Annotated in this window: 46 protein-coding genes and 2 riboswitches (1 of these 48 running past the window's edge); of the genes, 37 read left to right on the plus strand and 9 right to left on the minus strand. The window is 59.3% G+C overall.

The window, feature by feature from the left end:
• Positions 1-290 precede the first annotated feature (290 nt).
• From FH08_RS0142640 to FH08_RS0142765, 26 genes are all read left to right on the plus strand, one after another.
• Positions 291-1070 (plus strand): ABC transporter ATP-binding protein, encoded by a 780-nt coding sequence (locus FH08_RS0142640; protein WP_031364218.1) that lies wholly within the window; start codon positions 291-293, stop codon positions 1068-1070.
• The gene (locus FH08_RS0142645) at positions 1067-1828 is read left to right on the plus strand and encodes an ABC transporter ATP-binding protein (RefSeq protein WP_035568689.1); all 762 of its coding nucleotides are present in this window, start codon (positions 1067-1069) and stop codon (positions 1826-1828) included. The genes FH08_RS0142640 and FH08_RS0142645 overlap by 4 nt, the downstream gene beginning before the upstream one ends.
• An 81-nt stretch (positions 1829-1909) precedes the next feature.
• The gene (locus tag FH08_RS0142650; protein WP_031364220.1) at positions 1910-3133 is read left to right on the plus strand and encodes an ABC transporter substrate-binding protein; all 1224 of its coding nucleotides are present in this window, start codon (positions 1910-1912) and stop codon (positions 3131-3133) included.
• 149 nt (positions 3134-3282) lie between these two features.
• Complete coding sequence (locus FH08_RS0142655) at positions 3283-4167, plus strand: branched-chain amino acid ABC transporter permease (protein WP_031364221.1); 885 nt, start codon at positions 3283-3285, stop codon at positions 4165-4167.
• Positions 4167-5138, plus strand: coding sequence for a branched-chain amino acid ABC transporter permease (locus tag FH08_RS0142660; protein WP_031364222.1), 972 nt, complete (start codon positions 4167-4169; stop codon positions 5136-5138). Before FH08_RS0142655 ends, FH08_RS0142660 begins: the two co-directional genes overlap by 1 nt.
• A 601-nt stretch (positions 5139-5739) precedes the next feature.
• Positions 5740-6906: an ABC transporter substrate-binding protein gene (locus tag FH08_RS0142665; RefSeq protein ID WP_031364223.1), complete on the plus strand. Its 1167-nt coding sequence runs from the start codon at positions 5740-5742 to the stop codon at positions 6904-6906.
• Positions 6907-7171: 265 nt separating this feature from the next.
• Entirely contained in the window at positions 7172-8350 is a 1179-nt protein-coding gene (locus FH08_RS0142670) for an ABC transporter substrate-binding protein (RefSeq protein ID WP_031364224.1), read from the plus strand.
• A gap of 158 nt (positions 8351-8508) precedes the next feature.
• On the plus strand, positions 8509-9564 hold the full coding sequence (locus FH08_RS0142675; RefSeq protein WP_031364225.1) for a branched-chain amino acid ABC transporter permease: 1056 nt from the start codon (positions 8509-8511) through the stop codon (positions 9562-9564).
• Between the two features lie 4 nt (positions 9565-9568).
• Entirely contained in the window at positions 9569-11353 is a 1785-nt protein-coding gene (locus FH08_RS0142680) for an ABC transporter permease subunit (protein WP_051888961.1), read from the plus strand.
• On the plus strand, positions 11353-12099 hold the full coding sequence (locus tag FH08_RS0142685) for an ABC transporter ATP-binding protein (protein ID WP_031364227.1): 747 nt from the start codon (positions 11353-11355) through the stop codon (positions 12097-12099). Before FH08_RS0142680 ends, FH08_RS0142685 begins: the two co-directional genes overlap by 1 nt.
• Positions 12100-12335: 236 nt before the next feature.
• Positions 12336-14315 (plus strand): tRNA uridine-5-carboxymethylaminomethyl(34) synthesis enzyme MnmG, encoded by a 1980-nt coding sequence (gene mnmG, locus FH08_RS0142690; RefSeq protein WP_031364228.1) that lies wholly within the window; start codon positions 12336-12338, stop codon positions 14313-14315.
• Entirely contained in the window at positions 14315-14995 is a 681-nt protein-coding gene (gene rsmG, locus FH08_RS0142695; protein WP_031364229.1) for a 16S rRNA (guanine(527)-N(7))-methyltransferase RsmG, read from the plus strand. Before mnmG ends, rsmG begins: the two co-directional genes overlap by 1 nt.
• A gap of 62 nt (positions 14996-15057) precedes the next feature.
• Positions 15058-15828 carry a ParA family protein gene (locus FH08_RS0142700; protein WP_031364230.1) on the plus strand — a complete coding sequence of 257 codons (771 nt, stop codon included), beginning with the start codon at positions 15058-15060 and terminating at the stop codon, positions 15826-15828.
• Between the two features lie 37 nt (positions 15829-15865).
• A complete protein-coding gene (locus FH08_RS0142705; RefSeq protein WP_031364231.1) occupies positions 15866-16795 on the plus strand; it encodes a ParB/RepB/Spo0J family partition protein in 930 nt (309 codons plus the stop codon).
• Positions 16796-16801: 6 nt separating this feature from the next.
• On the plus strand, positions 16802-17941 hold the full coding sequence (locus tag FH08_RS0142710) for an SLC13 family permease (RefSeq protein WP_035568693.1): 1140 nt from the start codon (positions 16802-16804) through the stop codon (positions 17939-17941).
• Positions 17942-18254: 313 nt separating this feature from the next.
• Entirely contained in the window at positions 18255-18869 is a 615-nt protein-coding gene (locus FH08_RS0142715; RefSeq protein WP_031364233.1) for an ATP synthase subunit I, read from the plus strand.
• Between the two features lie 195 nt (positions 18870-19064).
• Entirely contained in the window at positions 19065-19916 is an 852-nt protein-coding gene (atpB, locus tag FH08_RS0142720) for a F0F1 ATP synthase subunit A (RefSeq protein WP_031364234.1), read from the plus strand.
• A gap of 132 nt (positions 19917-20048) precedes the next feature.
• Positions 20049-20321: a F0F1 ATP synthase subunit C gene (gene atpE / locus FH08_RS0142725; RefSeq protein WP_031364235.1), complete on the plus strand. Its 273-nt coding sequence runs from the start codon at positions 20049-20051 to the stop codon at positions 20319-20321.
• A gap of 137 nt (positions 20322-20458) precedes the next feature.
• Positions 20459-20929, plus strand: coding sequence for a F0F1 ATP synthase subunit B (locus FH08_RS0142730; protein ID WP_031364236.1), 471 nt, complete (start codon positions 20459-20461; stop codon positions 20927-20929).
• Positions 20930-20931: 2 nt separating this feature from the next.
• Positions 20932-21471, plus strand: coding sequence for a F0F1 ATP synthase subunit delta (locus FH08_RS0142735; RefSeq protein ID WP_031364237.1), 540 nt, complete (start codon positions 20932-20934; stop codon positions 21469-21471).
• 48 nt (positions 21472-21519) lie between these two features.
• A complete protein-coding gene (gene atpA, locus FH08_RS0142740) occupies positions 21520-23061 on the plus strand; it encodes a F0F1 ATP synthase subunit alpha (RefSeq protein WP_031364238.1) in 1542 nt (513 codons plus the stop codon).
• A gap of 136 nt (positions 23062-23197) precedes the next feature.
• The gene (atpG, locus tag FH08_RS0142745; protein WP_031364239.1) at positions 23198-24100 is read left to right on the plus strand and encodes a F0F1 ATP synthase subunit gamma; all 903 of its coding nucleotides are present in this window, start codon (positions 23198-23200) and stop codon (positions 24098-24100) included.
• Between the two features lie 66 nt (positions 24101-24166).
• The gene (atpD, locus tag FH08_RS0142750) at positions 24167-25561 is read left to right on the plus strand and encodes a F0F1 ATP synthase subunit beta (protein ID WP_031364240.1); all 1395 of its coding nucleotides are present in this window, start codon (positions 24167-24169) and stop codon (positions 25559-25561) included.
• 78 nt (positions 25562-25639) lie between these two features.
• Positions 25640-26065 (plus strand): F0F1 ATP synthase subunit epsilon, encoded by a 426-nt coding sequence (locus FH08_RS0142755; RefSeq protein WP_031364241.1) that lies wholly within the window; start codon positions 25640-25642, stop codon positions 26063-26065.
• Positions 26066-26335: 270 nt separating this feature from the next.
• Complete coding sequence (locus FH08_RS0142760) at positions 26336-28066, plus strand: AMP-binding protein (RefSeq protein ID WP_031364242.1); 1731 nt, start codon at positions 26336-26338, stop codon at positions 28064-28066.
• A gap of 544 nt (positions 28067-28610) precedes the next feature.
• Entirely contained in the window at positions 28611-29558 is a 948-nt protein-coding gene (locus tag FH08_RS0142765) for an alpha/beta hydrolase (protein ID WP_031364243.1), read from the plus strand.
• A gap of 122 nt (positions 29559-29680) precedes the next feature.
• Here FH08_RS0142765 and FH08_RS0142770 read toward each other — a convergent pair whose 3' ends face one another.
• The gene (locus tag FH08_RS0142770; RefSeq protein ID WP_081889772.1) at positions 29681-30547 is read right to left on the minus strand and encodes a transporter substrate-binding domain-containing protein; all 867 of its coding nucleotides are present in this window, start codon (positions 30545-30547) and stop codon (positions 29681-29683) included.
• Positions 30548-30721: 174 nt separating this feature from the next.
• On the opposite strand from FH08_RS0142770, the gene hemE reads away from it, so the two are divergent.
• The 6 genes from hemE (at position 30722) to FH08_RS0142805 (ending at position 42230) form a co-directional block, all read left to right on the plus strand.
• Entirely contained in the window at positions 30722-31810 is a 1089-nt protein-coding gene (hemE, locus tag FH08_RS0142775) for a uroporphyrinogen decarboxylase (RefSeq protein ID WP_031364245.1), read from the plus strand.
• A 452-nt stretch (positions 31811-32262) separates the two neighbouring features.
• Complete coding sequence (locus FH08_RS0142780) at positions 32263-34539, plus strand: primosomal protein N' (protein WP_419178054.1); 2277 nt, start codon at positions 32263-32265, stop codon at positions 34537-34539.
• A gap of 527 nt (positions 34540-35066) precedes the next feature.
• Positions 35067-38999: a trifunctional transcriptional regulator/proline dehydrogenase/L-glutamate gamma-semialdehyde dehydrogenase gene (putA, locus tag FH08_RS0142790; protein WP_031364248.1), complete on the plus strand. Its 3933-nt coding sequence runs from the start codon at positions 35067-35069 to the stop codon at positions 38997-38999.
• A 94-nt stretch (positions 39000-39093) separates the two neighbouring features.
• Complete coding sequence (locus FH08_RS0142795; protein ID WP_031364249.1) at positions 39094-40242, plus strand: branched-chain amino acid ABC transporter substrate-binding protein; 1149 nt, start codon at positions 39094-39096, stop codon at positions 40240-40242.
• Between the two features lie 165 nt (positions 40243-40407).
• Complete coding sequence (locus FH08_RS0142800; protein ID WP_031364250.1) at positions 40408-41616, plus strand: AAA family ATPase; 1209 nt, start codon at positions 40408-40410, stop codon at positions 41614-41616.
• A 2-nt stretch (positions 41617-41618) separates the two neighbouring features.
• Positions 41619-42230 (plus strand): DUF4276 family protein, encoded by a 612-nt coding sequence (locus tag FH08_RS0142805; RefSeq protein WP_031364251.1) that lies wholly within the window; start codon positions 41619-41621, stop codon positions 42228-42230.
• A gap of 121 nt (positions 42231-42351) precedes the next feature.
• On the opposite strand, the gene FH08_RS0142810 is transcribed toward FH08_RS0142805, so the two are convergent.
• Positions 42352-44043 (minus strand): AMP-binding protein, encoded by a 1692-nt coding sequence (locus FH08_RS0142810; protein WP_031364252.1) that lies wholly within the window; start codon positions 44041-44043, stop codon positions 42352-42354.
• 123 nt (positions 44044-44166) lie between these two features.
• Entirely contained in the window at positions 44167-45873 is a 1707-nt protein-coding gene (locus FH08_RS0142815; RefSeq protein ID WP_031364253.1) for a thiamine pyrophosphate-binding protein, read from the minus strand.
• Between the two features lie 469 nt (positions 45874-46342).
• Between FH08_RS0142815 and FH08_RS54550 the strand changes: the two genes are divergently transcribed.
• The 5 genes from FH08_RS54550 (at position 46343) to FH08_RS0142845 (ending at position 49649) form a co-directional block, all read left to right on the plus strand.
• Entirely contained in the window at positions 46343-46867 is a 525-nt protein-coding gene (locus FH08_RS54550) for a PAAR domain-containing protein (RefSeq protein WP_035568698.1), read from the plus strand.
• A gap of 22 nt (positions 46868-46889) precedes the next feature.
• On the plus strand, positions 46890-47564 hold the full coding sequence (locus FH08_RS0142825) for a M35 family metallo-endopeptidase (protein WP_081889774.1): 675 nt from the start codon (positions 46890-46892) through the stop codon (positions 47562-47564).
• A 160-nt stretch (positions 47565-47724) separates the two neighbouring features.
• Positions 47725-48033 carry a hypothetical protein gene (locus FH08_RS49845; RefSeq protein ID WP_051888962.1) on the plus strand — a complete coding sequence of 103 codons (309 nt, stop codon included), beginning with the start codon at positions 47725-47727 and terminating at the stop codon, positions 48031-48033.
• 522 nt (positions 48034-48555) lie between these two features.
• Positions 48556-49227 (plus strand): hypothetical protein, encoded by a 672-nt coding sequence (locus tag FH08_RS0142840; protein WP_152603059.1) that lies wholly within the window; start codon positions 48556-48558, stop codon positions 49225-49227.
• 116 nt (positions 49228-49343) lie between these two features.
• Positions 49344-49649, plus strand: a complete 306-nt coding sequence (locus tag FH08_RS0142845; protein ID WP_031364259.1) for a helix-turn-helix domain-containing protein — start codon at positions 49344-49346, stop codon at positions 49647-49649.
• 22 nt (positions 49650-49671) lie between these two features.
• Here the strand turns inward: FH08_RS0142845 and FH08_RS0142850 are convergent, their stop codons facing one another.
• From FH08_RS0142850 to FH08_RS0142875, 6 genes are all read right to left on the minus strand, one after another.
• Entirely contained in the window at positions 49672-51060 is a 1389-nt protein-coding gene (locus FH08_RS0142850; protein ID WP_031364260.1) for an L-serine ammonia-lyase, read from the minus strand.
• A 30-nt stretch (positions 51061-51090) separates the two neighbouring features.
• Positions 51091-52194 carry an alginate lyase family protein gene (locus FH08_RS0142855; RefSeq protein WP_031364261.1) on the minus strand — a complete coding sequence of 368 codons (1104 nt, stop codon included), beginning with the start codon at positions 52192-52194 and terminating at the stop codon, positions 51091-51093.
• A gap of 106 nt (positions 52195-52300) precedes the next feature.
• Complete coding sequence (gene gcvP / locus FH08_RS0142860) at positions 52301-55228, minus strand: aminomethyl-transferring glycine dehydrogenase (protein ID WP_031364262.1); 2928 nt, start codon at positions 55226-55228, stop codon at positions 52301-52303.
• Positions 55229-55297: 69 nt separating this feature from the next.
• Entirely contained in the window at positions 55298-55678 is a 381-nt protein-coding gene (gene gcvH, locus FH08_RS0142865; protein WP_031364263.1) for a glycine cleavage system protein GcvH, read from the minus strand.
• Between the two features lie 66 nt (positions 55679-55744).
• Entirely contained in the window at positions 55745-56869 is a 1125-nt protein-coding gene (gene gcvT / locus FH08_RS0142870) for a glycine cleavage system aminomethyltransferase GcvT (RefSeq protein WP_031364264.1), read from the minus strand.
• A 132-nt stretch (positions 56870-57001) separates the two neighbouring features.
• A riboswitch (glycine riboswitch) is annotated at positions 57002-57136 on the minus strand.
• Positions 57137-57180: 44 nt separating this feature from the next.
• A riboswitch (glycine riboswitch) is annotated at positions 57181-57303 on the minus strand.
• Positions 57304-57347: 44 nt separating this feature from the next.
• Positions 57348-57671: the 3' end of an ABC transporter six-transmembrane domain-containing protein gene (locus FH08_RS0142875; RefSeq protein ID WP_031364265.1), read on the minus strand. Its footprint extends 582 nt past the window's final position; the window shows 324 of its 906 coding nt (coding positions 583-906); its start codon lies beyond the right edge, outside the window — the gene reads right to left on this strand; the stop codon is at positions 57348-57350.

Raw genomic sequence — 57671 nt, forward strand, 5'->3', positions numbered from 1 at the left:
CCCCCAAATCCCGTCCACCGGTGCGAACAAAAAACCAGGCCTAAAACTAAGTGCAAATCCCGATGATTGCGCTGCATCATTGGCGCGACAATAGGGCCTGCGCGCGTGTTGCACCGCAGGTCTGCATCACCATTGTGCAGCACGCAAGAAATGCAACAGCACCACAGCAAAATCGCAACGGCAACGGCGCGTACCCAACACAAACACCGCCGGCCAAATCACGGGGAATGCGCCAAAAGCGCACCGAGCTGAAGCTGAAACAAAAGCTCAAACAAAGCACGGAAGGGGACATGATTCTCGGCGATACGATTCTGGAAACCCGCGGCCTGACAAAAGAGTTCAAAGGCTTCACCGCCGTCAACGGCGTGAACCTGCGCGTGCGTCGCGGCTCCATCCACGCATTGATCGGCCCCAACGGCGCAGGCAAAACGACCTGCTTCAACCTGCTCACCAAGTTCCTGGAACCCACCGCAGGACAAATCGTCTTCAACGGCATCGACATCACCGGCGAACGTCCCGCGCAAATCGCCCGTCGTGGTGTCATCCGCTCGTTTCAGATTTCCGCTGTATTCCCGCATTTGACAGTGATGCAGAACGTGCGCATCGGCTTGCAACGCTCGCTTGGCACGTCGTTCAAGTTCTGGAAAAGCGAACGGGTTCTCCATGAACTTGATGATCGCGCCATGGACCTGCTCACTCAGGTCGGGTTGACCGATTTCGCGGATACCACAACGGTCGAACTTTCCTATGGCCGCAAGCGCGCGCTCGAAATAGCAACCACGCTGTCGATGGAACCCGAACTCATGCTCCTCGATGAGCCCACGCAAGGCATGGGTCATGAAGACGTCGACCGTGTGACTGCACTGATCAAGAAAGTATCGGCAGGGCGTACGATCCTGATGGTTGAACACAACATGAACGTGATCGCGGGTATCTCCGACACCATCACCGTCCTGCAACGCGGCGAAGTGCTCGCCGAGGGCAGCTATGCAGAGGTATCGAAAAACGCGCTGGTGATGGAAGCCTACATGGGCAGCGCCGACGCCTCACTTGCGGGAGCGCACGCATGAGCACGATCGTGGAAGAGCGCCGCGCGGAACAGTTGCGTGAGGCGTCGACTCAGGAGCCTGCGCTCGAGCTTGTTGGTGCACAAGCATGGTACGGTGAATCGCACATTCTTCATGGCGTGGACCTGACCGTGCATCGAGGCGAAGTGGTGACGCTGCTCGGACGCAACGGAGCCGGCCGCACCACAACGCTGCGCGCCATCATGGGTCTTACGGGGCGTCGCACGGGGTCGATTCGTATCGGCGGACATGAAACCATCGGCATGTCGACGCACAAGATCGCGCACTACGGCGTGGGATATTGCCCGGAAGAACGCGGCATCTTTTCAAGCCTCTCGTGCGAAGAGAACCTGATGCTGCCGCCGCTCGTGGGCCCAGCGAAAGACGCCATGTCGATCGATGAAATCTATTCGATGTTCCCCAATCTGAAGGAACGCCGCGTCAGCCAGGGCACGCGTTTGTCCGGCGGCGAACAGCAGATGCTGGCCGTTGCGCGCATATTGCGCACCGGCGCGAATCTGCTGCTGCTCGATGAAATATCAGAAGGGCTCGCGCCTGTCATCGTGCAGACGCTCGCGCGAATGATCATCATGCTGAAGGCGCGTGGCTACACCATCGTGATGGTCGAACAGAATTTTCGTTTTGCCGCGCCGCTCGCCGATCGCTTCTATGTCATGGAGCACGGGAAGATCGTCGAGCATTTCAATTCCAGCGAACTCGAAACGAAAATGCCGGTGCTGCACGAGCTGCTCGGGGTTTAGGACGTTAAACGCGCGCTCAACGCAAGTTCAACGCATCAACATGCGGCTCACCGCAAGAACAACAACTCAACGGAGACTGTAATGAAGAAGAAGACCCTCGCGCGCCTGTCGGGACTCTGCCTCGCGGTTGCCGCGGCCACAGCTTCGCTGGTGGCCGGCAATGTCCAGGCAGCCCCCGGCGACACGGTGAAGATCGGCTATATCACGGACCTGTCCGGCCTGTATGCGGACATCGATGGGCCGGGTGGCCTCGAGGCCATCCGTATGGCAATCGCGGATTTCGGCGGCAAGGTGAACGGCAAGCCGATCGAACTCGTCTACGCGGATCACCAAAACAAGGCGGACATTGCCGCATCGCGGGCGCGTGAATGGATTGACCGCGACGGCGTGAACGTGATCATCGGGGGCACGAATTCGGCAACCGCGCTGTCGACGAACCAGGTCGCCGGTGAGAAGAAGATCCCGTACATCAACATTGGTGCTGGCGCGGACAACCTGACCAACGAGCAATGCACGCCGTACACGGTTCACTACGCGTACGACACCATGGCGCTCGCCAAGGGCACGGGATCGGCCGTGACGAAGCAGGGTGGCAAGACGTGGTTCTTCCTGACAGCCGACTACGCATTCGGCAAGGCGCTGGAAAAGAATACGTCGGACGTGGTGAAGGCGAATGGCGGGCAGGTGCTCGGCGCGGTGCGCCATCCGTTGTCGGCCTCTGACTTCTCATCGTTCCTGTTGCAGGCGCAATCGTCGAAAGCGCAGGTGCTGGGTCTGGCGAACGCCGGCGGCGACACGATCAACTCGATCAAGGCCGCGAAGGAATTCGGCATCACCAAGACGATGAAGGTCGCTGCGCTGCTGATCTTCCTGTCGGACATCCATAGTCTCGGCCTCGAAACCGCGCAAGGTTTGGTTGCAACCGACAGCTGGTACTGGAACAAGGACGCAACGACCCGCGCCTGGGCACAGCGTTACTTCGCCAAGATGAAGAAGATGCCGACGAGTCTTCACGCAGCCGATTACTCCGCCGTCACCACGTATCTGAAGGCAGTACAAGCGGCGGGCACGACGGATAGCGACAAGGTGATGGACCAGTTGCACAAGATCAAGATCAACGACTTCTACACGCAGAACGGCTACATCCGTGCGGACGGAAGCATGATCCACGACATGTACCTGATGCAAGTGAAGACGCCGGCGGAATCGAAGGAACCTTGGGATTACTACAAAATCACGGCGACCATCCCGGGCGACCAGGCTTTCGACACCAAGGCGGAGTCGCGCTGCGCGTTGTGGAAATAAGCGGCCGGTTTATAGCGGCACTGCGGATTCATGTGTAACGCCGAGGGTTTGAATCGTCGCGACACGTTCCGCATGATCGATCGACGCATGACGGCTTGCTCATCTTGAGCCAGGCGGCATGCGTCGAAACTACTCTCACGGCAGATTCAATGGAAATTTTCGGCATTCCGCTCGCGGCGATGATGAGCCAGTTGCTGCTTGGGCTGGTGAACGGATCGTTCTACGCCATCCTGAGCCTCGGCCTCGCGGTGATTTTCGGCCTGCTCAACGTGATCAACTTCGCCCACGGCGCGTTGTTCATGCTGGGCGCCATGCTCACATGGATGGGGTTCTCGTATTTCAATGTGCCGTACTGGGCCATGCTCGTGCTCGCGCCTTTGGTAGTGGGCGTGTTCGGCATCATCATCGAACGGACGATGCTGCGCTGGCTCTATAAGCTCGATCATCTGTATGGCTTGCTGCTGACGTTCGGCCTGACGCTGGTGATCGAAGGCGTGTTCCGCGCGATCTACGGTTCATCGGGCCAGCCTTACGACGTCCCCGAACTGCTGTCCGGCGCGACGAATCTCGGCTTCATGTACCTGCCGAATTATCGCGCGTGGGTGGTGCTGGCATCGCTGGTCGTGTGTTTCGCAACGTGGTTCGTGATCGAGAAAACGCGGCTGGGTGCGTATCTTCGCGCGGGTACCGAGAACCCGAAGATGGTCGAGGCGTTCGGCATCAACGTGCCATTGATGGTCACGCTCACTTACGGTTTCGGCGTGGCGCTCGCGGCATTCGCGGGCGTGCTTGCCGCGCCGGTGATCCAGGTGTCGCCGCTGATGGGACAGTCGATGATCATCACCGTCTTCGCGGTGGTCGTTATCGGCGGAATGGGGTCGATCATGGGATCGATCCTGACCGGCCTCGGGCTTGGCGTGATTGAAGGGCTGACACGCGTGTTCTATCCGGAAGCGTCCGCGACGGTCGTGTTCGTGATCATGGCGCTGGTGCTGCTCGTGCGCCCGGCAGGACTTTTCGGCAAGGAAAAATGATGGTTAGGAAAGTGCTCTACGGCGTGTTGCTTGCCGGCCTGATCGCGGCGCCGTTCCTCGGCGTGTACCCCGTGTTCATGATGAAAGTGCTGTGTTTCGCGCTGTTGGCCGCAGCCTTCAATTTGTTGATCGGCTATACGGGACTGCTTTCGTTCGGCCACGCGATGTTCCTCGCCAGCGCGGGTTATTCCGCCGGTTACGCTATCCAGACGCTCGGCTTTACGCCGGAACTCGGCGTGCTTGCAGGCACGGCAGTGGCGACATTGCTGGGTCTCGTCGTTGGCTTGTTCGCGATCCGGCGCCAAGGCATCTACTTCGCGATGGTCACGCTGGCGCTCGCGCAGATGGTCTATTTCGTGTTCCTGCAGGCGCCGTTCACGCATGGCGAAGATGGCATGCAAGGCGTGCCGCGCGGCAAGCTGTTCGGCGCAATCAGCCTCAGTTCCGACCTGACGCTTTATTACGTCGTGCTGCTGGTGATGGTGCTGGCGTTTGGATTTATCGTGCGCGTGGTGCATTCGCCGTTTGGGCAAGTGCTGATCGCGATCAAGGAAAATGAGCCACGCGCGATCTCGCTGGGTTACGACACGTCGCGTTTCAAGCTGCTGGCGTTTGTGTTGTCGGCGGGATTGGCGGGACTGGCCGGCGCGCTTCAAACGCTGGTGCTCGGTTTTGAAACGCTCGGCGATGCGTACTGGACCATGTCCGGCCTCGTCGTGCTGATGACCCTGGTGGGCGGCATGAGCACCATGTTCGGACCCTTGGTCGGTGCATTCATTATTGTGGCTCTGGAAAATCGTCTCGGCGATATCGGGAGTGCGCTGTCTTCGCTCACCGGTATAGATTGGTTCAACTCGCTCGGAGAGTCAGTGACGATCGTGACGGGCCTGATTTTCATTGCATGCGTGCTGCTGTTCCGGCGCGGTATTGTGGGGGAAATCGTCGCACGGGTGAGGCCGCTGCGCGGCTAGAACGACAGGAACGGAAGCAATGTAATTTAGTTGGCGATCCGAACTATATGTCGTGAGGAGCAGTGGTTTTCCCGCGGTTTCCTGCGGCATTTGACAGCACCTCGATAAACGGACGCCCAATAAAGGTGCTAACGTGCACCACTAGGGTAAATGCTAGGTTGTCGGTATTCGTTGCGCAATCTAATATCCGTTTCAGTTCTGTTGCACCCGAATTTTGAGGTGGAGAACGAGGAGACAACGAGGCATCAAGTGCCCGACCGAAAGCGCTGTTGGATGATTCCAACAGCGCTTTTTATTTGTGCTCCGAGCTTTTGCTCACTCTCGGATTTTCACATCCAAACCAATTTCTTCAGCCGGGATTAAAGGGCCTGAAACGGCCTTCGAACGCCCGCGATTTACATTAACTTAATCATTTTCGTACGGGTTTTCCCGAGCATTTTCCAATGCGTGCGTTGGCGCGCATTCGCGCGCTCGAATGCCTTCAAAACGCTTGCCCCACCTGGTTCTCGTCCGCTACACTCGCGATTCACCGACCGCGTGGTCGGGATATAAAAATCGTAAAATCGCGCCAGTGAACAAAACACATTTACGGGGCATATCAATGAAGTTGGCTTTACGCTGGATCTCGACGGCGGCATTCGTCGCGAGCGTGTCCGCAGTGGTAAGTACGCAGGCTTTTGCAGACGTAAAGATTGGCGTGACGTTATCGGCAACCGGCCCGGCTGCATCGCTGGGAATTCCGGAAAAGAACACCATTGCGTTGTTGCCGAAGGAGATCGCGGGGCAGAAGATGGAATACATCGTCCTCGACGATGCGACCGATTCCACCCAAGCGATCAAGAACGCGCGCAAGTTGACGAGTGAAGATCACGTCGACGCCCTGATTGGTTCCACGGTGGTGCCGAATTCACTGGCGATGATCGACGTGGCGTCCGAGACCTCCACACCCATGATCTCCCTGGCTGCAGCGGCCACGATCGTCGAACCGATGGACGCCAAGCGCGCGTGGGTATTCAAGACGCCGCAGAACGACATCCTGATGGCGACCGCGATCGCGCAGCATATGTCGAATCATGGCGTGAAGTCGGTGGCGTTTATCGGTTTCAGCGATGCTTACGGCGAGAGCTGGTTCAAGGAATTCACCAAGGCAGCGGATCTCGCGAAGATCAAGGTGGTCGCTAACGAACGGTTCGCGCGCAACGATACATCGGTGACAGGGCAGGTTCTCAAGGCCATGTCGCAGAATCCCGATGCCGTGCTGATCGCGGGCGCGGGCACGCCGGCCGCGTTGCCGCAAAAGACGCTGAAAGAGCGGGGCTACAAGGGCACGATCTATCAGACGCATGGCGTGGCGAACAACGACTTCCTGCGCGTGTGCGGCAAGGATTGCGAAGGCACGTTCCTGCCGGCCGGGCCGTTGCTGGTGGCCGCGCAGTTGCCCGATTCGAATCCGGTGAAGAAGTCGGCGCTGACTTATAAGCAGGCTTATGAAAATGCGTATGGCGCGGGTTCGGTGTCCACGTTCGGCGGTCATGCGTGGGACGCCGGCCTGTTGCTGCAACGGGCGATTCCGATCGCATTGAAGAAGGGGCAGCCGGGCTCGCAGGCGTTTCGTGAAGCGTTGCGCGCGGCTATCGAGAGCACCCAGGATTTGCCCGGCTCGCACGGGATCTTCAACATGAGCGCGAATGATCACTCAGGACTCGATCAGCGGGCGCGCGTGATGGTGGAGATCGTCGGCGGGCAGTGGAAGCTCGCCAAAGACTGACGGGAATCCACACAAATATATGAACCGACTAAAGGCGCGTTGCTTCGAACGCGCCTTTTTTTCTGAGCGTTATCGAGACGATGTTTTAGATGGGCTCGGCTGTATAGGCCTCATGGCCAACGCTGAGGGAAAACGAGTCTAGGCACATGCAATGACCGAAAATAGATTGAGCGGCGATTAAGCCAGGACCGCGCAACACAGATTCATAACAACTCGCAGTAGCGTACAAGGCGTGCGCGATGGCATAGCGTCTGGAGACGATGCAATGAAAAAGACTCACTCGTGGAAGTGGCAAGGACGGCTGACGAGCGCGGCGCTTGGCGTAACGCTCGCCTTCGGTGCCGGCGCGGTGTTCGCGCAGGTGAAGATTGGCGTGACGTTATCGGCAACAGGGCCGGCGGCATCGCTTGGGATTCCCGAGAAAAATACGATCGCGTTGTTGCCGAAGGAGATCGGCGGGAAGACGGTGGAGTACATCGTGCTCGACGACGGTTCCGACACCAGCCGCGCCGTGCAGAACACGCGCAAGCTGATCGATGAAGATCACGTCGACGCTATCGTGGGCTCGACCGTCACGCCGAACTCGCTTGCGATGCTCGACGCCGCGAGCCAGGGCAAGACGCCGATGATCTCGATGGCCGCATCCGCCGCAATCATCTCGCCGATGGACGCCAAGCGTTCGTGGGCGTTCAAGACGCCACAGAACGACAGCCTGATGGCCGACGCGATAGCGGAATATATGGAGAAGCATGGTGTGAAGACGGTTGGCTTCATCGGCTTTGCGGATGCATACGGCGACGGCTGGTATAGCGTGTTCAACACCGCCGCGGCCGCGCACAACCTCAAGATTGTCGCGAACGAGCGTTTTGCCCGCACCGATACTTCGGTCACCGGTCAGGTGCTGAAGACCATGAGCGCAAATCCGGATGCCGTGTTGATCGCGGGTGCAGGAACGCCCTCGGCGTTGCCGGCCAAGGCACTGAAGGAGCGCGGTTACAAGGGCAAGGTCTATCAAACGCATGGGGTCGCGAACAACGACTTCCTGCGCGTATGCGGCAAGGATTGCGATGGCGAATTGTTGCCGGCGGGCCCGATCCTGGTCACGGATCAATTGCCGGACAGCAACCCGGTGAAGAAATCGTCGCAGGCTTATAAGGCGGCCTATGAGAAGGCGTACGGCGTAGGGTCGGTATCGACGTTTGGCGGCCATGCGTGGGACGCCGGGCATATGCTGGAACAAGCCATTCCCGAAGCGCTCAAAACGGCTCAGCCGGGCACCGAAGCGTTTCGTGCAGCGCTGCGCACTGCGCTGGAGAACGTAAAGGACCTGCCGCTCGCGCACGGCGTGATGAACACCACGCCGACCGATCACAACGGCCTCGATAAGCGCGCCCGTGTGATGGTGCAAATTGTCGACGGCAAGTGGAAGCTGCAGAACGACTAGTTTGTGGCGTGGACCGCGCTTGCGCGTCGTGAATTTGGCGCGTTAGCGTGCCGGGGTATCAACCATGGCCTGACGCTGCATTTCTCCCGCAGCACCAGGCCATGTTTCGATGGGCTGACCCGGCAGCCCCAGTTGCAGGATGCTCCTAAAGAGGCAGTATGGACTTATCGATTGCGGCGATTCTCGCGCAAGACGGCATCACCACGGGCGCGATCTACGCATTGCTTGCGCTCGCGCTGGTCCTCGTGTTTTCGGTGACGCGCGTCATCTTCATCCCGCAGGGCGAGTTCGTCGCGTACGGTGCGCTTACGTTGGCCGCACTGCAAACGCAGAAGCTGCCGGCAACGTGCTGGCTGCTGATCGCCATGGGCGTGGGGTGCTTTGTCGCGGAGAGTGCGGGCATCGCGCGGCATCCGTCCCGATACAGGCGGATAGGGCGCACGCTCGCCGTGCTGGCAGGCAAATACCTGCTGTTCCCGGTGGCGGTCTATGCGCTGACGCAAAGCGTGCTGACGCAGCCGCTGCCAATGATCCTGCAAGTCGCGCTCGCACTGCTGATCGTGATTCCGATGGGACCGTTCGTCTACCGGTTAGCCTACGAGCCGATCGCCGAAGCCAGCACGCTGCTGCTGTTGATCGTGGCCGTCGCCGTGCATTTCGCGATGGTCGGCCTCGGCCTGGTGATGTTCGGCGCGGAAGGCTCGCGCACGACCGCGTTCTCCGATGCGACGTTCAATCTCGGCAGCGTGTCGATCTCCGGACAGAGTCTCTGGGTGGTCGGGACGGCCGTGGTGCTGATCGTCGCGCTGTATCTGTACTTCGACCGCACGATCTCCGGGAAGGCCCTGCGTGCGACCTCGGTGAACCGGCTTGGCGCGCGTCTGGTGGGCATCGGCACAACGCAGGCTGGACGGCTTGCCTTCACGCTCGCGGCCGGCCTGGGCGCGCTCTGCGGCGTCCTGGTGGCGCCAATCACGACCATCTACTACGACTCGGGCTTCCTGATCGGCCTGAAGGGGTTTGTGGGGGCGATCGTGGGCGGTTTGGTGAGTTATCCGCTGGCCGCGGCGGGTTCGCTGCTGGTTGGGTTGCTTGAATCGTATTCGTCGTTCTGGGCGAGCGCGTACAAAGAGGTGATCGTCTTCACGCTGATCATTCCGGTGCTGCTGTGGCGGAGCCTGGCGAGCCCGCATTCAGACGAAGACGAGGAGTGACGCGATGAAATTCGTCCTGCGAAACAAGTTTTTCTGGGTATTCCTGCTGGTCGTGTTCGCGTTGCCGGTGCTGCCGAATCCGATCCGCACGCCCGAGTACTGGATCACGCTGCTGAACTACATCGGTTTGTATTCCATTGTCGCTATCGGTCTCGTGCTGCTGACGGGTATCGGGGGGATGACGAGCTTCGGGCAAGCGGCGTTCGTGGGTGTGGGCGCTTATTCAACGGCGTATCTCACGACGCAGTTCGGCGTGTCGCCGTGGCTTGCGTTGATCGTGGGCGTGGTGCTGACGGCGCTGATCGCGCTGCTGCTGGGCATGGTCACCATGCGCCTCTCCGGCCACTTCCTGCCGCTTGGGACGATTGCTTGGGGGCTGTCGCTGTTCTTCCTGTTCGGGAATCTTGAGTTTTTGGGGAAGTACGACGGTATCAACGGCATTCCAGTGCTCAACCTATTGGGATGGCATCTGGAATCCGGGCGGTCGATTTATTACCTGATCTGGGTCGTCGTGTTGCTCGCGGTCATATCTGTTCAGAATCTGCTTAATAGTCGGCCGGGGCGGGCGATTCGGGCGCTGCGCGGCGGCGGCACGATGGCGGAAGCGATGGGCGTGAACACCGCTTGGATGCGCGTGGTGATTTTCGTTTATGCCGCCGTGCTGGCCGCGATTTCAGGCTTCTTGTACGCGCATTTGCAGCGTGCGGTGAATCCGACGCCGTTCGGTTTGAACCACGGCATCGAGTTCCTGTTCATGGCGGTCGTGGGAGGTGTGTCGCATGTCTGGGGTGCGGTTTTAGGGGCGACGATCCTCACCGTTCTGCAGGATTATTTGCAGACGTTGCTGCCCAAGTTGCTTGGATCGAATGGCAATTTCGAGATCATCGTGTTCGGGATTTTGATGGTCTTGCTGCTCCAGTACGCACGGCAAGGGGTCTGGCCGTTCGTCGCCCGGCTCTTTCCCAGCGGGCCTCGCGCTCGCGCTCCTGAGCAGGCGGAAGCGCTGCCGCAACGCCCAAAGCCAGTCATCGGCGAGCCTTTGCTGATCGTCGATAAAGCTCGGAAGGAGTTCGGCGGCCTGGTCGCCGTCAACGACGTCAGTTTCCAGGTGAAAGCGGGCGAGATCATCGGATTGATTGGACCGAACGGCGCGGGAAAATCGACGACGTTTAACCTGGTCACCGGTGTGCTGCAAGCCACAAGCGGTTCGATCACCTTCCAGGGCGAACGTATCGATGCGCTGACTTCACGTGAAATCGTCAAACGCGGCATTGGGCGGACGTTCCAGCACGTACGGTTGTTAGCGGGAATGACGGTTCTGGAGAATGTGGCGATTGGTGCGCACCTGCGGGGAAAGACGGGCGTCTGGCGCAGCGTCGCTCGCCTGAACGCAGCGGAAGAAGGGCGTTTGATGGCGGAAGCGGCGAAGCAGATCAAACGCGTAGGCCTGGAAAAGCATCTTTACGATGAAGCCGGCAGTTTGGCGCTGGGCCAACAGCGGATTCTGGAAATTGCCCGCGCTCTATGCTGCGATCCGACTTTGCTATTACTAGACGAGCCTGCTGCTGGTTTGCGCTATCAGGAGAAATTGCAGTTAGCGGAGTTGCTGCGGCGCTTGAAAGGCGAGGGCATGAGCATCCTGCTGGTGGAACATGACATGGATTTCGTGATGAATCTCACTGACCGACTGGTAGTGATGGAGTTTGGAACTCGGATCGCTGAAGGGTTGCCAGAGGATGTCCAGAAAGATCCGGCGGTGTTGGAAGCTTATCTAGGTGGAGTGGACTGATGGCCGATGCAATTCTTCAAGTCGCCGGCTTGTCCGTTCGCTACGGCAAGGTCGAGGCGCTCCACGACGGAAAGCTTACCGTTGGTGCGGGGCAGATCGTTTCGGTTATTGGGCCTAACGGCGCGGGCAAATCTACGTTGCTCAACGCGATCATGGGTGCGCTTCCTTCTACGGGCTTTGCGAAGGGAACGGTGCTGTATCGGGACGAGGATGTTTCTACGCTGGCAATCGAGAAGCGGGTTTCACGTGGAATGTGCCTTGTTCCGGAGAAACGTGAGCTGTTTGCGAGCATGACCGTGGAAGACAACCTGGTTCTGGGTGCGTATCGACGGAAGCGCGCCGGCGAGCGCAATTTCCTCGATCAACTCGTTCACGTGTTCGACTTGTTTCCGCGTCTAAAGGAGCGCAGACAGCAAGCGGCGGGAACGTTGTCGGGTGGCGAACGGCAGATGTTAGCGGTTGGTCGTGCACTGATGGGTAAGCCCGATTTGCTGATGCTGGATGAACCGAGCCTCGGCCTCGCACCGTTAATCGTGAAGGAGATATTCCATATCATCAGTGCGTTGCGCCAAACGGGCGTCGCTACACTGCTGATCGAACAGAATGCACGTGCTGCGCTGCAGATATCGGATTACGGCTATGTGCTCGAGACCGGCGAATTCGCTATGGAAGGGGTTGCTAGCGAACTGGCTCACGATCCGAAGGTTATTGAGACGTACTTGGGGCTGGCGAAGAAAGTCGCATAACGACCTTATGGCCGAGAGAATCCCGATGGCGTGTTTCACGTGAAACACGCCATTTTTTTCGCGCTACGTTGTCGCTAACGGATTTCATCGCGACCTTGGTAGATCTCAACGGCATGTTTCACGTGGAACATGCCAATTTTTTCGCGTTAGCCATCTGGCTTGGATCGTGACAAAAGCTTACCCGTTATAATTCTTCGATATCTCTTTCGAAGGTCCGCCACGGCGCGCGGGAACCCATGCTTTATCCAACTGAATTCGATGTGATCGTTGTAGGTGGCGGTCACGCTGGAACTGAAGCCGCTTTGGCCGCCGCTCGAACGGGCGTGGCCACGCTTTTGCTGACTCATAACATCGAAACGCTCGGCCAAATGAGCTGCAATCCCTCGATTGGCGGGATTGGGAAGGGCCATTTGGTCAAGGAAATCGATGCTCTGGGCGGCGCAATGGCCGCGGCAACCGATGAGGCGGGTATCCAGTTTCGGATTCTGAACTCATCGAAGGGGCCGGCGGTCCGTGCCACGCGGGCGCAAGCGGATCGCGTTTTGTACAAGCAAGCGATCCGGCATCGGCTCGAAAATCAGCCAAATCTCTGGTTATTCCAGCAGGCCGTGGACGATTTGATCGTCGAAGGCGACCGAGTTGTAGGCGCCGTGACCCAGGTTGGCGTGAAATTTCGCGCGAAAGCGGTCGTGCTGACCGCGGGTACCTTCCTCGACGGAAAGATTCACGTGGGCTTGAACAACTACGTGGGCGGCAGGGCAGGTGATCCGGCTGCGGTGTCGTTGTCGGCGCGGCTTAAGGAGCTTCAACTCCCGCAGGGGCGGCTCAAAACGGGCACGCCACCGCGAATCGATGGCCGCACCATCGACTATTCGAAGCTTGAAGAACAACCGGGCGACCTCGATCCGGTCCCCGTGTTCTCCTTCCTCGGTCGTGTTGAGCAGCATCCGCGACAAGTGCCTTGCTGGGTCACGCATACCAACGAGCGCACGCACGACATCATTCGGGCCGGCCTTGATCGCTCGCCGATGTACACAGGCGTTATCGAAGGCGTCGGACCGCGCTATTGCCCGTCGATTGAAGACAAAATTCACCGGTTTGCGTCCAAGGATTCGCATCAAATCTTCCTGGAACCCGAAGGCCTGACAACGAACGAGTTCTATCCCAACGGCATTTCCACAAGTTTGCCGTTCGATGTTCAGCTCGAGCTAGTTCGCTCCATGAAGGGATTGGAACACGCGCACATCCTGCGACCGGGCTACGCGATTGAATACGATTACTTCGATCCGCGGGCGTTGAAGGCGTCGTTAGAAACAAAAGCGATCGGTGGCCTGTTCTTCGCGGGGCAGATCAATGGCACAACCGGCTACGAGGAAGCTGCTGCGCAGGGTTTGCTCGCAGGTCTGAACGCGGCGCTGCAGGTGAGCGGCAAGGACGCGTGGTGTCCGCGTCGCGACGAAGCCTATTTGGGCGTTCTGGTGGATGATCTGGTCACGCAAGGGGTGTCGGAGCCATACCGGATGTTCACGAGCCGTGCAGAATATCGTCTTTCATTGCGTGAAGACAATGCGGATATGCGCTTGACCGAAGCGGGTAGGGCGCTTGGCGTAGTAGATGACACGCGCTGGAACGTATTCAACGAAAAGCGTGACGCTGTTTCACGTGAAACACAGCGCCTGAAATCGACTTGGGTTAACCCTAAAACATTGCCGGCTGAAGAAGCCATTGCGTTGTTGGGCAAACCGATCGATCACGAATACAGCTTGGCGGATTTGCTGCGTCGACCCAACATCACGTATGCAGACGTTTGTGCACTGCGGAATCACACTTCCGGCCCGGAAACGCCATTGGCTCAAGATCCAGTCTTGCTCGGCCAAATTGAAGAGCAGATTGAGATCGCGGTGAAGTATCAGGGCTACATTGATCGTCAGGCTGGCGAGATCGAGCGTAACGGCGCGCACGAAAATACGCGCTTGCCGGAAACATTCGACTACGCGGAAGTACGTGGGCTTTCCTTCGAGGCTTGTCAAAAACTGATCCAGCATCGACCGGAAACGATTGGCCAGGCGTCGCGTATCTCCGGCATCACGCCGGCCACCATTTCCTTGCTGATGGTGCACCTCAAGCGGGCCATGGGCCGGCGCGACGGCGCTACAAATCAGACAGCAACGGGAAATAGCAGATCCGGGCGTGGCAGCGCTCGCTCCGTCTCGTGATGCAGCGTGAAGCCGGGGACGCCGGACTACAAAAGCTTCTAAACGAAGGGATCGAGCAACTCGGCATTGCCGTCACCGACGCGCAGCGCCAGAAGCTGCTCGACTACGTGGCCCTGCTAGGTAAGTGGAACGCGGTCTACAACCTGACCGCGATTCGCGATCCGCGCCAGATGCTGATCCAGCACATTCTTGATTCTCTCGCGATCATCCCGTTTCTCACTCGCCGCACCGGGCCTCAGTCCGCGCTCGATGTCGGCTCCGGCGGTGGTCTACCGGGGATCGTCATGGCGATCGTTCTGCCCGACTGGCAAGTCACGGTGAACGACATTGTTCACAAGAAAACGGCTTTTCAGTCGCAGGCAAAGTTGCAACTCGGATTGACCAATCTGTCGGTTGTAACAGGGCGTGTGGAGAATCTGCATGCAGGTGCAGAAGTCCCAGGTCTTTTCGATGTAATCGTCTCGCGCGCATTCGCAGAGCTCTCTGACTTCGTTACACTTGCGCGTCATCTCGTTGCCGGCAACGGCCGTATCTGGGCGATGAAAGGAATCAGGCCGGACGCCGAGATTGCTCGCCTTCCCGCCGACGCGAAAGTCTGCTGTATCGAACGTCTCCGCGTGCCCATGCTCGACGCCGAGCGCCACCTGATCGAAATTGAAATCGGAGCGGCCCCACATTGAACACTGCAGTCGACATCTCACGCGCACCTGAAATCCAGTCAGGAAAGAAGGGACACATCACGATGGCAAAAATCTTCTGCGTCGCGAACCAGAAGGGCGGCGTCGGAAAGACGACGACAGCAGTCAACCTCGCAGCGAGTCTGGCGGCGCTCGACCAACGCGTCTTGCTGATCGACCTGGACCCGCAGGGCAACGCCACCATGGGAAGCGGCGTCGACAAAGCCGCCGTCGAAAACACCGTGTACGACGTGCTGGTCAACGGGGTATCGGTGCTCGAAGCGCGTACCCGTACGGATGCGGTTGGCTACGACGTCTTGCCGGCTAACCGCGAACTGGCGGGTGCTGAGGTGGAACTGGTCGGCGTGGAACACCGCGAACGCGTGCTACGCAAGGCTTTGACGGAAGTAGAAGCCGAATACGATTTCATCCTCATCGATTGCCCGCCGGCTTTGTCGCTGCTCACGCTGAACGGTTTGTGCGCCGCCCACGGCGTAGTCATCCCCATGCAGTGCGAGTATTTCGCGCTCGAAGGACTGTCCGACCTGGTCAACACGATCAAGCAGGTTCACGCGAATCTCAACCGCGACCTGAAGGTGATCGGATTATTGCGCGTCATGTTCGATCCGCGCATTACGTTGCAGCAACAGGTCTCGGATCAACTGAAACAGCATTTCGGCGACAAGCTCTTCGACGTCGTCATTCCCCGCAACGTCCGTCTGGCGGAAGCGCCCAGCTACGGTTTGCCGGGTGTTGTGTTTGACCGGGCATCGCGTGGCGCGCAGGCGTATATCCAGTTCGGTACGGAAATGATCGAGCGCGTACGCGCGCTTTAACGGACACAGCGTCAAGATGGCAGAACGAGGAAGCAAGATGAACGCAACGATGAAGAAGAAGGGCCTTGGGCGCGGTCTGGAAGCCCTTCTGGGTGGAAGCTCGGATATCACCGAGGCTGTGCGCAGCGAAGGCCTGCCGAGCGTTCTACGCCTCGACGTCATGCAAGCCGGCAAGTATCAGCCGCGTACCCGAATGGACGAAGGCGCGCTGCAGGAACTGGCAGCCAGCATCCGTGCGCAGGGTGTGATGCAGCCGATCCTCGTGCGTTCGATTGGCGATGACCGGTACGAGATCATTGCCGGCGAGCGGCGCTTCCGGGCGGCGAAATTGGCTGGCCTTGATGAAGTGCCGGTGCTTGTGAAGAACGTGCCGGATCAGGCCGCTGCGGCCATGGCGCTGATCGAAAACATCCAGCGTGAGGACCTGAATCCGCTGGAAGAAGCGCAGGGCATTCAGCGTCTGCTCGATGAATTCGATTTCACGCACGAGCAGGCGGCCGAATCGGTCGGGCGTTCGCGCAGTGCAGTATCGAATTTGCTGCGCCTGCTGAACCTCGCTACACCGGTTCAAACCATGCTGCTCGCGGGCGATCTCGATATGGGCCATGCCCGCGCGCTGCTCGCCGTCGATGCCGCCACGCAGATCCAGTTGGCCAACCAAGTGGTCAACAGGCGCATGTCGGTGCGTGAGACCGAGAAGCTGGTTTCATCGACGACGAAGGAAGCGCCTGCTACGAAAGCGCGCGCCGCGAACGATGGCGGCCGCGATACCCGTCGGCTGGAAGAAGAATTGTCCGACCTGCTGTCGGCCAACGTGAAGATCAAGATGGGCGGGCGAGGGCGCGGCAAGTTGCAGATCGATTTCGGCGATCTCGATGCGCTTGAGGGCATTTTGGGACGGCTGCGCACGGGCGCCGTCAATGGCAAGGCGATGACCCCGGACAACGCTTCCGCAGTGCAGGCATAAGCCGCGATGCAGTCGCCCGCGGAAGCGCAGCCCGCCCAACAGAGTCTGGTGTCCAAAGCCTGGACGCTTGTCACTAAAGAACCCGTGCTGGCGATCCTGGTTGTGGCGCTTATCGCGCTGCAAATCCTGTATCCCAAGCCGTGGGCGTCGTTGCCGGCGTTGATCGACTGGCAGACGGTGTTGACGCTTGCCGGCTTGCTGATGTTGACCAAGGCGGTGGAGCTGTCGGGCTTTCTGATGTGGATGGCGCACCGCGTTGTGCATCGGATTCACGGTGAACGCGGCCTGGCGTTTCTGCTGATCGGTCTCGCAGCGGTTCTCTCGACCTTGCTCACCAACGACGTCGCGCTGTTCGCCGTCGTGCCTTTGACCTTGTCGCTGCACAAACTCGCGCCGCTTCCCATCAAACGGCTGGTGAACTTCATTGCCATCGCGGTGAATGCCGGGTCGGTCCTGACGCCGCTCGGCAACCCTCAAAACCTGTTTCTCTGGCAGACGAGCGGCGTGTCCTTCGGCCGGTTCGTGTGGGCGTTGCTGCCGTTGTGCGCGGCGCTCATGGCGATGCTTTACGCACTGGCCGCCGTCATGTTCCACAACAAGCCGCTCGATCTTTCCGGCGACACAGAATCCCATTCCGTCGATATCCCGCTTTGTACGGTCGCGGGCATTGCGTTCATCGCGTTCGTGGTTCTCGCCGACGCGCATTACGCCGGCATCGGACTGGCCGCGGTCGCAGTGGGTTTCCTGTTGTGGCGACGTCAAGTCGTGCTCAAGATCGACTGGTTGCTGCTACTCATCTTCGTGCTGATGTTCATCGTGCTGCGCAGCGTGGCCGCGTTGCCGTCGGTGCATCACGCAATAGCAAGCCTGGGCCTCGATACGCCATTCAAGGCATACGCGGCGGGCGCCGTGTTGTCCCAGGGAATCAGCAACGTTCCTGCAGCGATCATGCTCGCGGAGTTTTCGAAAGACTGGAGAGCGCTGGCATTCGGCGTGAGCGTGGGTGGATTCGGTATAGCGATTGGTTCGCTTGCCAATCTGATCGCCGTCCGGCTTTCGGGTGAGCGCGGCATGTGGGGTCCGTTTCACCTCATCTCGATTCCATTCTGGATCGTCGCAGCGGCTGTTGGAGCTTGGCTGGTTTAATCAAATGAAAATGGTGCGGCGCACGCAATGTGATTCGTATCCTGCTGAAAAGCGACGTGAAACCATCGCTCATCCGGCGTTAATCAAACTCGTTGTCCATACAAGCGAAATCTCCTTTCGGAGACGTGTTTTTAAGGCTCGTCCGCTTGTTTTTTGATGGGCCTAAGCTATTGAATCTGTGACAACAATCGCTTACAATCCCCCGGATTTATCAGCTTGGCGACCCCGAAAGCGCAACGTAAGTATGTGGTTGAATCCAGCCATGAACGAGCGGTAAATGCGTTGGCTGTAACTGACTTTAGTGAGATGTGTGATGGCGGTGCGAGAGCAGGATCGAGCGCCGGAAGGCGGGCAAGATGGGCGCGATTCACGCCATGCCGCTGATTTGACCGGACACAAGCCGTCCGGTTCAACGCCCAACACCCCGTCTTCTTCTGGTCAGTCGCGCCACGCGCCGGATCATCCATTCGACGATTCGTGGGACGCTGAAGCACAAGATAACAAGACTGTTCCGCTTACGCGGGCAGAGGCGGAGACGCTGTTTGGTCCCAGAGTGAGTCGTCCATCGCGTGTCACGCCGTTCAAGGTCGTGGCGGCGCAAATGGTTTTGTCCCTGTGTGCGACGTTGGCATGGTGGCTGTTCTACAGTCCACCGGGTGCCTCCGCGCCGAGCGCCGTAGCGCTATCGGCGTTCCTCGGGGGAGCGATTTGCTGGGTGCCGAGCGGATTGTTCGCAGCACGTCTGAAAGCGAAGAGCGGCGTTCAAACCGTCGCAAGCTGGGTGATCGGCGAAGCAATCAAGATGGGCGCGACCATCGCCATGTTCGTGGCGATCGCGTACGGTTTCAAAGGCGTACTGTGGGTGCCGTTGCTGGTGACGTACCTCATCGCGTTGAAGACGTACTGGATCGCGATGGCTTGGAAATAAGTCGCACGACACAAGCGTACCTCGCAGGCATGACGTGCCAGGTAAGTGACGGTCCAACGGTATCAGAGCAAATTAATACGTGCGGAGTGCTTCTCCTGCATGCGGGCCCGTGCCCTGCGAATCGCCCATGGAATGGCGACTCGAGGACCACACGGGCGGCGGAAGATTTTCGACAATTTGGGTGGCTTTAAAGTTATGGCAGCTAGCGAAGGAACGCACGCGATGGATCCGTCGGAGTACATCGCGCACCACTTGCAGAATCTTTCCACGTCGCCGCAGACGTCGATTTTCGACATCCACGTCTGGAATCTCGACACGTTGTTCTGGTCGATTCTTTGCGGCATCGCGACCATCGTGATCCTCGGCCTCGCGGCTCGCAAAGCAACGTCCGGCGTGCCCGGCCGCTTCCAGTGCGCAATCGAGATGCTGGTCGAGATGGTGGAAGACCAGTCGAAGTCGATGGTCCACGGCAGCCGCCGTTTCATCGCCCCGCTCGCCCTCACGGTGTTCGTGTGGGTTGCGCTCATGAACGCGCTCGACTTCATCCCGGTTGATCTGCCCACGCGCGTGATCGGCTGGCTGGGTCTGTCGGAGACGTTCCCGCATATGCGCATCGTCCCGACGGCTGACCTGAACGGCACGCTCGGCATTGCTATCGGCGTGTTCGTGCTGATGATTTACTACAACTTCAAGATCAAGGGCGTTGGCGGCTTCGTGCACGAACTGCTGTCCGCTCCGTTCGGCGCGCATCCGCTGCTGTGGATCCCGAACCTTGCACTCAACATCATCGAGTTCGTCGCCAAGACGGTTTCCCTCGGCATGCGGCTGTTCGGCAACATGTACGCAGGCGAACTGTTGTTCCTGCTGATCGCGTTGCTCGGCAGCATGTGGCACTTCGGCGCGGACGCCTCTGTGCTCGGCTTTTTGGGTCACGTAGTGGCAGGGACGGTTTGGGCGATCTTCCACATTCTGATCGTGCTGCTGCAGGCGTTTATTTTCATGATGCTGACGCTGGTGTACCTCGGCCAGGCGCATGACACGCACTAAGCAGGGAAGGCTCACAGTAGTTCGGTAAAACGCTGCGGAACATTGCAGCGGCGAACCAAAAATCAGCAGAATCGTATCGAGTTTCAATTTTATAAATCTAAGTTCCAAAGTCTTTTTCACATAGGAGTAGTCATGAACGCTTTCATCGCCAACATCCAGGGTCTGACCGCCATCGGTATCGGCATCATCATCGGCCTGGGTGCAATCGGCGCCTGTATCGGTATCGGCCTGATGGGCGGCAAGTACATTGAAGCGTGCGCTCGCCAGCCGGAACTGATGAACCCGCTGCAAACCAAGATGTTCCTCTTGGCTGGTCTGATCGACGCGGCGTTCCTGATTGGCGTTGGTGTGGCAATGCTGTTTGCGTTCGCGAACCCGCTGCTGTCGAAGCTCGTCGCAGGCTGAGGTTCCTCGGAAGTGTGCGCTCGGGCTTTCAAGCTACGGGCGCAGGACGGAACGTGCAACGGCGCTTAATCGATGCAAGCTTCGATCAGGCGCCTTGCCGTTTCACTCTCCGGATTAGCAACGTTTAAGGAAACACCGTGAATCTCAACGCAACCCTGTTTGCGCAAATGGTCGTGTTTCTGATCCTCGCGTGGTTCACGATGAAGTTCGTGTGGCCGCCGTTGATCAACGCCCTGGATGAGCGCTCGAAGAAGATCGCCGACGGCTTGTCAGCCGCCGAAAAGGGCAAGGCCGAACTCGAAGCCGCACATAAGCGCGTCGACCAGGAACTCGCGCAAGCCCGCAACGACGGCCAGCAGCGTATTGCGGATGCTGAAAAGCGCGCAGTCGTAGTCGCCGACGAAATCAAGGCTAACGCCCAGGCCGAAGCGGCGCGCATCATTGCGCAAGCGAAAGCCGACGCAGACCAGCAAGTCGTCAAAGCGCGCGAAGCATTGCGCGGCGAAGTCGCGGCGCTGGCCGTGAAGGGCGCCGAGCAGATCCTGAAGCGCGAAGTCGATCAATCGGTTCACGCCGAGATGCTGAATCAACTCAAAACCGAGCTCTGATCATGGCCGAACTTGCAACCATCGCCCGACCGTACGCAGAAGCCGTATTCCGCGTGGCCGAAGCGGGTGAGCTCGCCGCCTGGTCTGACTTCGTCGAGGAGCTGGCTCAGGTTGCGCGTCTGCCTGAAGTGCTGTCCATCGCGACGAGCCCGAAAGTGAGCCGCGACCAGGTCAGCGACCTGTTGTTGGCGGCGGTGAAATCGCCGATCGCGAAGCAGCCGGAGGCGAAGAACCTGGTGCGGATGCTGGTGGACAACCATCGGCTGACGCTGATGCCTGAAATTGCCGTGCAGTTCGACGAGCTGAAGAATTCCCGCGAAGGTGCGGCCGATGCGCTAATTGTCAGCGCATTCCCGCTGGAAGGCGCACAGTTGACCGACCTTGTCGCGAATCTCGAACGCAAGTTCCACTGCAAGCTGAAACCTACTGTTGAAGTCGATAAGTCGCTGATTGGCGGTGTTCGCGTGACGGTAGGCGACGAAGTACTGGATACCTCGGTCCGCGCGCGCCTTGCGAGCATGCAGACGGCGCTGTCCGCCTGACGCGCTTTTGCGCCGGCGCGGTTAAGAATTGACTATCAGGAGTGACTAATGCAACTCAATCCCTCTGAGATCAGCGAGCTGATCAAGAGCCGGATCCAGGGTCTGGAAGCGAGCGCCGATGTTCGCAACCAAGGCACTGTGATTTCCGTGACCGACGGTATCGTGCGTATTCACGGTTTGTCGGACGTGATGCAGGGCGAAATGCTCGAATTCACGGGCAATACCTTCGGCCTCGCGCTGAACCTCGAGCGCGATTCGGTTGGCGCCGTGATTTTGGGCGAATACGAACACATTTCGGAAGGCGACATCGTCAAGACGACGGGCCGCATTCTTGAAGTGCCGGTGGGTCCGGAACTGCTCGGCCGTGTGGTCGACGCACTGGGCGTGCCTATCGACGGTAAGGGTCCGGTCAACGCAAAGCTGACCGACGCTGTCGAAAAGATTGCACCGGGCGTGATCTGGCGTAAGGGCGTGTCGGAGCCGGTTCAAACGGGTTTGAAGTCCATCGACGCAATGGTGCCGGTTGGCCGTGGCCAGCGCGAGCTGATCATTGGCGACCGCCAGTGCGGCAAGACGGCCGTGGCCATTGACGCGATCATCAACCAGAAGGGCAAGAACCTCTTCTGTATCTACGTTGCAATCGGGCAGAAAGCTTCGTCGATCATGAACGTGGTGCGCAAGCTGGAAGAAAGCGGCGCAATGGAATACACGGTCGTGGTCGCGGCTTCGGCTTCGGAATCGGCTGCGATGCAATACCTCGCACCGTACGCCGGCTGCACGATGGGCGAATACTTCCGCGATCGCGGTCAAGACGCGCTGATCGTGTATGACGATTTGACCAAGCAAGCATGGGCGTATCGTCAGATTTCGCTGCTGCTGCGCCGTCCGCCGGGTCGTGAAGCATATCCGGGCGACGTGTTCTACCTGCACTCGCGTTTGCTGGAGCGTGCTGCTCGCGTGTCGGAAGACTACGTTGAGAAGTTCACGAAGGGCGAAGTGAAGGGCAAGAGCGGTTCGCTGACGGCACTGCCGGTCATCGAAACGCAAGCCGGCGACGTGACCGCATTCGTTCCGACGAACGTGATCTCGATTACCGACGGCCAGATCTTCCTGGAAACCGACTTGTTCAACGCCGGTATTCGTCCTGCTATTAACGCAGGCGTGTCCGTGTCGCGAGTCGGCGGTGCAGCGCAGACCAAGGTAATCAAGAAGCTGTCCGGCGGTATTCGTACCGACTTGGCGCAGTATCGTGAATTGGCCGCGTTCTCGCAGTTCGCATCGGACCTGGACGAAGCGACGCGTAAGCAACTGGAACGCGGTCGGCGCGTGACGGAATTGCTGAAGCAGCCGCAATATCAGCCGCTGCAAGTGTGGGAACTGGCGATCGCGCTGTTTGCCGCGAACAACGGTTACCTCGACGATCTCGAAGTTGCTCAGGTGCTGCCGTTCGAAAAGGGTCTTCGCGACTATTTGAAGACGAAGCACACGGACTTGATCAATCGCATCGAACAGAACAAAGACTTGTCGAAGGACGACGAAGGCGCATTGCATGCCGCGCTGAAGGACTTCAAGAAGTCGGGCGCTTACTGATCCTCGTATTGGTCGAACTTTGAAGCGGCGCGGGCCGCTTTCAGAAGCAACGAAGCATCCCGCGCCACTTCGATAGCTTTGCATGGGTCCCGAGTAAGCGCTAAAGCGCAAACTCTGGCCGACAATGGAGTAAGCAATGGCTGGAATGAAGGAAATCCGCGGCAAGATCAAGAGCGTGCAAAACACGCGCAAGATCACCAAGGCGATGGAAATGGTGGCTGCGTCGAAAATGCGCCGCGCGCAGGAGCGCATGCGCGCTGCTCGCCCGTATGCCGACAAGATCCGCGACGTCGCGGCTCACATGAGCGCTGCCACGCCTGAGTATCGCCATCCGTTCATGGTTGAGAACAAGGGCGCGAAAGCGGCCGGCATGATCCTCGTCACGACCGATAAAGGTCTGTGCGGCGGCATGAACACGAACGTGCTGCGCGCAGCGCTCCTGAAGTTCAAGGAGCTCGAGCAGAAAGGTCAGACGATCGAAGCATCGGCGATCGGCAGCAAAGGTCTGGGCTTCCTGAACCGGTTGAAGGCCAAGACCGTGTCGCAAGTCACGCATCTGGGCGACACGCCGCATCTGGAAAAGCTGATCGGCGCGATCAAGGTTCAGCTCGACCTGTATTCGGAAGGCAAGATCAGCGCGGTTTATCTGGCGTTCACCCGCTTCGTCAACACGATGAAGCAGGAAGCCGTGATCGAACAATTGCTGCCTTTGTCGGCAAGCGATTTCGCACGCAAGGACGGCCTCGATAAAAACAGCGAACCGGTTACGCCGAAGACTTCGTGGGATTACATCTACGAACCGGATGCGCAGACGGTGGTCGACGAACTGCTCGTGCGTTATGTCGAAGCGCTCGTGTATCAGGCAGTGGCGGAAAACATGGCATCGGAGCAATCGGCTCGCATGGTCGCCATGAAGGCCGCTTCGGATAACGCGAAGACCGTGATCGGCGAATTGCAGCTCGTGTACAACAAGAGCCGGCAAGCATCGATTACGAAGGAATTGTCAGAAATCGTCGGTGGCGCTGCAGCGGTCGGTTGATCGTGAGCGTCGAATCGAACTGCGCCTGTCGCGCGAGTGAAGAATCAAGTATCTAAAGGAAATGCGATGAGTACTACTGCTTTGGTAGAAGGCAAGATCGTACAGTGCATCGGCGCGGTTATCGACGTGGAATTCCCGCGTTCCGACATGCCGAAAATCTACGACGCGCTCGTTTTGGAAGGCTCGGAACTGACGCTTGAAGTCCAGCAACAGCTGGGCGACGGCGTGGTCCGTACCATTTGCCTGGGTGCATCGGATGGATTGCGCCGCGGCACGGTGGTGAAGAACACCGGTAAGCCGATCAGCGTGCCGGTCGGCAAACCGACGCTTGGCCGGATCATGGACGTGTTGGGTCGTCCGATCGACGAAGCCGGCCCGATCAACTCGGACGTGACGCGCGGGATTCACCAGAAAGCGCCGAAGTTCGAAGATCTGTCGCCATCGACTGAACTGCTCGAAACGGGCATCAAGGTGATTGACTTGATCTGTCCGTTTGCGAAGGGCGGTAAGGTTGGTTTGTTCGGTGGCGCCGGTGTGGGCAAGACCGTGAACATGATGGAACTGATCAACAACATCGCTAAGGAACACGGTGGTTATTCCGTGTTCGCCGGTGTTGGCGAGCGTACCCGCGAAGGGAACGACTTCTATCATGAAATGAAGGATTCGAACGTTCTGGACAAGGTCGCGCTGGTGTACGGCCAGATGAACGAGCCGCCGGGCAACCGTCTGCGCGTGGCGCTGACCGGCCTGACGATGGCCGAGCATTTCCGTGACGAAGGTCTGGACGTGCTGTTCTTCGTGGACAACATCTACCGTTTCACGCTGGCTGGTACGGAAGTGTCGGCTCTGCTGGGACGTATGCCGTCGGCAGTGGGCTATCAGCCTACGCTGGCTGAAGAAATGGGCCGTCTGCAAGAACGGATCACGTCGACGAAAACCGGCTCGATCACCTCGGTGCAAGCCGTGTACGTTCCCGCCGATGACTTGACCGACCCGTCGCCGGCGACCACGTTTGGTCACTTGGACGCAACGGTTGTGTTGTCGCGTGATATCGCTTCGCTGGGTATTTATCCGGCTGTGGATCCGCTCGATTCGACCTCGCGCCAGATCGACCCGAACGTGATTGGCGAAGAGCACTACGCGATCACGCGTGGCGTGCAGCAAACGCTGCAGCGCTACAAGGAATTGCGCGACATTATCGCGATTCTGGGCATGGACGAACTCGCGCCGGAAGACAAGCTCGCCGTTGCGCGCGCTCGTAAGATCCAGCGTTTCCTGTCGCAGCCGTTCCACGTCGCGGAAGTCTTCACGGGCTCGCCGGGCAAGTACGTGCCGCTGAAGGAAACCATCCGCGGCTTCAAGATGATCGTGGAAGGTGAATGTGATCATCTGCCGGAGCAGGCGTTCTACATGGTCGGCACGATCGACGAAGCCTTCGAAAAGGCTAAGAAGATCCAGTAAGGATCGGGCGGGCGCGGGTTTTCGGACGAAAACCCGCGCCTCTTTAATACGCTCATCCAGCCTTGCATGGGAGTCGATATGGCAACAATTCAAGTAGACGTCGTCAGCGCGGAAGAGCAGATCTTCTCGGGCCGGGCGAAGTTCGTCGCACTGCCGGGCGAAGCGGGTGAACTCGGCATTCTGCCGGGCCACACGCCGCTCATCACGCGGATTCGTCCGGGTGCTGTGCGTATCGAAGCGGAGAACGGTGACGAAGAGTTCGTGTTCGTTGCAGGCGGAATTCTCGAGATCCAGCCGGGCGTGGTGACGGTTCTGGCCGATACCGCGATCCGTGGTCAGGATCTCGATGAAGCGAAGGCGCTGGAAGCGAAGAAGCGCGCTGAGGAAGCGCTGCAGAACACGGGTTCGAACCTCGAGTACGCGACCGCGCAAGCGGAATTGGCGTACGCGACGGCTCAGATCGCGGCGATTCAGCGGCTGCGGAAACTGCGCGGTAATCACTAAGCGTTTCGCGAGTTTTGGTTTCAGGAAAAAGCAGCCTTCGGGCTGCTTTTTTATTGCCGCTCAAAACGGCGATGCGTGCGCCAACACATACGTCCAGGCCCGCGCACTTCCGCGCAAAACTGCACAACGAACATGCGTTGATCCGGGCCTTTTTGCGGGTAACACTCAATGCCCTAGCTCTCCCTCGCGATGCACAATTGGCCTTCCGAATCGCTTTCATGGCGCTTCGTCTTTGTCTTATAGCGCCATCCCACGGAGGAGACCGTCGATATGCCTACCCAACCAACGCACGCCGGGCCGCAGATCGAACCACGCGACGGTTTGTCGTACGTTCGCGGCTCGACTGACATTCCGCTGAGCGACGCCACCGTTTCCCGCTTCCTGCGCGGTACGGCCGCGAAATATCCCGACCGTCCTGCGGTGATTTTCCGCGAGCAAAACATCCGTTGGACCTGGCGCGAATTCGCCGATGAAGTCGATGTCCTCGCGTCGGGTTTGCTCAAGCTTGGCGTTGAAGCGGGCGACCGCGTTGGCATCTGGTCGCCGAACCGCGCCGAATGGCTGCTGACGCAATTCGCCACCGCGCGGATGGGCGCGATCCTCGTGAATATCAACCCGGCGTATCGGCTGGCGGAGCTCGAGTACGCGCTGAACAAGGTCGGCTGCAAAGCGCTGATCGCGGCGGAACAATTCAAGACATCGAAGTATCTGGAGATGCTGCAAGCGTTAGCGCCGGAACTCGCCACCGCCAAACCTGGCGCGCTCAACGCAGCGCGTTTCCCTGATTTAAAAGCCGTGATCCGAATGGGCGAGGGCGCCACCCCCGGCATGCTGCGTTTTCCCGACGTCATGTCGCGCGGCCGGGATGGGCTCGACACGGTGCAACTCGACGCGCTGGAATCGACGCTCACAGACCACGATCCTATCAACATCCAGTTCACGAGCGGCACCACCGGCAACCCCAAGGGCGCCACGCTCACGCATCACAACGTGGTGAACAACGGCCGTTACATCGCACACTCGATGTTGCTCACCGAACAGGATTCGCTGTGCATCCCCGTGCCGCTGTATCACTGCTTCGGCATGGTGCTGGCGGTGCTTGCGTGTGTATCCGTGGGCGCAGCGATGGTATTTCCAGGCGAAGCCTTTGATCCCGCCGCCACCCTCGCAGCTGTCGATGAAGAACGGTGCACGGCACTGCACGGTGTGCCGACGATGTTTATCGCGGAACTCGATCTCCCGAACTTCGATAAATACGACCTGAGCCGTTTGCGTACCGGGATCATGGCGGGTTCGCCGTGCCCCATCGAAACGATGAAAAAGGTCGTCTCGCGGATGCACCTGCGCGAAATCACGATCGCATACGGAATGACCGAGACGAGCCCGGTGTCGTTTCAAAGCTCGACCACCGATCCCCTCGATAAACGCACAACGACCGTCGGTCAGATCCAGCCGCATCTGGAGGTGAAGCTGGTTGATCCGCTAGGCGAAATCGTCCCGGTTGGTGAGACCGGCGAACTCTGCACGCGCGGTTATTCGGTGATGAAAGGATATTGGGGCGACGAAGAAAAAACGCGCGAAGCGATTATCGATGGCTGGATGCATACCGGCGATCTGGCCACCGTCGACGCAGAGGGATATTGCAATATCGTCGGACGATTAAAGGACATGTTGATTCGCGGTGGCGAAAACATTTATCCGCGCGAGATTGAAGAATTCCTGTTCCGGCACCCGAAGATTCAATCAGCCCAGGTATTCGGTGTTCCGGATAGTAAATACGGCGAGGAAGTATGCGCGTGGATTGTTCTCCGCCAGGGAGAGTACGCGACGACAGAAGACATTCGCGAATTTTGCCAAGGACAGATCGCGCACTACAAGATTCCGAAGCATATCCGCTTTGTCGATGAGTTGCCGATGACGGTCACCGGCAAGGTCCAGAAGTTCATCATGCGAGCAAAGATGATCGAGGAATTGAAGCTATCGGAAGCTAAAACCGCGTAACTACAAGTGATCTCTTGATATCTACAATTAAAAATGGCCGCCGGAATAATCGCGGCGGCCATTTAAGTTCTTACGCAAACGTTTGTACAGGACAAAAAAAAGCGGGCCTGGAGCCCGCTAAAAACCACACGCTACGGGGTTAGCGCGAGGAGACCAAGGGTGGGACCGGCCGATATGATTTCATCAGCCAACGACCCCAACAAACATGTCCCTGAAGCTGGGATTCGGCACTATGCCGACCATCGAATGCAACTCAACGTTGTAATTCACCAACGCTGCACTCGATCACATCCGTGTTGAGACCGTTGAAGTGATTGTGGGCGAATAATCCAGGCATCACCGTAACAAAGTGTTTCAGGTTGTAACCCCTGACGAACAAGGCTCGGCGATTAATCTGTCCAAATTTTGTCGATTATGGTGATTTACAAGTCGATATTTCGGCGCGTTTTAGAAATGCTTGCGCTGCCAAGCGCGATATGTAGATTTTAAGGACAATCAAAAACCGTCGCCCGACCGGGCGGCGAATTGCACTGGAGACAAGCGCATGACCATCGACGCAGACCTTCTCGCCTATTACGCCAAGGTTGCGGCAGCGTTCCCCGAACTTCCGCCCGATGCCGATCCTTTAGCCATTCGACGCCAATTTCAGGATGTCGCGCGTGAGTTTGCGGCGCCGCGTCCGCTTGGCGTCGATGTTGAAGACACAGCCGTGCCGCTCAATGGACGTACGCTGCGGGCGCGGGTTTACCGGCCGGCAGGGGCCAGGAAGCCATTGCCTCTCGTGGTCTACTTTCATGGCGGCGGGTGGGTGGTCGGGGACCTGGAGACGCACGACCTGATGGTCGCGCGATTCGCTCAGGATTCGCATTGCGCGGTCGTGAGCGTCGATTACCGAATGGCACCGGAGCACCCGTTCCCCGCGCCCGTTGACGACGCGCTCGATGCGCTGCTGTGGCTCGCCGAGCATCGTTCGCGTCTGGGTTTTGCGACCAGCCGGCTGGGCGTGGCCGGCGACAGCGCCGGCGCTCATCTCGCGGCCGTGACTGCGCGTGCTGCGAACGATCGTGTGGCTGGTCTGGTCACGGCGCAGTTGCTGATCTATCCGGTGGCGCGCTGCCGTTTCGAGGGCGGCAGCTTTACGGCGAATGCGGAAGGGCCGGGCTTGACCACCGAAGAAATGCGCTTTTACTGGGCCCAATTCCTGACGGCCGAACCGCCTGCCGATGACGACGTGCGGGCGTTTCCGCTCGCGCAGTCCTGCGATCGGACGCCGGCGCAGGCGTTGATTGTTGCTGCAGCTTACGATCCGCTGTATGACGACGCCCATGAATTCGCACGTTTTCTGGAAGCGAACGGCGGCCGTACCGAGGTAATTGACGCGCACGACATGACGCATGGCTTCGGCCGGATCCAGGCGCATTCAAAATCGGCGGCGGTCTGGATGAAAAAAACGTCGGAACGCTTCGGTGAATTGTTACATGCGGTGCGTTGACTTTTCGATGCCGAGCGACATCAGCTTACGCGATACTTACGTAAAGCTATCAATTTTCTGAACTTGCCATGAGCGCTAGCCGACGTGCAAAAAAGGCGGCCCGACTCCGGCCGCCTTCGCTCTCATTTCAGCCATTTATCGAGAACTGCCTGAAACTCGCCTGTCGAGCGTGACAGGTGCAGCCACTGATCGACATATTGCTGGAACACCACATCGCCGCGCGGCAGCAGATACGCTTTTTCTCCGAACTGGAACGGCTTGTCCGGATGGACCGAGCACAAGCCGGGATTCAGCTTTTGCTGGAGTAGCGTTTCGGAAGCATCGGTGACCATCACGTCGGCTTGACCGTCGAGGATTTGCTTGAAGATGGTCACGTTGTCGGGGTACTCGATCAGTTGCGAGTGCGTGAAGAACTGCTTCGCGAACTTCTCGTTCGTACCGCCCGGATTGACGATGGTGCGTACGCCCGCTTGATCGATTTGCGCGACGGTCTGGTATTTATCGACGTCGGCGCAGCGGACGATGGGTGTCTTGCCGTCGACCATGTAGGGCTGGGTGAAGAATGCGCGTTTCTGGCGTTCGAGCGAGGTTGAAACCCCGCCGACCGCAATGTCGCACTTCGCGACGAAATCGTTCATCAGGCTCGACCACGATGTCTTGATGAACTCGGCTTTGACGTTCATTGACTGGGCGAGGTTTTGCGCGGCGTCGATGTCGATGCCTTCGAACTGGCCGTCCGGCCTCAGGAACGAGTACGGCTTGTAGTCGCCCGTTGTGCAAACGCGCAGCGTGCCGCGCGCGAGGATTTCGTCGAGTCTCGATGGAGCGGCCGCCGCGCTGGCCGGTAGCGTTGCGCCGGGAGCGGCGATGATGCTGCCGCCTTGTACGGTTTGCGCCTGCGCGCCGATGGCGAAGCCGAGCAGCAGCGCGCAAGCGCCCGTGCGAAAGACACCGCGAAGCAACGTGCAACCAGAGGCAAGAACTTTCATCGACACTCCTGGAAAGATTATTTCAGCCGCCGATGATATCGAAGCGGGGCGTCGTTGGCATCCGGTTTTAAAGGCGCACCGACCCTTGGCCACAACGCCAAAATCCCCCTTCCTTGAATGCGAACGCAAACCCTCGTCCGGTAGAATGCCCCTTTGCCCTACGCTCCAATCCCCGTGCCTTCCACACTCCTGAACGACACTTTCCTGCGCGCGCTGCAGCGCCAGCCCACCGACTACACGCCGATCTGGCTGATGCGTCAGGCGGGCCGCTACCTGCCCGAGTACAACGCCACGCGTTCGCGCGCCGGTAGCTTCCTGGGGCTTGCCACGAATCCTGACTATGCTACGGAAGTCACGCTTCAGCCGCTGGAGCGCTTCCCGCTCGATGCCGCTATCCTGTTCTCGGACATCCTGACCATCCCCGACGCCATGGGCCTCGGCCTGAATTTCGTCCAGGGCGAAGGGCCGCGATTCGAGCGCACGGTCCGCACGGAAGAGGACGTCGCGAAGCTGCACGTGCCGGATATCGACGCCACGCTGCGCTATGTGACCGACGCGGTATCGCAAATCCGCCGGGCGCTGACCGATGCGCAAGGCCGCCAGAAAGTGCCGCTGATCGGCTTCTCAGGCAGCCCCTGGACGCTCGCGTGCTACATGGTCGAAGGTGGCGGGTCGCCCGATCACCATACGGTCAAGGCCATGGCCTACACGCGGCCGGACCTGATGCATCGAATCCTCGATATCAACGCGCAGGCGGTCGTCGCTTATCTGAACGCGCAGATCGAAGCGGGCGCGCAAGCCGTGATGATCTTCGATACCTGGGGCGGTGCGCTGGCCGACGGCGCCTATCAACGCTTCTCGCTCGACTACATCGCGAAGGTGGTCGCGGGATTGAAGCGCGAACACGACGGCGTCAAGGTCCCGGTCATCACGTTCACGAAGGGCGGCGGCTTGTGGCTGGAACAGATCGCGGCAATCGGCGTGGACGCGGTCGGCCTCGACTGGACCGTGAACCTGCGACAGGCGCGCGAAAAAGTGGGCGATCGGGTGGCGCTCCAGGGCAACATCGATCCGGCGGTGCTGTTTGCGTCGCCGGCCGTGATTCGTACCGAAGCGCGCGCCGTGCTCGACAGCTTCGGAAATTTCCCCGGCCATGTCTTCAACCTCGGCCACGGCATTTCGCAGTTCACGCGTCCGGAGAACGTGGCGGAACTGGTCGATGAAGTGCATCGTCACAGCCGCGCCATTCGCGCAAAGAACTGAAGTTTGGTCAAAAAAGATTGCTGCGCTGCGTCATGAAAAGCTCACGTCAAACGTTTTCGTGGTCAGACAAAAGCGCCTCGAAATGCCCGCAGCTTGGCCGTTCGGCCAATGTCAAGAGTTGACTTATGCACATTTTGTTCGTTGCGGCGCGCCATGTTCAAATCAGACCTAAGCGCTACTCAGAAGGCATGTTGTGTGTCCTCAAATACATGATTAATAAGAGAAATTTGAGAGCAACCCGAAATGTGGGCTACCGCACACAACGAGTGAGATCGCCACTTTTTGTCCCTGTCAATCAAAGTTCTCAACAAAGTTATCCACAGGCCTGTGGAAAGCTTCGAAATCTCAAAATTAATCCACAGCTTAGCGGCGATTGTGATGTTTTACTTTAACTCTGTCCCGCGCAGCCGCATGTTCCGGTGGAACGGTCGCGCCGGCGTGGCTTGCGGCGGGTGCGTCAATTGAGCGTCTTCGTCCGGGTCGCGCTGGACCATCCTCTGCCGACGCTTTTCGACTATCGATACGACCTGGCTCCCACGCCGCTGCCCGGCATGCTGGTACGAATTCCATTCGGAAGACGCGACGCGGTCGGCCTGATTTGCGAAGTGACGGGTCACACCGACGTGCCGCCGGACAAGTTGCGCGACGTGGCCGCGATTTGCAGCACACTCGCGCCACTCGCCGATGAATGGCGCGCGCTGACGCTGTTCGCGGCCGAGTATTACCAGCGAGGTCTGGGCGAAGTGGCGTTGCCCGCGCTGCCGCAGGTGCTGCGCGACGCCTCGCGCTGGGCGAAATTGCTGGCGCCGGAGGAGCGGTATCGGCTGATGCCGGAAGGGCGCGCGAGTTTGCCCGATGCGTTGCCGCCACGCGCCACCGCGCTGCGCCGTCTCGCCGATGCCCTCGCCGCCAATCCCACGTTGCCCGCCGCCGAGGCTCGCGCGCTGCATCCGAAAGCGCGTGCAACGCTCGATGAGTGGCAAACGCGTGGATGGGTAGCGCTGGAAACCGGCGATGTGCCGGAGCCGGACATCGCGCTCGCGCCCGCGGTCGAAAAGGCCGCGCTGCACGCGCATGACGCGCTTTTGCCGCAATTGACCGCCGAGCAATCCGATGCCGTCGATGCGATAACCGGCGCGGACGGTTTCGCTGCGTTCCTGCTGCACGGCGTGACCGGGAGCGGCAAAACAGAGGTCTATCTCCACGCACTGGCCGATTTGCTCGGTTCGCGCCCCGACGCGCAAGCGCTCGTGCTCGTCCCGGAAATCAATCTCACGCCACAATTCGAAGCCGCGTTCCGCACGCGTTTCGCGGCGCTCCCGGAGGGCGCCATCGTGACGATGCATAGCGGGCTGGCCGAAGGCGAACGCGCTCGCAACTGGCTCGCGGCGCACACGGGCCGTGCGCGGCTCGTGCTGGGGACGCGGCTGGCGATCCTGGCGTCGTTGCCGAAGCTGGCGCTGATTGTTGTCGATGAAGAACACGATCCCGCCTACAAGCAGCAGGAAGGCTTGCGCTATTCGGCGCGTGATCTCGCGGTTTATCGCGCGAACAAACTGGAGATTCCTGTGGTGCTCGGGTCGGCGACGCCATCGCTCGAAAGCTGGTGGCAGGCTGAGCAGGGGCGATACACCAAGCTCACACTCACTCGTCGGGCCGTGGCGACCGCGGTTTTGCCGAGCGTCCGGCTGATCGACCTGGAAGAGGAACGGCAGCGCGGACGGGCGTCGGTGGAGGGGTTGTCGGGACCGCTCATCGCCGCGATGAAAACGCGCCTCGAACGCGGCGAGCAAAGCCTCGTATTCCTCAACCGCCGCGGATACGCCCCCATCCTTTCGTGTGACGCGTGCGGCTGGGTCGCCGGCTGCCCGCGATGCAGCGCGTACGTAGTGCTTCATAAGCCCGAGCGCGCGTTGCGTTGCCACCATTGCGGCTGGGAATCGCGAATTCCCAAGTCCTGCCCGGACTGCGGCAACGTGGATATCGCGCCGATGGGCCGCGGCACGCAGCGCGTGGAAGAAACGCTGGCGACGGCTGTGCCCGGGGCGAGGGTTTTACGTATCGATGCCGACAGCACGCGGCGCAAGGGCAGCGCACAAGCCCTTTTCTCCGATGTCCACGCCGGCGAGGTCGATATCCTCGTTGGCACGCAGATGATCGCAAAGGGGCACGACTTTCAGCGCGTGACGCTGGTCGGCGTGCTCAACGCCGATACGGCGCTTTTTTCCCACGATTTCCGGGCGAGCGAGCGGCTGTTTGCCCAGTTGATGCAGGTTAGCGGTCGGGCGGGGCGCGCAGGATTGCCGGGTGAAGTGATGATCCAGACGCGCTATGCGCGGCACGCGCTTTATCACGCGCTGGCACGGCACGACTACGTTGGGTTTGCCAATTCCACGCTGGCCGAGCGCCGCGACGCGCATTTGCCGCCGTTCGTCTACCAAGCAATGCTTCGCGCCGAAGGGCGCACGCTCGAGGCTGCGCTAGACTTTCTGGGCGCTGCGGCAGCAGAGTTCGCCGCGCTGGCCGGCGCGGAACGCGTGACCGTCTACGACGCGGTGCCGTTGACTATCGTGAAGGTGTTTAACGTGCACCGCGCGCAGTTGTTGCTGGAATGTGCGTCGCGGGCCGTGTTGCAGAATGCGCTGCGGGCCTGGCAGCCGGCATTGCGCAGTCTCAAGGTAAAAGGCGTGATTCGATGGAACGTCGAGGTCGATCCGCTGGATATTTAAGGCCGAACGCGCTGATTGACCCGTTTAGCTATTGCGGGGGTCTGAGCTTCGCACGCGCGCAACCGTCATCCCGCCAACGCTCAAGTCACTCCCATTGTCTCGGCTGTCGCTCTCCGGACGCTCGACGTGCGGATGCGCGCCGCGGATGAAAAACACCACGCACAGCGCAGTCATCGCCCAAATACTGCAAAAAATCATCCAGGTGCTCATGTTCTCTTCTCCCCGAAACCGCGCGGCTGAATTGTAAGACGGCCGCAGAGTTTCATCGCTGAATTGGCCGTACTAGTTCTTATCGGCAGCAGGCAGCGATTCAATAGGGCTGACACAAGAATATTTGTCAGACGAGAAATCCTAGAGCGTTCTCGACCCAAACCGCCATCCACAATTACCCCTAATGCCTTGTTCTCAAAGGATTTTTGAAAGGTGCAACCCATCTTGAAAAGTAGGTTGCACCTTTTTTATGAGCGGGTTACGATTCGGCCACTTTTCAAGCTATCGCCGGTTCCGATTCCGGCAAGGACGGATATATGGCTAGCACCACCTTGGGCGTTAAAGTCGACGATCTGCTGCGCACCCGCCTGAGAGACGCCGCTACGCGGCTCGAGCGGACCCCGCACTGGCTCATCAAGCAAGCCATCTTCGCGTATCTCGAACGCATCGAACATGGACAGTTGCCGCCGGAACTGTCCGGTGCAATCGGTTCGGGCGATACGCTGGAATCCTCGGTGCACGCCGACTCCGAAGAAGACGGCGCGCCGCATCCCTTCCTCGATTTCGCCCAGAACGTGCAACCGCAATCGGTACTGCGCGCCGCGATCACGGCTGCGTACCGGCGTCCGGAACCGGAGTGCGTGCCGTTCCTGATCGGCCAGGCGCGGCTGTCCGGCAGCGTCGCCAGCGAAACGAATTCCATGGCGACGAAACTCGTCGAAGCGCTGCGCAAGAAACAGACGGGCGGCGGTGTCGAAGGCCTGATCCACGAGTTTTCGCTGTCCAGCCAGGAAGGCGTCGCGCTGATGTGTCTCGCGGAAGCCTTGCTGCGCATTCCCGACCGCGCCACGCGCGACGCGCTGATCCGCGACAAAGTCAGCAAGGGCGACTGGCGCTCGCACATGGGCCAGGCGCCGTCGCTGTTCGTGAACGCGGCGACGTGGGGCCTGATGATCACCGGCAAGCTGGTGACGACGAATAGCGAAGCCGGGTTGTCATCGGCGTTGACGCGCCTGATTGGCCGCGGCGGTGAACCGCTGATCCGCAAGGGCGTCGATATGGCCATGCGCCTGATGGGCGAGCAATTCGTCACGGGCGAGACGATTTCGGAAGCGCTGGCTAACAGCCGCAAGTTCGAAGCGCGCGGCTTCCGCTATTCCTACGACATGCTCGGCGAAGCGGCGACGACCGAAGAAGATGCGGTTCGCTATTACGCGTCGTACGAACAGGCGATTCACGCGATCGGCAAGGCTGCCGGATCGCGCGGCATTTATGAAGGCCCGGGGATTTCCATCAAGTTGTCCGCGCTGCATCCGCGTTACTCGCGCTCGCAGCAGGAACGCACGATGACCGAGTTGCTGCCGCGCGTGAAAGCGCTGGCGCTGCTCGCGAGGCGTTACGACATTGGCCTGAACATCGATGCGGAAGAAGCCGACCGGCTGGAAATTTCGCTCGATCTGCTCGAAGCGCTGTGCTTCGATCCGGAATTGGCCGGCTGGAACGGCATCGGTTTCGTGGTGCAGGCTTATCAAAAGCGCTGCCCGTTTGTTATCGATTATTTGATCGATCTGGCACGTCGCAGCCGTCATCGGATTATGGTTCGACTGGTTAAAGGCGCGTACTGGGATTCGGAAATCAAGCGCGCGCAAGTGGATGGCCTCGAAGGTTATCCGGTCTATACGCGCAAGATTTATACGGACATCTCGTACGTGGCCTGCGCGAAGAAATTGCTCGGCGCGCCCGATGCCGTGTACCCGCAATTCGCCACGCACAACGCGTTCACGCTGTCGGCGATCTATCACCTTGCCGGGGGGAATTATTACCCCGGGCAGTACGAGTTCCAGTGCCTGCACGGCATGGGCGAACCGCTGTACGAAGAAGTCACCGGGCGCGACAAGCTCAACCGGCCGTGTCGCGTGTATGCGCCGGTTGGTACGCACGAAACGCTGCTCGCGTATCTCGTGCGGCGCTTGCTTGAGAACGGCGCGAATACGTCGTTCGTGAACCGTATCGCCGATAAAACGATTCCGGTCAGCGAGCTTGTACAGGATCCTATCGACGAAGCGTCCAAGCTCACGCCGCTCGGTCTGCCGCACGCGAAGATCGCGCTGCCGCGTCAGTTGTTCGGCAGCGAGCGCCTCAATTCGATGGGCTTCGATCTGTCGAATGAGCATCGGCTGGCGTCGTTGTCGTCGGCATTGCTTGCGAGCGCGAATCATCCTTGGCGCGCGGCTCCGATGCTTGAGGCCGCTGACGTAGTGGAAGGCGTTGCGCGCGATGTTCGCAACCCCGCCGACTTGCGCGACCTCGTGGGAACAGTGGTTGAAGCGACATCGGAACAAGTGGCATTGGCTATATCAAACGCCGTCGCCGCCGCGCCGATCTGGCAATCAACGCCCGTCGATGAACGCGCCGATTGCCTCGCCCGCGCAGCCGATCTGCTCGAAGCGCAGATGCATACGCTGATGGGTCTCGTCGTGCGCGAAGCGGGTAAATCGCTGGCGAATGCGGTGTCGGAGATTCGTGAGGCTATCGATTTCCTGCGTTATTACTCGGCGCAGATCCGCAGCGAGTTTTCCAATGATACGCACCGTCCGCTCGGCCCCGTGGTTTGCATCAGCCCATGGAACTTCCCGCTCGCGATCTTCATTGGACAAGTTGCGGCCGCGCTCGCTGCGGGCAATACGGTGCTCGCAAAGCCGGCCGAACAGACGCCGCTGATCGCCGCGCAAGCCGTGCGCATTCTGCGCGAAGCCGGCGTGCCGCCGGGCGCGGTGCAAGTGCTGCCGGGCACTGGTGAAACCGTGGGCGCGGCGCTGGTTGCCGATCCGCGCACGCGTGCCGTGATGTTCACCGGTTCGACGGAAGTCGCCCGCCTGATCAACAAGACTTTGTCCGAACGCCTCGACCCGGATGGCCGGCCGATTCCGCTGATCGCGGAGACGGGTGGGCAAAACTCGATGATCGTCGATTCATCGGCGTTGGCTGAGCAAGTAGTCGCGGACGTGCTGCAATCGTCCTTCGATTCCGCCGGCCAACGCTGTTCGGCGCTGCGTGTGTTGTGCCTGCAGGACGACGTCGCGGATCGCACGCTCGAAATGCTCACGGGCGCGATGCGGCAACTCGCGATGGGCAATCCCGACCGCCTTTCCACTGATGTCGGTCCCGTGATCGATGCCGAAGCGAAGCAAAGCATCGACGCGCACATTGCATCGATGCGCGAGAAGGGCCGCAACGTCGTGCAATTGCCCATGCCCGATGGCTGCGCACAAGGCACATTCGTCCCGCCGACGCTGATCGAACTGGATTCCATCGACGAGTTGAAACGCGAGGTCTTCGGCCCGGTACTTCACGTAGTGCGGTATCGCCGGGCGCATCTTGATAAACTGCTCGACCAAATCAAGGCGACGGGTTACGGGCTTACGCTCGGGATCCATACGCGTATCGATGAAACCATCGCGCATGTGGTCAGCCGGGCGCACGTGGGGAACATCTATGTGAACCGGAACGTGATTGGCGCGGTGGTCGGCGTGCAGCCGTTCGGCGGCGAAGGTTTGTCGGGCACGGGACCGAAAGCCGGCGGCGCGCTGTATTTGCAGCGGCTGCTTGCCAAGCGGCCCACGGGCTTGCCCAAATCGCTGGAAAGCGCGCTGATCGTGGATCAAACGGCTGCGAACGAAACGCCGGCCGCGCTGACGGCGTTGCGCGACTGGGCGATTGCCGAGCGTGATCCGCAAACGGCTGCGCGTTGCGACGGCCATTTGCAGCACGTGATGGCCGGCGCGACCGCCGTGCTGGCCGGTCCGACCGGCGAGCGCAACACCTACACGCTCGGCGCACGCGGCACGGTGCTGTGCGTGGCATCGACGGCAAGCGGCGCTCGCGCGCAACTCGCCGCAGCGCTCGCCACAGGCAACAAAGCGCTGTTTTCCGGCGCGGCGGGTGAACAACTCGTGGCGGCGTTGCCGGCGTCGATCAAGCCGTATGCATCGACGCGCAAGAGCACGGATGCGGCCTTCGATGCGGTCTTGTTCGAAGGCGACAGCGACGAATTGATGGCGTTGGTGAAGGATGTCGCGAAACGCCCGGGACCGATCGTTTCGGTGCAAGGTGTGCCGGCGGGAGCATTCGCCGACGACGCTCACGACGGCGAGCAGGAATACGCGCTCGAACGGTTGCTGACGGAACGCTCGGTGAGCGTGAACACGGCGGCCGCGGGCGGCAATGCGAATTTGATGACGATCGGCTGAGCTGTATTCAGCACGGCGGATTGGCTCAAACAAACGGCAGCAAGCACGGCGATCCCGGCACACGCTGCCACTTACATGGGAATCAGGAGAGTTTATGGATTACACGATGAAGAAGCTGGCAGCAGCAATGCTGGTCGCCGGTCTGTCGGTTGCTGCAACAGCTCAGGCTCAAACCGCTGAAGACGTGAAGGTAGGATTCGCCGGCCCGATGACCGGCGCGCAAGCGCACTACGGCAAGGATTTCCAGAACGGCGTGGTGCTCGCGGTTGAAGATTTCAACGCGACCAAGCCCGTGATCGGCGGCAAGCCGATTCGCATCGTGCTCGATTCCGCTGATGACCAGGCCGACCCGCGCACCGGCACGACCGTCGCTCAAAAACTTGTCGATGACAACGTCAAGGGCATGCTCGGTCACTTCAATTCGGGCACGACGATCCCCGCTTCGCGCATCTACGCGAACGCCGGCATTCCCGAAATCGCGATGGCAACCGCGCCGGAATACACGACACAAGGTTACAAGACCGCATTCCGCATGATGACCTCCGATACGCAGCAAGGTTCGGTGGCCGGCGAGTTCGCGGTGAAGACGTTGAAGATGAAGAAGATTGCGATTGTCGATGACCGCACGGCTTATGGCCAAGGTCTCGCCGACCAGTTCGAGAAGGCCGCGAAGGCATCGGGCGCGACGATCGTGGATCGGGAATACGCCAACGACAAGGCTGTCGACTTCAAGGCAATCCTGACCAAGCTCAAGTCGATGAATCCGGACCTCGTGTACTACGGCGGCGCCGATTCGCAAGCTGGGCCGATGGTCAAGCAGATGAAGACGCTGGGCCTGCGCGCGCCGTTGATGGCGGGCGAAATGGTCAAGACCGACACGTTCCTGAAGATCGCCGGCACTGCGGCCGACGGCACGGTGGCATCGCTGGCTGGTTTGCCGCTCGATGAAATGCCGGGCGGCGCGGCTTACGTCGCGAAGTACAAGGCGCGCTTCAACGAAGACGTGCAAACGTACTCGCCGTACGCGTACGACGGCGCAATGGCCATGTTCACCGCGATGAAGACCGCGAACTCGACCGATCCGGCGAAGTACTTGCCGTTGCTCGCTAAGACCGACATGCCGGGCGTGACGTCGAAGCAACTCGCGTATGACTCGAAGGGCGATCTGAAGAACGGCGGCATCACGCTGTACAAGGTTGTTGATGGTAAGTGGGCGACGCTGCAAAGCGTGGGTGGGAAGTAAGGTTTGGTTTGACGTTGTGAAGGTGTTGCAAGCCCCGCATGCGCTCCGCGCTGCGGGGCTTTTTCATAGTGGAGGAGCGTTCGAACGCTAGAATGTCTGCAGGACTTTCAACGTCACATGCGAATACACTGTCGCCATCGTCGTGCGAACCGGATCAATCACCAGATGTCATCCACAATTTTCCTGAGTCGCGTTGTACTGCGGAACTACAAGAGCATTGCTGCATGCGATGTGGCTTTGGGTCCGTTGACGTTTCTGGTGGGCGCGAATGGCTCCGGCAAAAGCAACTTCCTGGACGCGCTGCATTTAGTTCGCGATGCGCTGACCGGCTCTCTGGACAACGCAATCAGCGAGCGCGGCGGACTGAACGAAGTCAGGCGGCGTTCCGCCGGCCATCCAACGCACTTTGGAATTCGACTCGAGTTCACGTTGCGGTCGGGACAGAAAGGCAGGTATGCGTTTGAAGTGGGGGCATTGACGAATGGGGCTCTTGAAGTACGAAGAGAGGAGTGTGTTCTTGATGTGAATGGCAAGAAGGCTTTCTTCCGTCTTGAGCGAGGCAAGCTTACCCACACGAGCGAAGCGGCTTTCCCTGCCGTGACTAGTGATCGATTGGCCTTGGTCAGTGCATCCGGTCTGGAGGTATTTCGTCCGGTGCACGAAGCATTAGCCTCCATGGGTTTTTATAACCTGAACCCGAAGGTTATTCGTGAGCTGCAAAAACCGCAAGACGGACGCTTGCTCAAGTCGTCCGGCGAAAACATCGCAAGCGTGATTGGCCATCTGGAGCGAACATCTCCTGCTTCGATGCAGTTGATACAAGAGTATTTCACGGCAGTGGTTCCCTCGGTTCACGGAGTTGAACGCCTTGCGATCGATCCGATGGAGTCTTTAGCATTTCAGCAAGACATGGGAGGAGGAAAACGGTCGTGGCAATTTCGCGCACACAACATGTCCGACGGAACGCTGCGAGCCCTTGGCGTGCTGACGGCGTTGTTCCAGAGGAACGTCGACTACGCGCCATCGCTTATCGGCATTGAAGAGCCGGAAACCGCTTTACATCCTGCTGCCGCAGCGGCTCTTCGCGAAGCACTAAAGCGTGCTTCTGGAGAGAGCCAGATCATTGTCACGAGCCATAGCCCGGATCTGCTCGACGATTTCGAAATTGCTGAGGATGCCATTCTTGCAGTCGCGTCCACTGCTGGGCAGACGTACATCACCCCTCTCGACGTAGCATCGAGAGAGACCATAAGAGAGCACCTTTTCTCTGCGGGCGAATTATTACGCCTCAATCAGCTAAGCCCCGATCCGACCATCGTCGAAAATCAGGCATCGAAACAACGGCAACCTGATCTTTTCGGCGAAGGCAATTGAACATGATGCGTGTGGTCTCGATCGTCGAAGGGGATGGGGAAGTACAAGCATTACCGATTCTTCTGCGCCGACTAAATGGTTGGCTCACACCGGAGGCTTTCGCCACCATTGAGCCGCCCATCCGGGTTCATCGGGATAAATTCATTCGACGTGTCGATGAGTTCAATCGAATCCTCTTGCTCGCGGCAAAAAAGTGCACGGACAACGGCTGGATCCTGATTCTGCTCGATGCCGACGACGATTGCCCCGTTGAGATGGCAGAGGAGATTCGACGGAGAGCACGCGAGGTCATACCTCACCGATCCATCAGCGTCGTCCTCGCAAATCGGGAATTCGAAGCATGGTTCATGGCTGCAGCGCGCTCGTTAATCGGATGTCGGAACTTCCACTGGGATTCGCCCGACCCAGCACCGGCTAACAGCGAAACCTTGAGAAACGCCAAGGGATGGCTCGCTGAGCGGATGGGCGGTCAGGGTTATCACGAAACGCTGGACCAGCCCAAGTTCGCTAGTGCCTTCGACATGGAGTTTGCTCAGATGCAAAGCCGCTCTTTCAGAAAACTGTGTGAGGACTGGAGCGCCTGCGTTGCACAGGTCGGCCGGTATTCAGGGTAAAGCGGTGAGGCGCCTTCACACGCATTGGTGTCATCGCGGCGGCGCAAAGGAACGCTTTACACGGGGACGGTGATATCGCTTCGGGCGGAAGTCGCCAGACACAACTTCCGCCAGGCCATATTTATTCCGCGAAATCCTCTTCCCAGTATTCATTCTCCCGGCGCGCATCGCCGCCTCGCGCTTCTTCAGTTTTCCTTAGCTCCACGCGACGAATCTTGCCCGAGATGGTCTTCGGCAATTCATAAAACTCGATGCGTCGAATGCGCTTGTACGCAGCCAGTTTCTGCGCGGCGAACTTGAGGATTTCGCCGGCGGTTTCCTTCGTCGGTTCATAACCCTTGCGCAACGCGACGAACGCCTTCGGCACTGATAAACGCAGCGCATCCGGACTCGGAACAATGGCCGCTTCGCCCACCGCCGGATGTTCGATCAGCACGCTTTCCAATTCGAACGGGCTGATGCGGTAATCGGCTGCCTTGAAGACATCGTCGGAGCGGCCTACGTAGGTGAAGTAACCGTCGTCGTCGATGGATGCTACGTCGCCCGTACGATAGTGGCCGCCGCGCATGGCATCCTGCGTCTTCGACGGATCGTCCACGTATCCGTCCATCAAACCCAGCGGTTTCGGGTCGAGGATCAGCGCGAGTTCACCTTCCTTCGCGGGGTTATCGTCGTGATCGAGCAGCGTGATGCGGTAACCGGGGAGTGGCCTGCCCATCGATCCAGGCTTCATCGGTTGGCTCGGCGAATTCGCGATCAGCGCCGTGGTTTCGGTCTGGCCGAAACCATCGCGTAACGTGAGGTTCCAGGCCTTTTTCACGCGTTCGATAATCTCGGGATTCAACGGTTCGCCCGCGCCCACGACTTCGCGCAAGTGCACCTCATAGGCCGATAAATCCTCCTGGATCATCATGCGCCAGACGGTCGGCGGCGCGCACAGCGTGGTGATCTGATGCTTGACGAGCGTCTCCAGCGTGGCCTTTGCGCTGAAGCGCGACGTGTTATGGATGAACACGGTCGCGCCCGCGTTCCACGGGGCGAAGACACAACTCCATGCGTGTTTTGCCCAGCCGGGCGAGCTGATGTTGAGATGGACATCGCCGGGCTTCAACCCGATCCAGTACATGGTCGATAGATGTCCCACCGGATAACTCTGATGGCTGTGCAGCACGAGCTTTGGGCGACTTGTCGTGCCGCTCGTGAAATACAGCAGCAGCGGATCGGTCGCAAGGGTCCTGCCTTCGGGCTCGAACGAGGGGCTTTCGTTAAACGCATCGGCGAAGTTTAGCCAGCCTTCGGATAACGAAGCGCTCTGCGGGATAGCTACGGCAATGCGGGTTTTGTCTTTATCGATGGCATCGAACTTCGCCGTTTCACTCGATGCCACGATCACATGCTTCACTTCACCGCGCGTCATGCGGTCGGCTATGTCCGCCGGCGTCAGCAACATGGTCGCCGGAATGGTGACGGCGCCGAGTTTCATCGCGGCGAGCATGGTTTCCCAGAGCGCCGGCTGGTTCGGCAGCATCAGCAAGATCCGGTCGCCTCGCTGGACGCCTTGCTGCTTCAACCAGTTGGCCAACTGATTCGATCTCGCCGATAACTCCGCGAACGAGAGCTTCGTTTCGTCTCCGTTCTCCTCGACTATCCAGAGCGCCGGTGCAAGATTGCTGCGTGCGTATTCATCGAACCAGTCGAGCGCCCAGTTGAACTCCATCAGTTCGGGCCACGCGAAGTCTCTGTACGCGGTGTCGTAGTCGTCGCGATGACGTAGCAGGAAATCTCTTGCCTGCAGGAATGCTTGCGATGCCATGGTCTTGCGTCTCCTGGGTTTTGTTCGCTTATGCGTGAGCCTTGATCTGGCTTTTGCTCGCGGGTCTTTGTAAAACCCGCTTGTGCACGAATGTCTGTGGCCGCCACGGTGCGTGGCCGGCGTTCACTTCTGCCGCAACTTCTCCCCTTGCTGCCTCACCTGATCCAACGTTGCCGCCGGGGTGCTCGCATCTTGCGGAATCCTTATTTCTATCACCGATGGCAATCCCGTTTTCACCGCGCGCTCGAATGCGGGCATGAATTGCGCGGTCGATTCCACGAGTTCGCCGTGCGCTCCAAATGCGCGCGCGTAGGCCGCGAAGTCGGGGTTCGTCAGCGCGGTGCCATGTACACGGTTTGGATAGTGGCGCTCTTGATGCATACGGATCGTGCCGTATTGCTGGTTGTTCACCACCACGAAAATCACCGCGAGCTGGTACTGCATTGCCGTGGCCAGCTCCTGGCTCGACATCATGAAGCATCCATCGCCTGCAAATGCCACCACGACCCGGTCCGGATACAGCGACTTCGCCGCGATCGCTGCGGGTACGCCGTAACCCATCGCGCCGCTTGTCGGCGCAACCTGCGACCGGAAATGCCGATATGCATAGTGCCGATGCAACCAGGTCGCATAATTCCCGGCACCATTCGTCACGATGGCATCGGCGGGAAGATGTTCGCTGAGTTGCTCCATGATTTCGCCGAGCTGGACATCGCCGAGCATGGGACGCGGTTTGCGCCACGCGAGATACGCTTCATGGGCTGCTTCAATAGCCCCGCTCCATGTAATGGCTACGGGTGGCTTGAGTGCTACCAACGCCGACACCATCTCCGGCATGCCGGAAACAATCGGCAGATCCGCCGAATACACGCGCCCTAGTTCTTCCGCGCCTTGGTGCACGTGGATCAGCGTTTGTTTCGTCTTGGGGATATCGAGCAACGTGTAACCGCCGGTTGTCGACTCACCCATGCGGGGGCCGAGGATCAGCAGCAAGTCGGCTTCGCGAATGCGTGCGGCGAGGGCGGGATTGATCCCGAGGCCGACATCGCCGGCGTAGTTCGGATGGTTGTTGTCCAGCGTGTCCTGAAAGCGGAATGCGCAGCCGACCGGCAACTGCCATGCTTCCACGAAGCGCGCGAAATCTGCCGTGGCTTCCGGCGTCCAGCCGCTGCCTCCAGCAATCACAAACGGTTTCTTCGATGCGGCGAGCATCTCGGTCAACCGGGCAATCTGCGCGGGCGCTGGCGATGCTGCCACACGCTGATAGCGCGGCGCGCCCGGCACGGCTTCGCATGCGTCGCTCAGCACGTCTTCCGGCAAGGCGAGCACGACCGGTCCCGGCCGGCCAGAGGTTGCAATGTGGAATGCGTGGCTCAGATATTCGGGGATGCGTCGCGGATCGTCGATTTGGGCGACCCACTTTGCCATTTGCCCGAACATGCGGCGATAGTCGATTTCCTGAAATGCCTCGCGGTCCATGTGTTCGCGTGCGCACTGGCCGATGAGCAGGATCATCGGCGTGGAATCCTGGAATGCCGTATGGACGCCAATCGATGCGTGGGTCGCGCCCGGGCCGCGCGTAACAAGCGCCACACCGGGGCGGCCGGTCAGTTTGCCTACCGCTTCGGCCATGTTTGCCGCGGCGGCTTCGTGGCGGCACACGATGGTCTGGATGCGGCTGGTTTCATCGTGGAGGGAATCCAGGATGGCGAGGAAGCTTTCGCCGGGTACGCAGAAGACGCGTTCGACGCCGTGAGTGAGGAGTGCATCGACGACCAGGCGTGCGCCCGTGGTCGAAAGGGTGTTGGAGGACGGGACAGCAGATGTCATGCGATGAAATCTCCCAGAAGGTTTCGCGCTAGCCGCAACGGGCAGGGGATTTCATAGCTTACGCTTGGGCGGGGAGATGGCGCTAGGGAGGGGTTTTGCTGGTTCTGATTGGTCTACTGGTTTTTTGAGGGATGTCGACGGGCCGGTGCCGATTATTGGCGATTGTTTTCGCGCGTAGCGCGGCGTGTCCGTGGGTTTGTTTCCGTCACTGGCAGTGAGGCGAGAAAAACCCATTGCCCCACCTTTTTTCTATCCCGCCTGAGGTCGATGGGATTTGAACGATTACGCAGTTGCGCACCCGCCGCCGCATTCGTGGCGCAAAAAACGATTCGTCAAATCCAGGCGCCCTCGTCCGCACCGTCGTTCGAATTCCTAGTCATTCAATTTTCAACTTGAGACTCGTCCAATTGACTCTTAATCGCTGTTCTCGATAAAACCATCTTGAACGGTCAAAAAAGGAATCGAGACGATGAGACGATACAACATCAAGTTGCACGACAAAACGACGAGTGGCGCGTTCGTCACCGAGGGTGAGCCAACAGCGACACATCACGGAACTCCTCTGGCGTTTATCGGCGCTGCAATTTATTGCCCGACGTGCAAATCGGCGGGAGTTATCGTCGCGTCGGGGCCGCGTTTGTCGGTGTCATTCAGAGGCAAACAGGCAGCTTTGGAAAACGATCTTGGCATGTGCAAGTGTCGCCCCGCGCCCCGATTGATCGCATCTCAATCGACCATGTCCCAAAGCCTTGATGAGAAAACGCTCGCTGCGCAGGGATATACGGCAATGGGCGTTCCGTTCTTGCGCCACCACGACGAACAAATTACGTTGCGCGACCGTAGCACGCGGCGAGTGTTGGCGAATGTCCAGTATCGATTGAAAGACAGTTCCAGCGTGATCGCAAGCGGGAGGACAGATGTGAACGGACGGACTGAACGAATCGCGACGGATATATCGCAACACCTCACCATCGAAATTGTTCCCTCACATTAATCCGAAAATTCGACATTGAGAGATGCACATGCCAGAAGAAAATTGGGTCGAAGTAGGAACGGCAACGACGAACCGCATTCCCGATTCGAACGTCGACATTTTTCTTGACCTCGACGCACCGCCCATCTGCCCGAACATGACGGACGTTGAGTTTCGAAAGAGCGTGCTCGTGTTGACAAAAAAGGCGGTCTTGCTAGTCGAAAAAAGAATAATGGAGGTAGGTGGTTGGGACGCCAGGGCGCAAGAGCGAGTCTACGATCACTTCGGCACGAAGGACGAATCGGTGCGTCAGCGTCTGATCACTTGCCTTCCTCGATTGCGCAAAGTCCTGGACGATCTGGGGCCAAGGAATTTCGTGCGTGTGAGCGAAGATTTGATTAGGCATCTTGGCTGCACGCCAAGCAACAAGAACGTTAACGATGAGCTTGCGAGCGTCTGCGGCCCTAACACGGCAACGCATACGATCTGCATTGCGCCGAAATTCTGCACCACGCGTGAATACGATATGTACGGTGACTCGCAGCTTGCAACGATCGTGCATGAGGCGTCGCACTTTCACGACACGTTCTCCAGTGAAGACATTATTTACACGATGACCAGCTATCAAAAGATATGGGCAAAAGAGCATTCAGACCGGGCCATCAATAACGCTGACAACATTGCGGGGTACATAGTTTATGGTGAAGATATCAAGTAAGGCACTCGTGGCGCTCGTCTTGGGCACGTCGATACTTCCCGCGATTGCTTGTACCGGCCCACAAAATCAGCGCACGGAACAATTTACCGTTCACTTTGAACGAAACTCTTCGACGTTACGGTCGGATTCGATACTTCGCTTAGCAAACTGGTCTGCTGAGATGAAAATCAAGTATCCGATTCGTCTGTGGCTTAGTGTCGTGGGGATGGCTGCGCCGGATGAAAAGAATGCCAACAGCGTGGCCGAACAACGAGCTGCCAACGTTAAGGACATGGCCGATCTATTTGGTATGGGCACAACCGCCTCGGAGGTCAAAAGCTACGTCAACTCGCGTCATGAGGCGGATATGAGCGGCGACCACGGGGCAGTAGTTCTAATCGACATGAATCCCGGTTGTCCGAATGACTGCTGCGACGGCATCACTGCACCTAATGGTGAGACATCAGGTCTACCCCAAATGACACGTTAGCGATTATGCAAGCTTGTATCCGAACCGGCGGACGCACGAATCCTCGCGCCATTGTGCGACTGGCGGGTATGTGCTTTTAATGCGGAGAGCCTCGCGTGGTATGTGCTACGCGCTGACTAGCGCAGTGCTGTGCTACACGTCGAGTTATGCCGTGGCGTGCAGCTTAGGTTTGCAGATGTCAGCAAAGATGCCCAGGAACTCTGCCGAAATGACGAATGCGGATCGCATACGTTTGGCAAACCTAACTATTAACGTACGCACCCTGCCAATGCGCAGCGATGCAATCATCTATGGCTATGCCTTCGCGGGAGAGCATGCCCCCGCCTCGCTAGCAAGCCAAAGGGCGCAGACCGTTGCGCAATTTCTTACTCAAATGGGCGTCGCTGCAGACCTGATACACGTTGAGAGCAGCATAGTTGCGTCGAATAGCAAACGCGACCCATCCGAACAGGTCGACATACAATTTGCGCCGATTTGTCCAACTGGCGGATGCGGCTTTCTTTGCAACACTCCGACTCTGAAATGAAAAACAAAACCCCTCGCCGTTCGTGCGGCCATGTTTTCCATACTGACCCGGCTATGTTCGTGCTGGTGACATATAAGCCAAAACCGGGTGTACCGAACTACGTGCAGGTACTCTGTTACCCGACCCCACCAGGAGACGCGATGCTTACTTTCCTGTCGCCTTTCGATGCGTGGATCGAAGCCATCTATTCATCAAAGCCAGGAAAGTTGTATCGCGTCATCGACGCGACCACATTCGATCCTAGTGAGTTGATAGCGAACTCCAGCGACCAACTAAATGCCGGTCTTCACATGGGGTGGGCTGCTTGCGACGGCAAGTTGCTTGCGAAAAAGAATGGCGAGTTAGTTGGTTATATGATGCTGCAAACCCTCAAAGTCGCGCCTTTCGACGCGGAAGATATCGTGTTCACTCTTAGCGCAGAAAATCGGAAGAGTGTCGATCTCTTTCACGAGAAGGCAGGGTTGTTCGCCTACGCGGAAACGCTTGAATCAAGCATGAAATGGGACGACCAACGTCTCGACCAGGAAGTGTCATTAGCCATGCAAAACGTGCCCGCAACGTGCGAAGCTTCTGCCCCTGACATTAACCAAATCGCTGTCTATGACCTGGAAGGAAAGCAATGGCACTTTGTGGCGCTGGCTGACCTGATTGATAAAACCCCGGCTTGACCAACGAAATAAGCCCCGTTGCTACCGGAAGGACCGAGTGAATGGGGCCTTCCGTTATGACGCGCGCACACTGTCTCAGGCGCTGCTTACTGGCGAGTTACATGAGGTAAAGAGCGATGAGTGACAAACTGTTGAAGGCGCTACACGAAACGGCGCAAGGGCTACACCAGGCTGGAACAATGGACGCGGTGACGTTGCGGGAGTTCGATGCGCTGTGCTTGCCGCCGATCAAGGACTGTAGCGCGGCGCAGATCAAGCGGCTGCGCCAGCGCAGCAATGCGAGTCAAGCGGTGTTTGCGGCGTGCCTGAACACCAGCGCATCGACCGTGCAGAAATGGGAACAGGGCCAGAAGCGCCCGAACGGCCCATCGTTGAAGTTGCTCGATCTGGTTGACCGTAAGGGCTTGGAAGCGATGTTCTAAAGGCTTCCCAAGAAGATCAACCTCAACACTCAACAATATTCACCGCCAACCCACCCCGCGATGTTTCCTTGTATTTGGTCTTCATATCGGCGCCGGTTTGCATCATCGTCTTGATCACGGAATCGAGCGATACGTAATGACTGCCGTCGCCTCGCATCGCCATGCGCGCAGCATTCACCGCTTTCATCGACCCCATCGCATTACGTTCGATGCACGGAATCTGCACCATCCCGCCAACCGGATCGCAAGTCAGCCCGAGGTTATGTTCCATCCCGATCTCGGCAGCGTTCTCGACCTGCGCCGGCGTCCCGCCCATGACCGCCGCCAACCCGGCCGCTGCCATCGAACACGCGACTCCCACTTCCCCCTGACACCCGACCTCAGCGCCGGAAATGGAAGCGTTCATCTTGTACAGAATCCCGATAGCCGCCGCCGTCAGCAAAAAGTCGATCACGCCCTGCGCATTCGATCCCGGTAGGAACCGGTCGTAGTAATGCAGCACTGCAGGAATGATCCCGGCCGCGCCGTTGGTCGGCGCCGTTACCACCCGACCACCCACCGCGTTTTCCTCATTCACGGCAATGGCGTAAAGGTTGATCCAGTCGATCATGGAAAGCGGATCGCGTAACGCCTGCTCGGGTTTGTCGACCAGCGCCCGATACAACACCGGCGCGCGCCGTTTAACCTGGAAAGGACCGGGCAGGCAACCATCGGCGTCGGGGTTATCGATTCCGCAACCGCGCTTCACGCACGACTGCATCACGTCCCAAATGCGCAGCAAGCCCGAACGAATCTCGTCTTCGCTGCGCCACGTACGCTCGTTTTCCCACATCAATTGCGCCACGGATTTGCCCGTTTCACGGCACAACGCGAGCAATTCATCGCCGGAGTGGAACGCGTACGGCAACTGTTCTATCGCGGTCAACACCTTCACATTCGATGCCCCCGCCGTCACCACAAAACCGCCGCCCACCGAGAGATAGGTCGAGTCGCGCAATGACACGCCGTCGGCATCGAAGGCATGGAGCTTCATGCCGTTCGGATGCTCAGCCAGCGCCTGCCGCAGAAACACGATGTGTTCCTTCAGCACAAACGGAATCTCGTGACGCCCCAGCAGCGGCAGCTTTTTCATTGCGCGCACGGTCTCGAGACGCGTGCTGATCGTCCCTGCATCGACGGTATCCGGGGCATCGCCCATCAGGCCGAGCATCACGCCGCGATCCGTACCGTGACCCTTGCCGGTTGCGCCGAGCGAGCCGTACAACTCGCATTTCACCGTAGCCGTGGCGTCCAGCAGACCGTCGCGTTCGAGCCCTTGCACGAACATCAGGGCGGCGCGCATCGGCCCGACCGTATGCGAACTCGACGGACCGATGCCGATTTTGAAAAGATCGAAAACGCTGACTGCCATGACTGCTCCTGCAAAGGTCGTGCTAAAAAATCAGCGCGCCGGCAACGGCAAACAAACCGCGAGCCAGGCCGGCGGCGTGGGCGCCAGGCGCAGCGCAATGGGCGTGTACCGCCCGTCGAGCCGCGCCGATAGATGGAACAACTCGGCCGCGTGTTTCGGATCCCACGCGCCCGAATAACCAGGCAGACCAGCCTCGCGGCGGGTGGCGTCGAAGGGCACGCTCGAATGAACAAATTCCTCGTGGGTGCGCGTGCCGAGCGCGTACGGCGTGAGCCAGTTCAGCGCGGCGGCGAGCGTCGCGCCCGACGGCGCGCGTTCGCTCAACCAATTGCGGTTGTGACGGCGCGCAGCCAGCGCGGCCGTGACCAGCGGCTGCAAATCGTAAGTGACGTAATGCAGCGCGTCGCGCTCGCCGAAATCGACGGTCGAGCCGTCCGGCGCAATGTTGTCTCCAATATGCTCCACATACAGACGCTGCGCCGCGTTAATCAGCTTGCGGTCATCAGTAGTGAACGCGCCCATCGAAATCAACTTGATCCGGTGACTTTGCCAGTTGTTCCGATACGTGCCCGTCAGCGGTCGCTTTTGCTTATCAATATCCGCGATATATCCCGTCACCATCTTCGTGATGAACGCGTTCGACGCATTGCGCGTCTTCACCGGCAATGCGCTCGCGGTCAGGTCGTAGGCGAGGATCAGCGACTCGAAATTCGTTTCATCGATAGGATTGAAACTCGGCTGATACGTCGTGACCCACGCGAATAAAAACCGGTCGACGAGACGCAAATACGCTTCGTTGCCGGTCGCGCGCCACGCCAGCGCAGCGTCGCGCATCAATCCCAGATCCTTCTCCGCTTCTTCGCTCTCGTCACGAATACCCTGATGCGGCAACGTGCCTTCCGTATGCAGCGTTGCCCGCGCTTTCGGCTGGTCGTTCAGCCGCGACTGCACCATTTGCACCAGTGCTTTCACGCCCGGATCGGCATTCGTGCGCTCACTCGTTTGCATCGCGGGCGCTGCGCAAAAATTCATTGCTGCAAACGCGCTTTGCGTCGTCAATGCCGTTGCTGCAAGGGCCGCGATCATCGCCGGAACACGCCACGTTTTACTCACCACTCGCACCTGTCGCGCCATGCAAAACTCCCTGATTGGCTTGGTTCGGGAGAGATGGTATCTGGTGTTGCGTGACTCCGGCAAAACTGTCCGGCTCTGAGAAGAAGCCGGACAGTTGAAACCCATGCTATTCGCCGTACTCGGACAACGGAATGCACGAACAGAACAGGTTGCGGTCGCCGTAAGCGTTGTCGGCGCGGCCGACCGGCGGCCAGTACTTGCGCGCGATCAACGAAGTCAGCGGATACGCCGCCGTCTCCCGCGAGTAGGCGTGACTCCAGCCATCGGCGACAACAACCGCTGCCGTATGCGGCGCGTTCTTCAGCGGATTGTCTTCGCGATCCGATTTGCCATCTTCCACCGCGCGAATTTCGTCACGAATGGCGATCATTGCATCGATAAACCGATCCAGTTCCTCTTTCGATTCCGATTCCGTCGGCTCGACCATCAGCGTGCCCGGCACCGGGAAGCTCATGGTCGGCGCATGAAAACCGTAATCGATCAGGCGCTTCGCCACGTCATCGACTGAAATACCACTGGTCTCTTTCAACGGCCGCAGATCGAGAATGCACTCGTGCGCGACCAGACCGCCCGCGCCGCTGTACAGCACGGGGTAATGCGGCGCGAGCTGCTTCGCCACATAGTTTGCCGCGAGGATCGCGCTTTCCGTGGCGTTGGTCAGACCTTGCGCGCCCATCATCGCGATGTACATCCACGAGATCGGCAGAATGGCGGCCGAGCCATAAGGCGCCGCCGATACCGCGCCAATCCCGGCTGCATCGCGTTGATACCCGGTGGAATGCTGGTTCGGCAGGAACTTGGCGAGATGCGCGCCGACCGCGACCGGACCCACGCCCGGTCCGCCGCCGCCATGCGGAATGCAGAAGGTTTTATGCAGGTTCAAGTGCGAGACATCGCCGCCGAACTGGCCCGGCGCGGTCAGGCCGACCATCGCGTTCATGTTCGCGCCATCGACGTATACCTGGCCGCCATGCGCATGCACGATCTCGCAGATCTCGCGCACGTTCACTTCGAACACGCCGTGCGTGGACGGATACGTGATCATGATCGCGGCGAGTTTGTCGGCGTGCTTGTCGGCCTTGGCCTGCAAGTCGGCGATATCGACGTTGCCCTGTTCATCGCACGCAACCACCACGACCTGCATGCCGGCCATTTGCGCCGATGCCGGGTTCGTACCATGCGCGGACGATGGAATCAGGCAGATGTTCCGATGCCCTTCGCCACGCGATTCGTGATACGCGTGGATGATCAGCAAACCGGCATATTCGCCCTGCGAGCCGGCATTCGGTTGCAGCGATACAGCCGCGTAACCGGTACACGCAACGAGCATTTGCTCGAGCTGATCGATCATCGTGCGATAACCGACCGTTTGCTCACCCGGCGCAAACGGATGGATCTGCGCGAATTCGGGCCACGTCACGGGCAACATTTCGGACGTTGCGTTCAGCTTCATCGTGCAGGAACCGAGCGGGATCATTGTGCGATCGAGCGCGAGATCCTTATCCGCCAGACTGCGCAGGTAGCGCAGCATTTCATGCTCGGAATGATGACGGTTGAACACCGGATGCGTGAGGTAGGCGCTCGTGCGTTCCAGTGCTTTCGGCAGCGAGACTTTTGCGTCCGCATCGAGCGCGTCAATATCGAACGTTTCCGTCTTGCCCGCCACTTCCGCGAACAACGCGAAGAGCTTGAGCAAGTCGTCGCGCGTGGTGGTTTCATCGACGGAAACGCCTACGTGCGTTGCATCGATATGGCGCAGGTTCACGTGCACCGCCGATGCCGCCTGATGCAGCGCCGTGGTATTCGTGCCGCTAACGATGGTGACGGTATCGAAGAACGTTTCGTTAGCGAGCGTGTAGCCGAGTTTGCACGCGCCGGCAGCGAAGATCGACGCCACGCGATTCACGCGCAACGCGATGGTCTTCAAACCCTGCGGCCCGTGATACACCGCGTACATGCTGGCCATGATCGCGAGCAATGCTTGCGCCGTACATACATTCGATGTCGCCTTTTCGCGGCGGATATGTTGCTCGCGGGTTTGCAGCGCGAGACGCAGCGCGTGCTTGCCTTGGGCGTCGACGGTCACGCCGACAAGACGGCCCGGCATTTGCCGTTTGAAGTCATCGCGTACGGCCATATACGCGGCGTGCGGACCGCCAAATCCAATCGGCACGCCAAAGCGCTGCGTATTACCGATAGCCACATCCGCGCCCCATTCGCCCGGAGGCGTGAGCAGCGTGAGCGCGAGTAAGTCAGCGGCGGCGATTACAAAACCACCGGCCGCATGAATAGCTTGAGTCAACGCGCGATAGTCATGCACGTCGCCATTCGCCCCCGGGTATTGCAGCAACACGCCGAAGGCGTTTGCGGTGGCGGCATCGGCGGCGGGACCAACTTTGACTTCGATACCCGCCGGTTTTGCACGCGTTCGCACGACTTCGATGGTCTGCGGCAGCACGTCGTCGGCGACATAAAACAGGTTCGATTTCGGCTTGCCCGCGCGTTGCAGCAGCGTCATGGCTTCGGCGGCGGCGGTGGCTTCATCGAGTAGCGACGCATTCGAAATCGCGAGACCCGTCAGGTCGATAATCATCTGTTGGAAGTTGAGCAGCGCTTCCAGGCGGCCTTGCGAAATCTCCGGCTGATACGGCGTGTAAGCCGTGTACCACGCCGGGTTTTCAAGCACGTTACGCAGGATCACGGCGGGCGTGTGCGTGCCGTAATAACCCTGACCAATGTAGTTCCTGAACACCAGGTTCTGATCCGCGAGTTTCCTCAGCGATGCCAGCGCTTCCGCTTCGCTTTTCGGCTGCGTGAACGCGCCGAGCGGCAGCGTTTCTTTACGCCGGATGGCTTCGGGAATCACCGCGTCGATGAACGCCGCGCGCGATGCGAAACCGAGCGCTTCGAGCATGGCATGCTGGTCGGCCGCATCCGGGCCAATGTGCCGGTGGGCGAATGCATCGTGGCATTCGAGCGCGGCGAGAGACAGGGATGAGCGGTTCATCAGACGGTCCGGGTGTTCGAGCTTCATGAGAATTCCTGCTGGTGCGGCGTGGTTCGCTATTGCGCTTTAAGCACGCCGCACGGTCGTTGAAAAGTTTTACTCGCCGATCGCGCTGCCGTATGCAGCGGCATCGATCAACCGATCCGTCTTGGCGTCGGCGGCGGGCTTGATCTTGAAGAGCCAGCTTTCGTACGGCGTGCCGTTGATCTGATCCGGCGTGCCGGTCAGCGCATCGTTCGCGGCGACGATTTCGCCGGCCACGGGCGCGTAGATATCGGATGCTGCTTTCACCGATTCGATCACCGCGATGGCGTCGCCGGCGGCAACGGTCTTACCTACCGGCGGCAATTCGATGAACACGACATCGCCCAGTGCTTCCTGCGCGTGATCCGTAATACCGATGGTCAGGGTGCCGTCGGATTCGGTGCGTACCCATTCGTGCGATTCGGTGTATTTGAGTTCGGCCGGGATGCTCATGCGGATGCTCCAGTTGTCATTGAGGGTGGACGTGCGTGGCTTTTGCGGCCGTTGCTTGCGGGCTGTTTAAAGCGCCGCCAACACCTTGCCGTTGCGCACGAAAGGCAGTTTTACCACGCTTACCGGCAGTTGTTTGTCGCGTATCACGACGTGCACTTTGTCGCCCGGTTTCACGCTCGCCGGCACCCGGGCGAACGCGATGGATTCCTGCATCGATGGCGAGAAAGTGCCGCTCGTGATCTCGCCTTCGCCGTCGGCCGTGACGACTTTTTGGTGAGCACGAAGCACGCCACCGGCGCGGCCGTTTTCCTTCTGCAGAATCAAGCCGACAAAGCGCGCCTTCGATCCATTCTTTTCCAGCGCGGCGCGGCCGACGAACGCGCGGTTCGGGTTGGTGAGGTCGACGGTCCACGCGAGGCCGGCGTCGAGCGGCGACACCGTGTCGTCCATGTCCTGGCCGTAGAGGTTCATGCCGGCTTCCAGACGCAGCGTGTCGCGTGCGCCGAGGCCGGCGGGCTTCACGCCTTGCGCGATCAATGCGTTCCAGAACGCTACGACTTGCGTAGCCGGAACCACGATTTCGAAACCGTCCTCGCCCGTGTAACCGGTGCGCGCGAGCATCACTTCGCCGAACGAGCTGGCCGGGAATTGCACGGCGTTGAAGGGTTTGAGTTCAGCGGTGGCGTTGCGCGTTTCCGGCAGCACTTGCCAGACTTTTTCGCGTGCGTTCGGACCTTGCACGGCGACGATCGCGAAATCGCGGCGCGGCGTGATCGTCAGACCAAAACCGCCTTCGGCATTCAGATGGCCGAACCACGCGATGTCTTTCTCCGCCGTGCCGGCGTTCACTACAACCCGGTAGTTGTCATCGGCGAAGTAATAGACGATCAGGTCATCGATCACGCCGCCTTCCGGGTTCAGCAGGCACGAATACAGCGCCTTGCCGGGAACGGTGAGTTTGTCGACGCTGTTGGCGATCGCGTACTTGAAGAATTCGCGCGCTTTGTCGCCGGTGAAATCGACGACGCGCATATGCGACACATCGAACATGCCCGCGTCGGTGCGCACCGCGTGGTGTTCGTCGATCTGCGAACCGTAATTGACGGGCATGTCCCAGCCGCCGAAATCGACCATGCGTGCGTTGAGCGCAAGGTGAGCGGCGTGCAAAGGCGTGTGTTGAAGATCAGACATGGAGCGGGCCTCGGGCGTGCGCGAAAACAAAAAAAGGCCATGCGTCGAACCCGCTCGGGGTTTCGGCTTTTTTTGGTTGCTTGGATAACGCCAATGCAACCTGCAAAGCCCAAACCGCGCAGCGATCCGGTACATGACCCCTCTGTCCTCGGTACCTGAGAGATTGCACGCTGTGCGCCTACCATCCGACGTTCAACGCGCGCCCCTTCGGTGGGCATCTGGCTGGTGCTTCTTTTTCAGCCGATGCCGCTCTCCAGAGTTCGACTTTCCGTTTTTGGCGCCCGATTAAAGGCGCAATTCATAGACGGAACTTCGACGCGGCCGGTCCTTTTGCCTGAGAGTTTGTGGGTGTGCCCCTTCGGCGGCGCTTGCTTTGTTTCGTGTCGTTTTCGATGCAAACGACAAAAGCCAGCGCGCTCTCCCGACGCGTGCGGCGAATTTACGCGACCGAATTCAGCTTGTCAAACGGCGAGGGGCCTTAATCCTTCGCCAGCCCAGGATTGACGCGTCTACCGATATCCCGCAAGCGCGCGAGTTGATCGACCATCGACGGCGCTTCGTCCAGGCTGCTGACAAAGGTCCAGAGATATGTCATCACGGCATAGACATGTCCGGCCTTCACCGATGGCGCCAACGCCAACTGGCTGATGGCAATCACAAACAGCACGGCCGCGACCGAGCCGACGAAGAGAAACGCCGCGGCTTCACGGTTCGACAGGTGAACCCGGAGCTTGGAAAGCACGCGATAGTGCCGTTTCAAAGTGACCGTCCCCACTTTCGCGACCAGGCCGATTTCCTTCTC

This window comes from Caballeronia sordidicola, from assembly GCF_000729995.1.
Taxonomy (GTDB): Bacteria; Pseudomonadota; Gammaproteobacteria; order Burkholderiales; family Burkholderiaceae; genus Caballeronia; species Caballeronia sordidicola_A.

What these genes read in the sequence shown, in the direction of transcription:
- FH08_RS0142640 (WP_031364218.1), top strand. Translation starts at nt 291, where the DNA reads ATGATTCTCGGCGATACGATTCTGGAAACCCGCGGCCTGACAAAAGAG.
- FH08_RS0142645 (WP_035568689.1), top strand. Translation starts at nt 1,067, where the DNA reads ATGAGCACGATCGTGGAAGAGCGCCGCGCGGAACAGTTGCGTGAGGCG.
- FH08_RS0142650 (WP_031364220.1), top strand. Translation starts at nt 1,910, where the DNA reads ATGAAGAAGAAGACCCTCGCGCGCCTGTCGGGACTCTGCCTCGCGGTT.
- FH08_RS0142655 (WP_031364221.1), top strand. Translation starts at nt 3,283, where the DNA reads ATGGAAATTTTCGGCATTCCGCTCGCGGCGATGATGAGCCAGTTGCTG.
- FH08_RS0142660 (WP_031364222.1), top strand. Translation starts at nt 4,167, where the DNA reads ATGGTTAGGAAAGTGCTCTACGGCGTGTTGCTTGCCGGCCTGATCGCG.
- FH08_RS0142665 (WP_031364223.1), top strand. Translation starts at nt 5,740, where the DNA reads ATGAAGTTGGCTTTACGCTGGATCTCGACGGCGGCATTCGTCGCGAGC.
- FH08_RS0142670 (WP_031364224.1), top strand. Translation starts at nt 7,172, where the DNA reads ATGAAAAAGACTCACTCGTGGAAGTGGCAAGGACGGCTGACGAGCGCG.
- FH08_RS0142675 (WP_031364225.1), top strand. Translation starts at nt 8,509, where the DNA reads ATGGACTTATCGATTGCGGCGATTCTCGCGCAAGACGGCATCACCACG.
- FH08_RS0142680 (WP_051888961.1), top strand. Translation starts at nt 9,569, where the DNA reads ATGAAATTCGTCCTGCGAAACAAGTTTTTCTGGGTATTCCTGCTGGTC.
- FH08_RS0142685 (WP_031364227.1), top strand. Translation starts at nt 11,353, where the DNA reads ATGGCCGATGCAATTCTTCAAGTCGCCGGCTTGTCCGTTCGCTACGGC.
- mnmG (WP_031364228.1), top strand. Translation starts at nt 12,336, where the DNA reads ATGCTTTATCCAACTGAATTCGATGTGATCGTTGTAGGTGGCGGTCAC.
- rsmG (WP_031364229.1), top strand. Translation starts at nt 14,315, where the DNA reads ATGCAGCGTGAAGCCGGGGACGCCGGACTACAAAAGCTTCTAAACGAA.
- FH08_RS0142700 (WP_031364230.1), top strand. Translation starts at nt 15,058, where the DNA reads ATGGCAAAAATCTTCTGCGTCGCGAACCAGAAGGGCGGCGTCGGAAAG.
- FH08_RS0142705 (WP_031364231.1), top strand. Translation starts at nt 15,866, where the DNA reads ATGAACGCAACGATGAAGAAGAAGGGCCTTGGGCGCGGTCTGGAAGCC.
- FH08_RS0142710 (WP_035568693.1), top strand. Translation starts at nt 16,802, where the DNA reads ATGCAGTCGCCCGCGGAAGCGCAGCCCGCCCAACAGAGTCTGGTGTCC.
- FH08_RS0142715 (WP_031364233.1), top strand. Translation starts at nt 18,255, where the DNA reads ATGGCGGTGCGAGAGCAGGATCGAGCGCCGGAAGGCGGGCAAGATGGG.
- atpB (WP_031364234.1), top strand. Translation starts at nt 19,065, where the DNA reads ATGGCAGCTAGCGAAGGAACGCACGCGATGGATCCGTCGGAGTACATC.
- atpE (WP_031364235.1), top strand. Translation starts at nt 20,049, where the DNA reads ATGAACGCTTTCATCGCCAACATCCAGGGTCTGACCGCCATCGGTATC.
- FH08_RS0142735 (WP_031364237.1), top strand. Translation starts at nt 20,932, where the DNA reads ATGGCCGAACTTGCAACCATCGCCCGACCGTACGCAGAAGCCGTATTC.
- atpA (WP_031364238.1), top strand. Translation starts at nt 21,520, where the DNA reads ATGCAACTCAATCCCTCTGAGATCAGCGAGCTGATCAAGAGCCGGATC.
- atpG (WP_031364239.1), top strand. Translation starts at nt 23,198, where the DNA reads ATGGCTGGAATGAAGGAAATCCGCGGCAAGATCAAGAGCGTGCAAAAC.
- atpD (WP_031364240.1), top strand. Translation starts at nt 24,167, where the DNA reads ATGAGTACTACTGCTTTGGTAGAAGGCAAGATCGTACAGTGCATCGGC.
- FH08_RS0142755 (WP_031364241.1), top strand. Translation starts at nt 25,640, where the DNA reads ATGGCAACAATTCAAGTAGACGTCGTCAGCGCGGAAGAGCAGATCTTC.
- FH08_RS0142760 (WP_031364242.1), top strand. Translation starts at nt 26,336, where the DNA reads ATGCCTACCCAACCAACGCACGCCGGGCCGCAGATCGAACCACGCGAC.
- FH08_RS0142765 (WP_031364243.1), top strand. Translation starts at nt 28,611, where the DNA reads ATGACCATCGACGCAGACCTTCTCGCCTATTACGCCAAGGTTGCGGCA.
- FH08_RS0142770 (WP_081889772.1), bottom strand. Translation starts at nt 30,547, where the DNA reads ATGAAAGTTCTTGCCTCTGGTTGCACGTTGCTTCGCGGTGTCTTTCGC.
- putA (WP_031364248.1), top strand. Translation starts at nt 35,067, where the DNA reads ATGGCTAGCACCACCTTGGGCGTTAAAGTCGACGATCTGCTGCGCACC.
- FH08_RS0142795 (WP_031364249.1), top strand. Translation starts at nt 39,094, where the DNA reads ATGGATTACACGATGAAGAAGCTGGCAGCAGCAATGCTGGTCGCCGGT.
- FH08_RS0142800 (WP_031364250.1), top strand. Translation starts at nt 40,408, where the DNA reads ATGTCATCCACAATTTTCCTGAGTCGCGTTGTACTGCGGAACTACAAG.
- FH08_RS0142805 (WP_031364251.1), top strand. Translation starts at nt 41,619, where the DNA reads ATGATGCGTGTGGTCTCGATCGTCGAAGGGGATGGGGAAGTACAAGCA.
- FH08_RS0142810 (WP_031364252.1), bottom strand. Translation starts at nt 44,043, where the DNA reads ATGGCATCGCAAGCATTCCTGCAGGCAAGAGATTTCCTGCTACGTCAT.
- FH08_RS0142815 (WP_031364253.1), bottom strand. Translation starts at nt 45,873, where the DNA reads ATGACATCTGCTGTCCCGTCCTCCAACACCCTTTCGACCACGGGCGCA.
- FH08_RS54550 (WP_035568698.1), top strand. Translation starts at nt 46,343, where the DNA reads ATGAGACGATACAACATCAAGTTGCACGACAAAACGACGAGTGGCGCG.
- FH08_RS0142825 (WP_081889774.1), top strand. Translation starts at nt 46,890, where the DNA reads ATGCACATGCCAGAAGAAAATTGGGTCGAAGTAGGAACGGCAACGACG.
- FH08_RS49845 (WP_051888962.1), top strand. Translation starts at nt 47,725, where the DNA reads ATGAAAATCAAGTATCCGATTCGTCTGTGGCTTAGTGTCGTGGGGATG.
- FH08_RS0142840 (WP_152603059.1), top strand. Translation starts at nt 48,556, where the DNA reads ATGAAAAACAAAACCCCTCGCCGTTCGTGCGGCCATGTTTTCCATACT.
- FH08_RS0142845 (WP_031364259.1), top strand. Translation starts at nt 49,344, where the DNA reads ATGAGTGACAAACTGTTGAAGGCGCTACACGAAACGGCGCAAGGGCTA.
- FH08_RS0142850 (WP_031364260.1), bottom strand. Translation starts at nt 51,060, where the DNA reads ATGGCAGTCAGCGTTTTCGATCTTTTCAAAATCGGCATCGGTCCGTCG.
- FH08_RS0142855 (WP_031364261.1), bottom strand. Translation starts at nt 52,194, where the DNA reads ATGGCGCGACAGGTGCGAGTGGTGAGTAAAACGTGGCGTGTTCCGGCG.
- gcvP (WP_031364262.1), bottom strand. Translation starts at nt 55,228, where the DNA reads ATGAAGCTCGAACACCCGGACCGTCTGATGAACCGCTCATCCCTGTCT.
- gcvH (WP_031364263.1), bottom strand. Translation starts at nt 55,678, where the DNA reads ATGAGCATCCCGGCCGAACTCAAATACACCGAATCGCACGAATGGGTA.
- gcvT (WP_031364264.1), bottom strand. Translation starts at nt 56,869, where the DNA reads ATGTCTGATCTTCAACACACGCCTTTGCACGCCGCTCACCTTGCGCTC.